At 66.4% G+C, this 54,804-nt stretch carries 56 protein-coding genes (2 of these 56 only partly in view); 23 read left to right on the top strand and 33 right to left on the bottom strand.

Annotation, left to right across the window (positions count from 1 at the left end; genetic code table 11):
- The 17 genes from AC3A6Y_RS14570 to AC3A6Y_RS14650 form a co-directional block, all read right to left on the bottom strand.
- Window positions 1-366 carry the 5' end (the start) of a hypothetical protein gene (locus AC3A6Y_RS14570; protein ID WP_487868926.1) on the bottom strand. It extends 2,025 nt beyond the left edge of the window, so 366 of the gene's 2,391 nt are visible here — the first part of the coding sequence; its start codon is at window positions 364-366; its stop codon lies off the left edge, out of view.
- A 50-nt stretch (window positions 367-416) separates the two neighbouring features.
- A complete protein-coding gene (locus AC3A6Y_RS14575; RefSeq protein WP_487868927.1) occupies window positions 417-731 on the bottom strand; it encodes a hypothetical protein in 315 nt (104 codons plus the stop codon).
- A complete protein-coding gene (locus tag AC3A6Y_RS14580) occupies window positions 728-1,315 on the bottom strand; it encodes a hypothetical protein (RefSeq protein ID WP_487868928.1) in 588 nt (195 codons plus the stop codon). The genes AC3A6Y_RS14575 and AC3A6Y_RS14580 overlap by 4 nt, the downstream gene beginning before the upstream one ends.
- A 46-nt stretch (window positions 1,316-1,361) precedes the next feature.
- The gene (locus AC3A6Y_RS14585) at window positions 1,362-2,324 is read right to left on the bottom strand and encodes a hypothetical protein (protein ID WP_487868929.1); all 963 of its coding nucleotides are present in this window, start codon (window positions 2,322-2,324) and stop codon (window positions 1,362-1,364) included.
- 117 nt (window positions 2,325-2,441) lie between these two features.
- A complete protein-coding gene (locus AC3A6Y_RS14590; RefSeq protein ID WP_487868930.1) occupies window positions 2,442-3,116 on the bottom strand; it encodes a hypothetical protein in 675 nt (224 codons plus the stop codon).
- Window positions 3,113-3,955 carry a hypothetical protein gene (locus AC3A6Y_RS14595; protein WP_487868931.1) on the bottom strand — a complete coding sequence of 281 codons (843 nt, stop codon included), beginning with the start codon at window positions 3,953-3,955 and terminating at the stop codon, window positions 3,113-3,115. Before AC3A6Y_RS14595 ends, AC3A6Y_RS14590 begins: the two co-directional genes overlap by 4 nt.
- Window positions 3,952-4,170, bottom strand: a complete 219-nt coding sequence (locus AC3A6Y_RS14600; protein WP_487868932.1) for a helix-turn-helix transcriptional regulator — start codon at window positions 4,168-4,170, stop codon at window positions 3,952-3,954. The genes AC3A6Y_RS14595 and AC3A6Y_RS14600 overlap by 4 nt, the downstream gene beginning before the upstream one ends.
- Window positions 4,171-4,318: 148 nt before the next feature.
- On the bottom strand, window positions 4,319-5,200 hold the full coding sequence (locus tag AC3A6Y_RS14605) for a helix-turn-helix domain-containing protein (RefSeq protein ID WP_487868933.1): 882 nt from the start codon (window positions 5,198-5,200) through the stop codon (window positions 4,319-4,321).
- Between the two features lie 44 nt (window positions 5,201-5,244).
- The gene (locus AC3A6Y_RS14610) at window positions 5,245-6,135 is read right to left on the bottom strand and encodes a hypothetical protein (protein ID WP_487868934.1); all 891 of its coding nucleotides are present in this window, start codon (window positions 6,133-6,135) and stop codon (window positions 5,245-5,247) included.
- Window positions 6,132-7,508, bottom strand: a complete 1,377-nt coding sequence (locus AC3A6Y_RS14615) for a replicative DNA helicase (RefSeq protein WP_487868935.1) — start codon at window positions 7,506-7,508, stop codon at window positions 6,132-6,134. The genes AC3A6Y_RS14610 and AC3A6Y_RS14615 overlap by 4 nt, the downstream gene beginning before the upstream one ends.
- On the bottom strand, window positions 7,498-8,271 hold the full coding sequence (locus AC3A6Y_RS14620) for a hypothetical protein (RefSeq protein ID WP_487868936.1): 774 nt from the start codon (window positions 8,269-8,271) through the stop codon (window positions 7,498-7,500). The genes AC3A6Y_RS14615 and AC3A6Y_RS14620 overlap by 11 nt, the downstream gene beginning before the upstream one ends.
- On the bottom strand, window positions 8,268-8,390 hold the full coding sequence (locus tag AC3A6Y_RS14625; protein WP_487868937.1) for a hypothetical protein: 123 nt from the start codon (window positions 8,388-8,390) through the stop codon (window positions 8,268-8,270). The genes AC3A6Y_RS14620 and AC3A6Y_RS14625 overlap by 4 nt, the downstream gene beginning before the upstream one ends.
- Window positions 8,391-8,541: 151 nt before the next feature.
- Window positions 8,542-8,802, bottom strand: coding sequence for a hypothetical protein (locus tag AC3A6Y_RS14630; RefSeq protein ID WP_487868938.1), 261 nt, complete (start codon window positions 8,800-8,802; stop codon window positions 8,542-8,544).
- Complete coding sequence (locus AC3A6Y_RS14635; RefSeq protein ID WP_487868939.1) at window positions 8,802-9,083, bottom strand: hypothetical protein; 282 nt, start codon at window positions 9,081-9,083, stop codon at window positions 8,802-8,804. Before AC3A6Y_RS14635 ends, AC3A6Y_RS14630 begins: the two co-directional genes overlap by 1 nt.
- Window positions 9,084-9,240: 157 nt before the next feature.
- Window positions 9,241-9,921 carry a hypothetical protein gene (locus AC3A6Y_RS14640; protein WP_487868940.1) on the bottom strand — a complete coding sequence of 227 codons (681 nt, stop codon included), beginning with the start codon at window positions 9,919-9,921 and terminating at the stop codon, window positions 9,241-9,243.
- Window positions 9,922-9,940: 19 nt separating this feature from the next.
- Complete coding sequence (locus tag AC3A6Y_RS14645) at window positions 9,941-10,255, bottom strand: hypothetical protein (RefSeq protein WP_487868941.1); 315 nt, start codon at window positions 10,253-10,255, stop codon at window positions 9,941-9,943.
- 295 nt (window positions 10,256-10,550) lie between these two features.
- Entirely contained in the window at window positions 10,551-10,949 is a 399-nt protein-coding gene (locus AC3A6Y_RS14650; RefSeq protein ID WP_487868942.1) for a toxin-antitoxin system HicB family antitoxin, read from the bottom strand.
- A gap of 112 nt (window positions 10,950-11,061) precedes the next feature.
- On the opposite strand from AC3A6Y_RS14650, the gene AC3A6Y_RS14655 reads away from it, so the two are divergent.
- Window positions 11,062-11,553, top strand: a complete 492-nt coding sequence (locus AC3A6Y_RS14655) for an Arc family DNA-binding protein (protein WP_487868943.1) — start codon at window positions 11,062-11,064, stop codon at window positions 11,551-11,553.
- 7 nt (window positions 11,554-11,560) lie between these two features.
- On the opposite strand, the gene AC3A6Y_RS14660 is transcribed toward AC3A6Y_RS14655, so the two are convergent.
- Window positions 11,561-12,901 (bottom strand): tyrosine-type recombinase/integrase, encoded by a 1,341-nt coding sequence (locus AC3A6Y_RS14660; RefSeq protein ID WP_487868944.1) that lies wholly within the window; start codon window positions 12,899-12,901, stop codon window positions 11,561-11,563.
- A gap of 315 nt (window positions 12,902-13,216) precedes the next feature.
- Window positions 13,217-13,444 carry a hypothetical protein gene (locus AC3A6Y_RS14665; protein WP_487868945.1) on the bottom strand — a complete coding sequence of 76 codons (228 nt, stop codon included), beginning with the start codon at window positions 13,442-13,444 and terminating at the stop codon, window positions 13,217-13,219.
- Here AC3A6Y_RS14665 and AC3A6Y_RS14670 point away from each other — a divergent pair.
- Window positions 13,443-13,910 (top strand): hypothetical protein, encoded by a 468-nt coding sequence (locus AC3A6Y_RS14670; RefSeq protein ID WP_487868946.1) that lies wholly within the window; start codon window positions 13,443-13,445, stop codon window positions 13,908-13,910. The two genes, AC3A6Y_RS14665 and AC3A6Y_RS14670, sit on opposite strands and share 2 nt — an antisense overlap.
- A 40-nt stretch (window positions 13,911-13,950) precedes the next feature.
- Here AC3A6Y_RS14670 and AC3A6Y_RS14675 read toward each other — a convergent pair whose 3' ends face one another.
- Both AC3A6Y_RS14675 and AC3A6Y_RS14680 read right to left on the bottom strand, forming a co-directional pair.
- Window positions 13,951-16,239 carry a PAS domain-containing hybrid sensor histidine kinase/response regulator gene (locus tag AC3A6Y_RS14675; protein ID WP_487868947.1) on the bottom strand — a complete coding sequence of 763 codons (2,289 nt, stop codon included), beginning with the start codon at window positions 16,237-16,239 and terminating at the stop codon, window positions 13,951-13,953.
- 16 nt (window positions 16,240-16,255) lie between these two features.
- Complete coding sequence (locus AC3A6Y_RS14680; protein WP_487868948.1) at window positions 16,256-16,717, bottom strand: response regulator; 462 nt, start codon at window positions 16,715-16,717, stop codon at window positions 16,256-16,258.
- 154 nt (window positions 16,718-16,871) lie between these two features.
- On the opposite strand from AC3A6Y_RS14680, the gene AC3A6Y_RS14685 reads away from it, so the two are divergent.
- Window positions 16,872-17,753 (top strand): response regulator, encoded by an 882-nt coding sequence (locus AC3A6Y_RS14685; RefSeq protein ID WP_487868949.1) that lies wholly within the window; start codon window positions 16,872-16,874, stop codon window positions 17,751-17,753.
- Window positions 17,754-17,769: 16 nt separating this feature from the next.
- Here AC3A6Y_RS14685 and AC3A6Y_RS14690 read toward each other — a convergent pair whose 3' ends face one another.
- The 4 genes from AC3A6Y_RS14690 to AC3A6Y_RS14705 all read right to left on the bottom strand — a co-directional run bounded on the left by AC3A6Y_RS14690 (window position 17,770) and on the right by AC3A6Y_RS14705 (window position 21,349).
- Complete coding sequence (locus tag AC3A6Y_RS14690; RefSeq protein ID WP_487868950.1) at window positions 17,770-18,009, bottom strand: EscF/YscF/HrpA family type III secretion system needle major subunit; 240 nt, start codon at window positions 18,007-18,009, stop codon at window positions 17,770-17,772.
- A 114-nt stretch (window positions 18,010-18,123) separates the two neighbouring features.
- Window positions 18,124-18,360, bottom strand: a complete 237-nt coding sequence (locus AC3A6Y_RS14695; protein ID WP_487868951.1) for a hypothetical protein — start codon at window positions 18,358-18,360, stop codon at window positions 18,124-18,126.
- 9 nt (window positions 18,361-18,369) lie between these two features.
- Window positions 18,370-19,794 carry a type III secretion system inner membrane ring subunit SctD gene (gene sctD / locus AC3A6Y_RS14700; RefSeq protein ID WP_487868952.1) on the bottom strand — a complete coding sequence of 475 codons (1,425 nt, stop codon included), beginning with the start codon at window positions 19,792-19,794 and terminating at the stop codon, window positions 18,370-18,372.
- Window positions 19,795-19,828: 34 nt separating this feature from the next.
- Complete coding sequence (locus AC3A6Y_RS14705) at window positions 19,829-21,349, bottom strand: FHIPEP family type III secretion protein (RefSeq protein ID WP_487868953.1); 1,521 nt, start codon at window positions 21,347-21,349, stop codon at window positions 19,829-19,831.
- Between the two features lie 10 nt (window positions 21,350-21,359).
- Between AC3A6Y_RS14705 and AC3A6Y_RS14710 the strand changes: the two genes are divergently transcribed.
- From AC3A6Y_RS14710 to AC3A6Y_RS14725, 4 genes are all read left to right on the top strand, one after another.
- Window positions 21,360-21,764: an ATP synthase gene (locus AC3A6Y_RS14710; protein WP_487868954.1), complete on the top strand. Its 405-nt coding sequence runs from the start codon at window positions 21,360-21,362 to the stop codon at window positions 21,762-21,764.
- Window positions 21,765-21,951: 187 nt separating this feature from the next.
- Window positions 21,952-22,398 carry a CesT family type III secretion system chaperone gene (locus AC3A6Y_RS14715; protein ID WP_487868955.1) on the top strand — a complete coding sequence of 149 codons (447 nt, stop codon included), beginning with the start codon at window positions 21,952-21,954 and terminating at the stop codon, window positions 22,396-22,398.
- A gap of 40 nt (window positions 22,399-22,438) precedes the next feature.
- Window positions 22,439-22,912 (top strand): CesT family type III secretion system chaperone, encoded by a 474-nt coding sequence (locus AC3A6Y_RS14720; RefSeq protein ID WP_487868956.1) that lies wholly within the window; start codon window positions 22,439-22,441, stop codon window positions 22,910-22,912.
- A gap of 58 nt (window positions 22,913-22,970) precedes the next feature.
- A complete protein-coding gene (locus tag AC3A6Y_RS14725) occupies window positions 22,971-27,254 on the top strand; it encodes a hypothetical protein (protein ID WP_487868957.1) in 4,284 nt (1,427 codons plus the stop codon).
- A 75-nt stretch (window positions 27,255-27,329) separates the two neighbouring features.
- Here AC3A6Y_RS14725 and AC3A6Y_RS14730 read toward each other — a convergent pair whose 3' ends face one another.
- Window positions 27,330-28,529, bottom strand: a complete 1,200-nt coding sequence (locus tag AC3A6Y_RS14730; protein WP_487868958.1) for a sensor histidine kinase — start codon at window positions 28,527-28,529, stop codon at window positions 27,330-27,332.
- A 287-nt stretch (window positions 28,530-28,816) separates the two neighbouring features.
- On the opposite strand from AC3A6Y_RS14730, the gene AC3A6Y_RS14735 reads away from it, so the two are divergent.
- Window positions 28,817-30,289 carry a sensor histidine kinase gene (locus AC3A6Y_RS14735; protein WP_487868959.1) on the top strand — a complete coding sequence of 491 codons (1,473 nt, stop codon included), beginning with the start codon at window positions 28,817-28,819 and terminating at the stop codon, window positions 30,287-30,289.
- A gap of 63 nt (window positions 30,290-30,352) precedes the next feature.
- Here the strand turns inward: AC3A6Y_RS14735 and AC3A6Y_RS14740 are convergent, their stop codons facing one another.
- The 4 genes from AC3A6Y_RS14740 to AC3A6Y_RS14755 form a co-directional block, all read right to left on the bottom strand.
- Window positions 30,353-31,234, bottom strand: coding sequence for a hypothetical protein (locus tag AC3A6Y_RS14740; RefSeq protein WP_487868960.1), 882 nt, complete (start codon window positions 31,232-31,234; stop codon window positions 30,353-30,355).
- A 13-nt stretch (window positions 31,235-31,247) separates the two neighbouring features.
- Window positions 31,248-31,673 (bottom strand): hypothetical protein, encoded by a 426-nt coding sequence (locus AC3A6Y_RS14745; protein ID WP_487868961.1) that lies wholly within the window; start codon window positions 31,671-31,673, stop codon window positions 31,248-31,250.
- A 176-nt stretch (window positions 31,674-31,849) separates the two neighbouring features.
- Entirely contained in the window at window positions 31,850-33,211 is a 1,362-nt protein-coding gene (locus tag AC3A6Y_RS14750; protein ID WP_487868962.1) for a 3-deoxy-D-manno-octulosonic acid transferase, read from the bottom strand.
- Between the two features lie 19 nt (window positions 33,212-33,230).
- Window positions 33,231-34,613, bottom strand: coding sequence for a phosphomannomutase/phosphoglucomutase (locus AC3A6Y_RS14755; protein ID WP_487868963.1), 1,383 nt, complete (start codon window positions 34,611-34,613; stop codon window positions 33,231-33,233).
- Between the two features lie 113 nt (window positions 34,614-34,726).
- On the opposite strand from AC3A6Y_RS14755, the gene AC3A6Y_RS14760 reads away from it, so the two are divergent.
- From AC3A6Y_RS14760 to AC3A6Y_RS14790, 7 genes are all read left to right on the top strand, one after another.
- Complete coding sequence (locus tag AC3A6Y_RS14760; RefSeq protein WP_487868964.1) at window positions 34,727-36,274, top strand: DNA-3-methyladenine glycosylase 2 family protein; 1,548 nt, start codon at window positions 34,727-34,729, stop codon at window positions 36,272-36,274.
- 27 nt (window positions 36,275-36,301) lie between these two features.
- The gene (locus tag AC3A6Y_RS14765; protein WP_487868965.1) at window positions 36,302-36,799 is read left to right on the top strand and encodes a methylated-DNA--[protein]-cysteine S-methyltransferase; all 498 of its coding nucleotides are present in this window, start codon (window positions 36,302-36,304) and stop codon (window positions 36,797-36,799) included.
- Window positions 36,800-36,828: 29 nt separating this feature from the next.
- Window positions 36,829-37,767 carry a DMT family transporter gene (locus AC3A6Y_RS14770; RefSeq protein ID WP_487869058.1) on the top strand — a complete coding sequence of 313 codons (939 nt, stop codon included), beginning with the start codon at window positions 36,829-36,831 and terminating at the stop codon, window positions 37,765-37,767.
- 145 nt (window positions 37,768-37,912) lie between these two features.
- Entirely contained in the window at window positions 37,913-38,641 is a 729-nt protein-coding gene (locus AC3A6Y_RS14775; RefSeq protein ID WP_487868966.1) for a c-type cytochrome, read from the top strand.
- Window positions 38,642-38,646: 5 nt separating this feature from the next.
- Window positions 38,647-39,924 (top strand): c-type cytochrome, encoded by a 1,278-nt coding sequence (locus AC3A6Y_RS14780; RefSeq protein ID WP_487868967.1) that lies wholly within the window; start codon window positions 38,647-38,649, stop codon window positions 39,922-39,924.
- 89 nt (window positions 39,925-40,013) lie between these two features.
- A complete protein-coding gene (gene cueR, locus AC3A6Y_RS14785; protein ID WP_487868968.1) occupies window positions 40,014-40,433 on the top strand; it encodes a Cu(I)-responsive transcriptional regulator in 420 nt (139 codons plus the stop codon).
- 101 nt (window positions 40,434-40,534) lie between these two features.
- Window positions 40,535-42,757 carry a heavy metal translocating P-type ATPase gene (locus AC3A6Y_RS14790; protein WP_487868969.1) on the top strand — a complete coding sequence of 741 codons (2,223 nt, stop codon included), beginning with the start codon at window positions 40,535-40,537 and terminating at the stop codon, window positions 42,755-42,757.
- 43 nt (window positions 42,758-42,800) lie between these two features.
- Here the strand turns inward: AC3A6Y_RS14790 and AC3A6Y_RS14795 are convergent, their stop codons facing one another.
- Together AC3A6Y_RS14795 and AC3A6Y_RS14800 are read right to left on the bottom strand one after the other, a co-directional pair.
- Window positions 42,801-43,130 carry a four-helix bundle copper-binding protein gene (locus AC3A6Y_RS14795; protein ID WP_487868970.1) on the bottom strand — a complete coding sequence of 110 codons (330 nt, stop codon included), beginning with the start codon at window positions 43,128-43,130 and terminating at the stop codon, window positions 42,801-42,803.
- 219 nt (window positions 43,131-43,349) lie between these two features.
- Entirely contained in the window at window positions 43,350-44,150 is an 801-nt protein-coding gene (locus AC3A6Y_RS14800; RefSeq protein ID WP_487868971.1) for a CHAP domain-containing protein, read from the bottom strand.
- A gap of 151 nt (window positions 44,151-44,301) precedes the next feature.
- Here AC3A6Y_RS14800 and AC3A6Y_RS14805 point away from each other — a divergent pair, with 151 nt between their 5' ends.
- Window positions 44,302-45,138 (top strand): GNAT family N-acetyltransferase, encoded by an 837-nt coding sequence (locus AC3A6Y_RS14805; protein ID WP_487868972.1) that lies wholly within the window; start codon window positions 44,302-44,304, stop codon window positions 45,136-45,138.
- Between the two features lie 32 nt (window positions 45,139-45,170).
- Here the strand turns inward: AC3A6Y_RS14805 and AC3A6Y_RS14810 are convergent, their stop codons facing one another.
- Window positions 45,171-46,082: a LysR family transcriptional regulator gene (locus AC3A6Y_RS14810; protein WP_487868973.1), complete on the bottom strand. Its 912-nt coding sequence runs from the start codon at window positions 46,080-46,082 to the stop codon at window positions 45,171-45,173.
- Between the two features lie 117 nt (window positions 46,083-46,199).
- On the opposite strand from AC3A6Y_RS14810, the gene AC3A6Y_RS14815 reads away from it, so the two are divergent.
- The 7 genes from AC3A6Y_RS14815 to AC3A6Y_RS14845 form a co-directional block, all read left to right on the top strand.
- On the top strand, window positions 46,200-47,393 hold the full coding sequence (locus AC3A6Y_RS14815; protein WP_487868974.1) for a PQQ-dependent sugar dehydrogenase: 1,194 nt from the start codon (window positions 46,200-46,202) through the stop codon (window positions 47,391-47,393).
- Window positions 47,390-48,040, top strand: a complete 651-nt coding sequence (locus AC3A6Y_RS14820) for a c-type cytochrome (RefSeq protein WP_487868975.1) — start codon at window positions 47,390-47,392, stop codon at window positions 48,038-48,040. Before AC3A6Y_RS14815 ends, AC3A6Y_RS14820 begins: the two co-directional genes overlap by 4 nt.
- 16 nt (window positions 48,041-48,056) lie before the next feature.
- On the top strand, window positions 48,057-50,210 hold the full coding sequence (locus tag AC3A6Y_RS14825; protein WP_487868976.1) for a thiamine pyrophosphate-dependent enzyme: 2,154 nt from the start codon (window positions 48,057-48,059) through the stop codon (window positions 50,208-50,210).
- 73 nt (window positions 50,211-50,283) lie between these two features.
- Window positions 50,284-51,885, top strand: coding sequence for an indolepyruvate oxidoreductase subunit beta family protein (locus AC3A6Y_RS14830; protein WP_487869059.1), 1,602 nt, complete (start codon window positions 50,284-50,286; stop codon window positions 51,883-51,885).
- A gap of 22 nt (window positions 51,886-51,907) precedes the next feature.
- The gene (locus tag AC3A6Y_RS14835; protein ID WP_487868977.1) at window positions 51,908-52,909 is read left to right on the top strand and encodes a Bug family tripartite tricarboxylate transporter substrate binding protein; all 1,002 of its coding nucleotides are present in this window, start codon (window positions 51,908-51,910) and stop codon (window positions 52,907-52,909) included.
- Window positions 52,910-53,036: 127 nt separating this feature from the next.
- On the top strand, window positions 53,037-53,450 hold the full coding sequence (locus AC3A6Y_RS14840) for an acyl-CoA thioesterase (RefSeq protein ID WP_487868978.1): 414 nt from the start codon (window positions 53,037-53,039) through the stop codon (window positions 53,448-53,450).
- A gap of 117 nt (window positions 53,451-53,567) precedes the next feature.
- Window positions 53,568-54,804: the 5' portion of a galactose oxidase early set domain-containing protein gene (locus AC3A6Y_RS14845; RefSeq protein WP_487868979.1), read on the top strand. It continues 674 nt past the right edge of the window; only the first 1,237 of its 1,911 coding nucleotides appear in the window; the start codon lies at window positions 53,568-53,570; its stop codon lies off the right edge, out of view.

The following is a 54,804-nucleotide window of genomic DNA, read 5'->3' on the forward strand; positions in this document are numbered from 1 at the left end:
GCTCGCCGCGCCGCCGCTGGCTGGGCGCTGGCCCGCCACGAAGCGGCCATTCGATGCGCGCGGCTGCGCCACCACCACGGGGACGCTCGCGCGCGCACCGCTGGCGCCGCGCTGCGTTGGCGCACTGCGGCCCACCGGCTGCACCACCGTCGCGCGGCCACCCACGTAGTTGCCGCCGCTGGTGCGCGCACTGCTCGCGGGCGCACGCGGAACGGCGCCAGGGCGGCTCAGGCGGATGTTCGTCGAGACCTCCGCGCCCACCGCACGCGCGATGGCCTTCACGTCGGTGCGGATGGTCTTCCAGATTTGAATGCCCTGCTGCTGCGCGCGCATGAGGTCGCGGCCGTTCTCGACGATCTCGCCCACAAGGAAGCCCCGCGAGTCGTGCGGAAAGTTGGATGCCATTGAGATTTCTTTCAGCCCTTTAGGCGGCGAGCGATGCTTGCGACAAAAGTGTCCGGCCCGTGCGATGTCGGCAGGATTGCGGGGGGAACGATGCGCTTCGGGGCGACCCATGTGCTGGCAGGCGCGAGACGCTCGCGGCGGGCGTCGTGGTCGCGGACGATTCGGTCGAGCGTGCCGGCCTGGGCCGCCGCCTCTCGGTCGAGTTCGGCCTTGGCTGCAGCGACGCTCGCATCACCCAAAGCGATCAGGCCTTCGAGTGCAGCCTTGCGGTGCCGGTGCTCCCCCAGCAGAAAGCTGCCTGTGCGCGCGTGTTCGAGCGGGCTCATTCCGCCGGTTCCTCGTCGTCGGCCTCGCCGATGACCTGCACGATGAGACCGCGACGCGGGTGGTCGTCGATATCTGCGAGCGCTTCATTGCGAATGGCATCGGGGCCGAGGTCAGGCGCGTTCGGGTCGTGGAGGTCAGCGCTCGTGATCCAAACGCGGAACAGGATGCCCACGTCCGGTTCGTTGGTCGCGATGTTCAGGTACTGGCCCGTTGAGGGTAGCAGTGCGCCTTCGTCATCGGCGAACTCCACCAGCAGCGCGAGGGTCGCTTCCTGTGTGCCTTCCTCAACGGCGCCACAGGCCGCTGCCAGTGCGACCGGGTCAGCGTCGATTACCTTGAAGCGCACCTGACCACGGTGGATGATCTCGGGCTCGGCTGCTTCTGCTTCCCCCCACGTTTCGGGAGCGTCGCCATCGAAGGGGGTGCCGTCGGAGTCCAGTGCAATGCTTTGCAGCAGGTCGGCAGTGATGGCTTTCACTTCGCCGGTCGGCTCGGGTTCAGGATAGGTCATAGTCTGGTGCCCTGCGGGCGTTTGATGGTTGATGGATGGCTTCGGTGCACGCCGCGCGCGGCTGATCGCCATGAGCGCGAGCAGGCGCGCGGCGCGGTCTGGAGGTACTGGGGAAAAGTCATGGCCGTGCCGCCTTCCGTTGGGCAACGAGCAAGTTTTGAAGCGCGCGAGCGATAGCGACACTGTTCGTGTCCTTGCCAGTGAAGGCCTTGAGTGCGGTCCGGATGTCGTCCGTGCTTGCCGGCTGCGGCAGCTTGGCGCCGCGCGATGCCGCCGGCACCACGATGCGGCGCACGTTTTTCGGCAGCATCCGCTCGGCGTCGGCCTGCGTGACAGTGAAGGTGCGGGGCTTCGCCTTGCCCGGCTTGTCGATCCGAGCGCGGTCGGCCTCAACCATCTGCGCTACGCGCTGGCGCAGGCCGATGCTCATTTGAACGTCCGTCATCACACGCGCCAGGTGCTTGCAGCATGCGCCGTCCAGCGTCGGGTTGGTCAGCTTTGGCAGGCCATGTTCCGCTCTACCCGCAACCCAGCCACCGGCCGTGGCTACGAAACGCAAGAAGAACCTGAAATGCTGGCAGTCGCACTCGAACCGCAGCGGCGACTCCTTCATCAACCACTGGGCGGCCTGCGAAGGCGTTCCGGGCCGCGACAGGGCCGACGAGTACAGCGAGAACTCCACGTTGACGTGATGTCGTGTGACCTTGGACTTCGGGCCCGAATCGGTGACGAGATGCACCTTGCCGGTCTGAAGCCGGGCGGGCATCGAATAGCGGATTTCGGCCTTCGCGCGCTCGATGTCGATGGTCCGCGAGAGCCCCAGCGCTTCCTTCGCGGTCAGGCCTTGTCGGGCCTTGTCGCCCAGGGCTTCAACTTCCCTCTTGAAGTGAGTCAGATCGGCGGGCGTAATGGGGCGAGCGCCGGCACCGCCGAGGCGGGTCGTTAGCATGCGCGCGGGCGACAGCTTGCCAGCAACTTCGCTCGGTTGAAGGATCGTGCGCGCCTGCCGACGGCTCTCCAGTTCGTTCTGGCGGATGCGATTCAGCGCCGAGATGACGTTGCCGATGCGAGGTGCGTTCACAGGTCACCTCCACCAATTTCAGCAATACAGTCGCGCAGTTCACGCTGCTGCCGCAGTAGATCGTTGGTCTGCTTCGCGATTGACCGGAAGTACGCGCGCTGCCCGCCCTTCCAAGCATTACGCGCCACCACGGCCTTGCCCTCCACGCTTTGCGGCCCGGTCGCCGACCTCCACGGCTTCATTTGCCGTGCGAGTTCCGATTGCCGTGAGCGTTGCTCCGGCGTCCAGCGGCGTGCTGCCATTTCCCACCTCCAACACTTCCACTTTGTTTGGCCGACTCGCCTCGTGCGCGGGCACGTGCGCGGGAGACACCGTGTTGTTGACTTGCTGCATGCCACCCGGCGCGGCGACGTTGGCCTGTTTGGCGATAACCGTCGTGCGCGGGTACTTCAGATTCACCAGAGAATCGAGAGTGGCGCGGCTCTGCGCCTGGGCACGCAGGGCGAGGTTGGTCAACATCGCCATGTTGGCGCCGGGGCCGGTACTTGCTGCCTTCGCCGCAAGGGTGGAGAACATGGTCTGCAAGGCAACCGCCTGCGCGACAAGCATCTTCTCAACGTCAGACAGATCGCCGCTCTTCACCGTGTCCGCCATCAGATCGATGGCGTCTTGCACGTTCCCGGGACCGATCTCTCTCCAGTGAGCAAACGATGGAGCGGCGTAGTTCGCGGCGACCATGCCCGCGCTGAGCGACGGATCAATCACCATGGCGCCGAGCGCCGTCGATTCAAGCTTTGCGGCTTCAGGATCGACGATTGCCGGGGGCTTGGTGCCCTTGCTGCGGGTCGTCACGCTGCAACCTCTTCGCCAGCGCGCTCGGGACGGGCCTGCGCGATGAAGGCGTCGAGGCCCAGGCCGGTCAGGTGAGCGACATCGGCGCTCGCGATGTACGCGCGCAGCGGGATCAGTTCGTTGTCGATCACTGCGATTCGCAAGCGAATGTCGGCAACCTGTTGCTCAGGGTCCTCCACAGCCAGCATTGCAATCTCTGCGGGCTTAACGCCTGCGGAGATCAGGGCGTTGTAGCGGTGATTCGCGGGGCCGCTCATCGTCGAGGCGCGGCGGATCGAATCGAGACGCACAAAGCAGTGCTCGCGCTCGTTGGCGAGGGACGTGAGGCGCGCAGAGACTTCGCGGCGCAGCGGTTCGATTAGGGCCATGCGGGCCTTGCGAACGGCTTCGTGGGCGTCGCGATCTGTGCGGGCATCGTCGAGGGCGTCGTCCAGTTCGGCAGCGCGCTGGCGCAGGACGGCGACGACGGCGGCCGGCGTGGGGTCTTCGGTCGAGTGCGTGCCGATGGCCTTCACGGCCGCCGCAACTTCAGAGCGCAGGGCGGAGAACTCGATCAGGCGGAGCAGCTTGCCACGAACTTCGGCGGCCTGGCGCTGAACGCTGGCGTCAGCGAACAGCGTGAGCACCGCGTCGATGGCACGGGGGCTCAGGTCGTCTGCATCAGCGAGGGGGGAGCGTGTGAAGGCGGTGTGCATGGTGATCGGTTCCTTGAGGCGGGTTTTGGCAGGTTCTGAGGCGTTGCGGCTGGTGGTGCGCCAGGGCGGCGGATTGAGGGGCTTGGAGGGGCTGGCGGGCGCCTTGGCGCGCAGGCTTTGCATAACTGCGGCGAAGACCCTCATGCGCCGGCCTGCACCGAGTGCTCGATGAAGGCGTCGATATCGGAGCGGCGGTAGCGGATTGCGCCCCCGATACGGCAGTACGCCGGGCGCGCAGCGCGCTTCGTGGCGCGCCATGCCGTCAGGGTGGCGGGCGCGATGTTGAGCCGTGCCGCCGCCTGCGCTTCGGTGAGCAGGGCGTCGGGCGGCGCGTGGTCGGAGACGATGGTCGAGGTCATGGGGTTGGGATGCGAATAATTGCGATGCCTTGATGGTCGATGCGGATGCGTGCGGGTCGGTGGGCACTTTTCCAATCCGAGGCGGCGGCGATTAGGGGCGCGTTTGAAGCGCGACTCTTCGACTGCCGCAGATGGCTGAAGTGCTCGGTCAGGCCTCGACGCCGAGGTCGATGTCGCCGTCGGGCAGATGGCCCAGGCGCTCGCGCAGGTCCGCATCGAGGGCTTGGGCAAGACGCTGCCGGCGCCTCGCTTCGTGCAGCGCTTGTTCGAACACCTCCGTCTTGAAAGCGAGGGTTGCTCCGCCCCGCATGTTGTCGACCGAGCCGCGATTCAGGCGGGTGAAGCTCTGCACCGCATCCAACAGATCGGTCCCAGCCGCGACGAATGTCGCCGTGCTGCCCGCGTCGGCACCCACCAGCTTCACATGGCGATTGACCTCGCCGATGACGACTTCCGCGCACTTCGACAGTTGGTTACGCACGCCATTCAACATAGCGCGGCGCAATCCTGCGGCCGGATCACGGTCAATTTCCGACGCCTCACCGAGCAGGAAATCAAGGCTGGTGGAATAGAGGCGCGCCAGCTTGATCAGTTCTGAGGTCGGAGGAAATCGATGGCCGCGTTCCCAGAGCGATAGCTGGGCCGGCGTTTCGTACCCAAGCTGGCGCGCGGCCTCTTGCTGGCCGAGTCCGCATGCCTCGCGAGTGCGGATCAAACGCGGCCCGACAACCCGGCGAAGCTGCATTTCGGTGCGGCCTTCAAACACCACGTTTGCGCGCGTGCGGGGCTCACGCCTCCGCCCTTCGGCCCGCGCGGTCTGCGGATCGTCCGCGCTGTTGGACGGATCGTTCGCAGCTTCCGGACGCGCCGCCGGCAGAAGGCCTGCGAATACGTTGCCACCCACGGCGGCCTCGCTGTCATGGTCGGTTTGGTCGCACGCGGGAGCCTTGGGGATTTCCGGTGCGACAGTGACCGGCATATGGCCGATGGACTCGACGATGTTCGTCGCGATGGCTGGAGCGATGTTCATTGCGACATTTCCTTGATAACTGAAATTCATGCGAGACGCACCCGTTACTGGATGGGATGGACCGTGCCGCGATGCAGCTTCCCGGCATCGAGGTGTTCGTCAACGAAAGCCTTGAGCTTGTCGACCGGCTCGCCGAGGGTTTGACTCAGTTGCTCCAGGCTGAACACCGGCTCACCAGCGTCATTGACGTGCGTCACGGTGGGCACGCACGGCGCGAGAATCTTCTCGGCCTCGGCCCGATAGCGCGGCGGAGCGGACTCGAACAGGCGGATGAAGGTGCCGACGTGTTCGGGCTCGTGGGCGGCGCCCTCTCCGTGCTGGTCGATGATTTCGCGTAGGTCGGCCAGCGCCGCGAAGAAGTCCGGGTAGTCGCGGCGGTCCCGTTGATCCTGCTGCCACGCGCGATGGGCCACTGCCCACTTCTTCCATTCGGCGGCGGCGCCGGCCTGCATGGCTTCGAGCCCGTCAAAGTAACTCTGCGGCGCCGATTCGATCATGTCGCACATGACATCCACGAACTCGGGGGAGTCGGTATCACCGGACTCTTTGAAGCGGAGCACCTCGGCCAGGGCGTCAAGGCACGCCGCCGACGTTCCCCACGCGGTATCAGCATCGATGGGCTGCGATGGCCTGTTCAGTCCAATGACCTGCTCACCGGGAGTGGCGTGCCCAGTGCAGCGCACGATGTTCTCGTCCAGCAGGTCCCATCCGTAGCGGCGGCACACGCCATGCGGATGGTCGTCCGGGTCAACGTCGGAACGCAGGCGGGCACAGTTCCCGCAGTACCTCGTGGGATGGATGGCGCCGAGCTCGGCCTGCGAGTAGTCGGTATGGGTGAATGCCTTGGTGTCAGCGGCGGTGGTGGTGTTGGTCATGGTCGGGTCGTGTAGGTTGCGTTGATTGAGGTCGTTGCGGGCGGTGTAGTGCGGGGTCATGGCGGCATGCCTCTACTGGCGGGCCTCGGCGTCGCCGAGCGAGTCGGCACGGCACCATCCCAGTCGGTGATCTGCTGCCGCGCGCCGTTGAAGTGCAAAGGCACCAAGCCTTGAGGGCCGTTGCGGTGCGCGACGATTTCCAGTTCAGAGAAGCCCTGGAACGCCGGTTCGCGCTTGCTCGACGGGTGCGCCCAGTCGGTGAAGAGCAATGCGATCTGGTCGGCCGCAGCCTCGATGGCGCCAGAGTCACGTAGGTGGCTCATGGTGGGGCGTCCGTAGTGCTCGTCCGCCTTGCGCGACATCTGCGACAGCACAACGACACCGATCTGCAGATCGAGCGCCAGCGCCTTGATGCCGTTGACGATCACGTCGAGTTCCCGGTTGCGGTTTTCTTCGCCGGCCCCAGCCATCAACTGCAAAAAGTCGACGAACAGCACGTCCAAGCCATGGCGCCGCTTGACCTGCAACGCCTTGCGGCGGATATCGAGCAGCGAGAGGCTCGACTGATCGTCGTGCGTCAGGTGCAGTTCTCCCAGGCGCTGCGCAGCATCAGTCACCGCCCGCCACATGTCGCTGTCGCTCGGGTCTGCCCGCAGGATGCGGCCGAGGTCGAACGAACCAGCTGCTGCGGTATGACGATGCATCAACTGAGACACCGGCATCTCCTGCGACAGGAACAGCACGTTGTAGTCGCGCGCCATGTTGCGGGCCAGCGCGAGCGCGAGCGCCGTCTTGCCGTTCTTCGGGCGGGCGCCGATCACCATCATTTCGCCGCGCCGCAGGCCGCCGTTGAGCAGCTCGTCGAGGCCATCGATGCCGGTTGGGATGGCGGGGTTCTTGCCTTCGCTCAGGTCGCTGAGCAGCGCGAGGTAGTCGGCCAGCGATTCATTGATGTGCTGCGGGTCGCGCTTGCCCTTGGCCGTCGCGAGCTTGGCAAGCAGCATCTGCGCAGCGTCGATCTGCTCAGCCGACGTACCTGTCGACGCCGCGAGTTCGACAATCTGCTGCCCCGCGCGCATCAGGTCGCGCTGGCGGTGGCGTTCGGCAACGACGGCCGCGTGGCGGCGGATGGTGGACGCCGAGGGCACGTATTGGGCGAGGTCGTTGAGGCGCGCCAGGTCACTTTCGGTCGCATTGCCTTCGGCGCGCATGGCGTCGAAGGTCGAAATCACGTCGAAGGCATGTCCGGCAGCGGCCATCGACTGGATGGTGCGGAAGGCAATTGCGTGGAACGGCGTGTAGAACATCGACGGCGTGAGGTCGGCCACGCGGTTCAGTGCGCCGTTGTCGAGCAGCACGGCACCGATCACTGCCGCCTCGGCTTCCGGGCTACGCGGCATCTCGCCGGTCGGGAGGGGGCGATCAGTTTTCATACTTGCCCTCTACGACTTTCACGAGGTTCTCAGACTTGCAAAGCCAGTCGAGCGATACGTCGAAGGCCTTTCGGCCGCTGCTCGGCGTCGAACGGCCGCACAGAAAATCGGACGCAGCCACGTACTCGAAGTAGCGGCGCCACCAGTCGAGGTTTTGGCGTTCCGATTTCTCGCGCCAGCGAGTGCGAAGGGATTGTTGGCGAGTCGGTGTCCACTCGCGTACGCGGCGTGCCGCCGGCAGCACCTCGTGGTAGATGTTGATGATTTGCTGGTGTGGACAGGAATCTGTCGATGCCGAGGTCTCTGCGGCAGCAGAGTTTTTGCCATCTGCCTCTGTCTCTCCCTCTGTCTCTCCCTCTGTCTCTGGGGTAGCAACACGCCCGCAGTCTGCTGGCACCGTGCTAGCAGACTGCTCGCGCGTCGCTTGCAACTCGTCCGCAGCGGGCTCGCGCTGCGCTTGCACGTCGGTTGAAACTTGCTCGGCAAGCGTGAAGAAACCGGCTGCGATCAGGGGCGACATGCCGGCCTGAATCTCGCCCTCGTCTGCGCGCAGTCGGAAGGCTACTTCTTCGGTCGAGCCGTCGAAAGCACCATCCTTCGATTCGCTCGCGAGCAGCCAAAGCATCGGCGCAAGCGCTCTGCTAGCGAGCGGCAAGCGCTGGTATTGGCGGTCGTCGAGCAGGCTCTTGTGCAGCTTGACCCACGGCGGGTTCCGGTCCTTGTAGTGCTGGAACGTCGCCCAGTTCTTGGGGATGAGCTTCATTGCTGATGCTCGCCCTCGGCGGCGCGGTAGAACGCGAACAGAAAGCGCGCTGCCAGCACGTAGTCACCGCGCTCTCCAGCGCGGACGAAGGCGCGCGCAAGGTGCATCGCGCGGCGCATGTGATTCGGCATGCCACGGTGCACGTGTTGCCCGGGGAAGGCCGCCTCCCATTCAGGCGCCGAGAAGTAGGCAGCGCTCGGGCACGGGCACGGGCACGGGCACGGGCACGGGCACGGGCACGGCGGGAGCGTATCAATGATGCAATCGCAATCACGCATGCGCACCGCCCATCTGCGCCAGGAAGGCGCGTGCGTGATCGAGGTCGTCCAGCGGAACGACCTTGCCATGGCGAGTCGTGTGCAGGCGCGTCGCGCCGTCGATGCCAACCTCAGAGGTCAGTGCGAGCCCAGCGAGCGCATATTGGGCTGCGAGGGTATTGAAGGGCTTCCATTGGGCGTGCGATTGGTGGCGGGGCTCGGCGGGCAGCGTGCGGCCGAGCGTGCTGACGATGAGGACTTTCTCGCCGTGCATTACGCAACACCCAGAACGCGCTTGAGATCGGCGACCGGCCAGGCGAGACGGCCATTGATGCGCAGACAGCTGATCGGGCCGGTTTGGCTCATCGACCAGATGCGAAGAGTCTGCGGGCGGCGATTGAGGTAGTGCGCCGCAGCTTCGGTGGTCACCGTCGGGCTGGTGACTTCGCCGAGCGGCAGGAATTTGACGCCGCCGCGCGGGGTGCTTTCGGCCTTTACCAGTTTGTCGGCGGCGGGGATCGGCGGCGACATCGGTTCGTATGCGATGGTGTTCAATTGGGCTCTCCCTGTCGGGGACGTTGGCCCCGATGCGGGGCCGTTGAGCCTCTATTTCCGCCGCACCGGAGTGAAGCGAACAAATGCGGAACGGCCCCAGAGATCGCTCACTGGGGCCGTTCGTTTGAAACCGGAGTGTTCCGGAATTTGTCCCGCTCTATTTCTGGCCCCAGGCATTCCAGAGCACCTCAGGCGTCTTGGCGCTGCTCTTGTCGTCGCGTTCGCGCTGCCGCGTAGCCGCGCGCTCGCATGCGTCCTTTAGATCCTGGCGAATAGTCTTGTCGGTGCACCCCTTGGCGCCATCCGATTTCTCGGCCTGCTCAAGAAGACCAACCCCGGTGAATGACCAACCGCCATTTTTGGGGTCGGCCGTGCCACCAAGTTCACGAAGGCGCGGAAGACGGCGGTCGGCACGCTCCGTCGGCGTCTCTCCCGCCTTGTGCCTGAAGCTGTTCTTGATCTGTGGCACGTCGTCGATCCAGCCCTGATCGCGCGCGAACGCCAATCCTTCCTTGACCCAAATCTTGCGGGTCTTGTTGGGGTCAAGTTTGACCGACAGCAAGCGTGTCCGACGAACGTGATCCATCAGAACCTTGCGCGTGTCGGCGTTCTCGATGTGCTGAGCGTGGTGTGCTGCCCAATTCATCCAGACGAACCTGTTGCGCTCGTCGAGGTCCAGCAGCCGCGCGCTAAATTCCATCGGCGAGACCATGTTGTCCGGTTCCAGCGGCGGCGCCGCTTTGGCACGTATGGTCTCAATGGTCATGAGCTTTGCCCTCGCGATCTCTTCGATCTCGGCAGCCTGCCGATACAGCTCCGTCCTCAGTGCGTCTTGCATATCGATTGCTCCTTTTGCTTCAAGCGGTCAGCCCCCAAACCTTGCGGAGATCGGTGCCCACGTCGTCGGAGGTCGAGTCCGCCGCGTGGCCGATTGAGGCAAAGAGCGCGCGGAGGTAGTGCAGCTGCGGGCTAATTTCGTCGGGGGCGATGGCGATGGCCTGAGTGACCTGTTCCAGGCCGGTCATTGCGTGATCGGCGATCTGATCGACCACTTCCCGCAGCGCAAGCGCGGTCAGTCGGAACTCTGGTATGGGCGCGAAGACATCTTCGTTCGCTGCCGGAACCGCGTTCGAAGGTGAAAGCGTAGTGATAGGGGAGTCGAAATTCTTCATGATGAGAGTCTCCAATTTGGGCAAAAGCGCCCGTGTTGTTGCGCTGCGCGTGAAGTAACGGCTGTTGCTTTCTCAGGCGCCACCAATGTCAGCAAGCGTGCGATTTAGGTCTCTAAGCACACGGCGGAGAAGGATGTGTTCTCGCTTGAGCACGATCAGCTTCGGTGGAATGTCCTCGCGCTCAAGGCGGCTTCCTCGCATGAGTGCTCTGAGCACAATGGCATCGGGCAGCGTCTCGTTCCGCGCCTGTCGCGCACACGCTTCCTCTCGCGCGCCGTAGCGGGGGTGACCATGATCAATCCAACTCCGTAGGCCAGTGCGACAGGCCCTCCAACTTGCCGTCGCGATGCACGCGATAGACGGCGAGCGCACCGTTCACATTGCCCAGTCTCGCGTAGAAGCTATCGCCGATTTCATGGACCTCGCAGGAGCCCGGCTCTTGGCAGGTTCCCCCTTGCCGTGTGGCGGCCTTGCGATATGCCAGGAGAGCGCGGCGCTCGATGTCCGATCTGTTGATGATCATTCGGCTTTCCTGGCGCGGCGGTGCGTCGCGCCCACCGGTGAGAGCCATGTCGATCGCTTGCAGCACCCACGCGTTCATAGACATTCGGGCTGCACTCGCGCGTTTTTGGACCTGACCACCAAGATCACGCGGCAGTCGCAGCGTGAAAGTAGCCTTCACTTCTTCATTCATGCAAGATTCCTTTTTGCTTTTTTGACTTCATTTTGAAGCCGCCCAAAGTATCGATTGGCTTCACTTTGGTGTCAACTTCATTTTGAAGCCGATATGGACACAATTGCGCCGCATGAGCCAAGACGACTACATCAGAACTGCGCTGCGGGTGCCGCCCGAGCTTCACAGGGCATTGCACAAGGCCGCCGACGAGTCCGAGCGAAGCTTCAACGCCGAAATCATCGAACGCATCAAGAGCAGTTTCGATCCCGCTCCCTCGGCGGATGGGGCAGTAGCGCAGGAGCTTGCCGACAGCCGCGCCCAAACCATCAGGGCGATGGTGTTCATTCAGCAGTCGTTGTGCGAAGCGGTGCTGCGGATGTACGCAACGCTAAAGCCAACCGATCGGCGTGATCGGCATTTCGAGGATGCTGTTGGATTGGCCGACGGCCTGCTAGAAGGCGTACAGCCGGCCGAGTACCTGCTTGCGCGAGCAGAGATGAAAGAGGCGAACCCAGCCCTCGCCCAAAAGGTCGAGGACACGCTGGCCGACATCGACGCGGATTCGAAGCGCGTCCGTGTCTCGTCTGTGCGTCCCCGGCGAACCAACGTCGCCAAGCGCTGATTCAAGCTCAAGCAGCCTTCTTTGCGAGCGGCACCACGTTGCCGCCGCCCTCTTCCAGCTTCGCGTCAAAGTCGAACTGCACGCCGGCCTTCTCGACGATGAAGCGCTCGACTTGAGCCATGTACTGACGAAGTTGGTCGACAGTGCGCGGCTTGTAGCGTTCCGACATGCTGCCAGGCCGGTGGCCCATCACTTGAGCGATAGCGCCAGCCGGACACCCCGCAGCCTCACCCATCAGCGCAAACGTTCGCCTCAGGCCGTGCAGCGTCACGTGGCCGATCCCACCGTGAGCCAGCACGTCGGCATGCGCGCTACGCGGGTCAGCAATGCGGCCTGCCTTTGCGGTCGGCGATGCGAACACGTGTGGATTCCCCTTGATGCGAGGCAGGCCGTGCAGCAGGCTGGACAAGTAAGGGCTCAGCGGCAACGTGCGGGTGTCACCCACCTTGTCAGGGATGGTCAACTTCTTCCATCGAAAGTCGATGTCGGTCCATCGCAGCACCGCAAGTTCCTCCCGGCGGGCGCCGGTAAGCACGAGCCCCTGTAGGTAGGCCGCCGCCGTCCGGTTGCGCAGCTGGGCAACGCCTGCGAACCAAGCTTTAAGCTGACCCTCCTCCAGTGCATCAGTGCGCCGGTTCCCAGCAGCCGACGGTAGCGCATCCTGCACCTTGGGGTCGCGCGCGGCCAGCGGATCGACCAGCCCATCGTAGGCATCCTCGGTGCTGCACCAACGCAGAAAGCCGGACACGATCTGAACGGCCCGCGCCGCCTGCGCCGTGCCGCGCTGGGCCTCTTTCGAGTGCCATGCGCGCAGCGTCTTCGGCGTGATGTCCTTCAGGCGCATGCCCAGCAACGGCGCGATCGGACCTGGCAGGGTCGGCCCCTTCCCGCGCTTCTTGGGCGTGCCCCCAGGCGCGGTCATCTTGTGAAGGTCCGCCAGGTAGCGCGGCTTCCAGGCGATCTTCTTCTTGGGCCTCCCGCGCGTGAGGTACTCTGCCCAGGCGTCAGCGACGAGTACACCGGCTTGGCGTTCGGCGGCACGCTCTGCCACGTCCTTGGCGATCGCTTCGGCCTTGACAGCACGCGGATCACGCCCTTCGTCGATGTGCCGCTGAAGTTCACGCGCCTTTGCCTGCGCATCCGGGATGCGCCATGTATTGGCGTCGCCGATGGTTACCCGAAGGCTCTTGCCTTGGAACGTGCCCTGAAACACATAGGATGGCGACCCGCGAGGCGTCGCGCGCAATCCAAGGCCCGGAGTCTTGGCATCCCAGAGAAACGCTTGCGCCTTGTCGGGCGGGCACGTGAAGGCCGCAATTCGCGGCGCGGTGAAGGAGGTCTTTGCCATGACCAGCATTCTCTAACAAGGCGCGGTCGATGTAACGCCGATGTAAGAGAATTTCTGAAATTCTGATCAACGCTGATCCATGCTCAAGATTCGATTCTCAGCAATCTCCCTCTGAAAATGCCTCTTCTACCAACATCAATCAACGCATAGGAATCCCGACTTTTGACATATCTCACTCATTCGTAATGAGAAGGTCGGGTGTTCGAATCATCTCTCCGGCACCAAACGCAAAAGAAAAAGGGGTTGACTGTCATGGTCAACCCCTTTTTCATGTCGCCGTCCGGCAACTTTCGCAAGTTGCCGCGCTGGGCTGCATCAACCCATCTTGTTGGCGACCTCCCTCATGGGCGTGTATTCGCTGGCGATCATTCCGTTCACCAACTTCGTCCCGGTCGACAGCTCTGCCGTCAGGGACTTCAGCTTGAGCAGCTCCGTCGCGGGGCTCGAGTCGAAACCCCCTACGCTCATGTAGTGCAGCATCAGGCTCATGGCGTGGTCGATCTCTTCGTTGACGAGCACGGCATGCGCAAGCGAGGTTGTCATGCCAGGAGCATCCGGAGCGAGAGTCACGGGCCTGGCCGAAGAGACCGGTGCGCTGGCGATGGGAGAGTTGGAACTGATCATCGTGGTTTCCTTAGTGAATGAAATCGCGGGTGGGGAAAACGCTTCATACGCCGCCGCCGCGCCGCACCATATGGCGCGACATCGGGCGGCTCGAAGCAGGCAGGTGCATCACTTCACGTTGGACCCTCTCGTCCAGAGCGCGAAGCGATTCTTTCGCTTCGCGACGAACTTTCTCGACTGCGGCTTCGCCGCCCAATCGCCGCACCTCGGCCAGGCAGGAATCCGGCGTGATGCCACGTTCCTCGAGAAGGCGGCGGTGAGTCCGAAGGGCCTCCTGTGCTTGCATGGCAAGCTCTTTGGCATTCTCCGAGAGAGTGGCGGCATGGCCGCGCTCGTGCTGATCCATCAAGGGTCCTCGCTAAGTGCTTCTGACCCTTCTTCGTAACGGCGGCTCGGCCTCGGTTCCATCCGATTCACGATCTCGTTCAGCCGCCGCAGAGCTTGGCAATGATGGCGCGCAAGCGTGCGGGAGCAACCGGCTTGTAGAGCAAGGGCAGGTCATGCCGGCGGACAAAGCGCGCCGTCTGCAGCGATGTGTCGCCGGACACGAGCAGCGCAGGCAAGCCGGGCCTGTAGCGGCGGCGTATGCGAGCCACGACCTCGGTACCCAGTTCGCCGGCATCCAGCCGGAGGTCGGAGATGAGCAGGTCCGGCAACACCGCCCCGTCGAGCAGGGCATCGGCCTGGGCGCCCGATCGCGCCGGAATCACATGGCATCCCCAGCGCTCGAGAAGTTTTCGCGTCCCTTCCAGGATCAAGGCGTCGTCGTCGATCAGCAATACCCGCAGGCCATCGAAACGAGCCCCGGGCGAGTCGTCCTGCGCAAGGACGTCGGTCGACGAGGACGACTGCCGGCCCGCCTCGCCCAAGCCGACGCGCAGCGAAAACCTGGAACCCTTGCCGGGCACGGAGCGAAGCTGCACCGGACATCCCAGCAGTTGGGCACAGCTCTTCACGATGGCCAGGCCCAGTCCAAGGCCGCCTCGATCGTCCCCGCTCCTTTCGATCCGATAGAACTCGCCAAAGACCGCCTCCTGGTGCTCGGCGGGGATGCCGATCCCGCTGTCCCAGACTTCCAGCCGCACATCCCGGCCCGTTGGACGGCATGCGACGATGACACCGCCTTTGTCGGTGTATCGCAATGCATTCGAGACAAGATTGGCCAAGACGCGTTCCAGCAGCACCGGATCGCTGTAGACGGTCAAAGGCGACGACGCGACGACGAAGCGAATGTTCTTCTGCCGTGCCGTCGGCCCGAACGCTGCCCGAAGCCTCGCAAGCAGGGGCTCCAACGGAAAGGCCATGATGTTCGGGGCGATCATTCCCGTTTCCAGTCTCGACATGATCAGGATCGAATCGAGCAGCGACTGCGTGGAGTCCAGGACGGACTCCATGTGGTCCAGGAGCGGATATGCGTGCTCGGGCAGTTTCGCGCCCTTGAGTTCGTCGATGAACAAACCCAACGCATGCAGGGGCTGCCGAAGGTCATGGCTCACGGCTGCCATGAGGCGGGACTTGGCGTGGCTCAGACGTTCCGCCTCGCTCTTCTGGGCGGCGAGCGCAGCGAATTCGCGCACCCTCTCGTCGCGTTGCTTGTGGGCGGTCAGGTCCGTCAGGATCGCCAGCGTGCCGGTGTGCACGCCATCCAGGGCCGCCATCGGATAGAGCGACTCCATCAAGAAGACGGTGCTCCCGTCCCCGCGCCTGACCGCGACGCCGTGCTCGTCCTGCGAGTCAGGCCCCGAGGCCGCGATCGGCGACGCGTCGCGCAGCCGCATGTCGTCCCACCGGCGCCCGTAAAGCGCCGTGGCCTTCACTCCGAGGAGGATCGCGGCCTGCCGATTGCAGAACGAGATCAGGCCATCGGCGCCCAGCATCAGGATGCCGTCGCGGCCCGCGTCGAGCATCCGCCTGAAACGCTCCTCGCTGCCGCGCAAATGCTCGGCGGCACGCTCGCGCGCACTGACGTCCTTGCCCAAGCCGCGGTATCCCGCGAATACGCCGTTGTCGAAGACCGGCACGCCGCTGATGCTGATGTGCAGGGTCTCCGCACCATCGGTCGAATGCGCAAACACGAAGTCCTGAAAAGGCTGCCTCCCCGCCAATGCCGTTCGAAGCGCTGCCCAGGCGGCGTCGTCGCCGCTCGAAGAAGCCTCGCACCAGCGTCGCCCCAGCATTGCCGCGGGGTCGACACCCGACCTGTCCTGCAGGCCGTCTGAAAGATAGGTCAGCCGATGTTCGGCATCCTGTTCCCAGTACCAATCGGACGAGAGCTCGGCCAGGCTGCGGAAGCGGGCTTCGCTCACTCTGAGCTTCGCCTCGTTGTGCTTGCGCTCGCGCGCATACTGCAGCGTCTTGACCAGAAGCCGGCCCGACAGGTCCTGCTTGACCAGGAAATCCTGCGCGCCCGCCTTCACCGCTGCAAGCGCCACGGCCTGGTCCTCGTTCCCCGTCAACACGATGATCGGCAACAAGGTGTCCCGGCTCTGGACCTTGAAGAGCGTTTCGAGTCCGAAGCTGTCGGGAAGGGACAAGTCCAGCACGACCATGTCCGGCCGCTGTTCGTCGATGCGCTGCAAGGCTTCGGCCAGCGTCCGCGCGTCGCGCATGCGGAAGCCTTCGCGCCCCACCTCGTCGATCAGCAGTTCCCGGATCAGTCGCGCGTCGCCGGGGTTGTCTTCCACCAGCAGGATGTCTTGCTCAAGTCCTTGCATAGTGCGAGTCGTGCCGCTATCGGTCGTGCGCGCGCGGCGGAAGCGCCACGACAGACAGCCAGAAACGGGCGATGGACCGGATGGCCTCGAGAAAACTGTCGAAGTTCAACTGATCTTTGGTGACGTAGCAGTTGGCATGCAGGTCATAGCACCGAACGATGTCTTCCTCCTCCTTCGACGTGCTCAAGACCACTGTCGGAATGCGGCGCAGCCGGGGGTGTGCCTTGATCTCGGCGAGGACTTCGCGGCCGTCGAGCCGCGGCAGGTTGAGATCCAGAAGAATCAAGTCGGGTCTTATCGAGTTTGCGTGGCCATTGCGGCGGTGCAGGTAGTCGAGTGCTTCGACACCATCCTTGACCCAATGCAGGTTGCAAACCACCTTGGCCTCCTTCAAGGCTTCAAGGGTCAGCCGCATGTCCGCGGGGTTGTCTTCCACAAGCAGGATATGCGGTGCATTGGAGTCGACCACCGTGCTCACCTGCAAATGCTCCTTGTCATGCGCGCGCAGTTTCGCACGGCTGCGCGCCCTCTGGTGAAGTTCGGGTGTGGAGGACCGTGACACATGGACCAGAATCATCCCTGGCGTGCGACGTGCGCTGCGTTTCGTGGAAAAGATCACAAGGAGTGCTAGCATGAACTCGGCCACGGCACGCGAGTCCCAATCCAATGATGTCGCCGTAGTCGCACCTCGTATGACCCACAGCATGATCTCTGAGAAGGGGACGCCCGAGCGCCCTTCGATCTCCGCCTCCCAAGCCGAGCACATCGAGGGGAACGCCGAACTCAAGTTCCTGGTGGCCGATGATCACCATCTGGTCCGGGAGGGGCTCAAGCTGACGCTGCTTCAGATCGATGCGCACACCCAGGTCCTGGAGGCAGCCACGCTGGCCGAAGCCATCGATGCGTTCCAGGCCCACTCCGACGTCGATCTGGTGCTGCTCGATCTCAACATGCCCGGCTCTGCAGGCTTGTCGGGCCTGGATACGTTCCTGGCGCAATGCCCGGCCGCGCGCCTGGTCGTCGTGTCCGGGACTTACGACATGAAGACCGTGCAGGCTGCGATTCAGAAAGGTGCACTCGGCTTCATTCCCAAGTTGTCGGGCAAGCGGATCGTCCTGAGTGCGCTGCGTTTCATCCTGGACGGCGGAATCTACGTTCCACCGGAACCATTCATCTCCGACAGCTCCGCCCAGGAAAGCGACGGCACTCTGCGCACCACGGCGGCCTTTTCGGCCAAGGCGGCCGCCAAGGGCCTGACCAATCGGCAGATCGACGTTCTTCGCGAACTCCTCGAAGGCAACTCCAACAAGCAGATTTGCCGGAACCTCAACCTCGCCATGGGGACCGTCAAGGCCCACGTCGCGGCAGTCCTGGCCGCACTGGCCGTGAACACGCGTACGGAAGCGATTGCAGCCGCCGACCGGCTGGGCCTGCGTCAACTCCTGGAGCCGGTTTCAAGCGGAGCGAATGCGGCGCGCCCGGAGGCCACGACCGGCGACCTGATCCGCAGGTAGCCGTTGCTCTGCGCGATCAGAATTTCTGGCAACAGCCCTTGAGCGTGTCGGCGCGCTCTTTCACGATCGAACTTATCAAGCTGACCGTCAGGCTGTTCTGATTGACCTGCTGGGTGTAGTAGAGGAGGTGGGCAGCGTCTACGTCCTTGCCGCTTTTGATTTCGCTGAGGACCGCTTTCAGGTCTTTCTCGGCGGCGGCGATCTGGACGTCCACCACTGCTTGCAGTCCTCCGAGGGAAACACCATCTGTTGCCATACCTGCTCCTTTGAATTGACGAATAAACGATCACTGAGACGGGACGACCAGCCGCCATCCATGTCCTGTCCCCGTCCCACTCAGGAACGGGGCACGCTCCTTGGTTCCCGCGGGCTATCGCCGCCGGCCCGTCGGCATCAACTCCAGCACGGTTGCAGCGGCTCCCACCGCAGCGATCGCGGCCTCCAGCCGCCGGTAGGTATCGCGATCATGGAGCTGCTGCCTCGCCAGCGCGCAGGCGTCCTGCATTTCGATCAGCCTGGCTCGCAGTTCGATGCGGTACCGCCCACTTGTATCGTCGCGCAGCCGCTGCTCCACATCGAAGCCGGTTTGCTGTTCTTGAAATGTCATGCTTGCCTTTCACGGTCCATAGCGAAAACGGGCACCGTCCGACAGCACGATCTCGCCGTCGCGCACCGCGACGACCGTGTTGCCCGCGAGCGCACCGCCGGGTGCAATGCGCTGCCCGGTGGTCGTGACGATGTAAGGAAAGGCGCCGCCTACGACGGCCGCCACGTTCGCTGCGATCGCATCCCGTTCGGGTTCCACATGCGCGCTGATCTTGAGAGTGCTGCCGTGGCGCCGAGCGAAGTCCAGGAAGAGCGCCTCCCAGACGCGCCTGTCCTGGGGGCTGAGTACGCCCCGCAGTTCGAGCACCGGGTCCGTCGCCGTTACCCTGAGCTTGCCGTCGAGGCCCGCTTCGCGCACGCGGTCCATGAAGCGCTCTCGAACTTGCTCCGGTCGCAGAATGTCGAACTCGATCGGCTCGAACGCCGCGAGCTCGCCGCGAGCGCGTTCAGGAAAAGCTGCGGCTTCCTCGGCGCTCGATGCCGAACCCACGATCCGCAGCACCTCGCCGGTCCCCGGCTCCATGCGCAGCTCGAGCCGACCCGGCGAATGCTGAGCCTGAACAAAGCGCTTCACGGCGTCGAGCCGCTCGGCAACGAGCACCACCTTGATCTCGACGGGCATTTGGAGGATCGACACGGCTTCGCGCAGCCTTTGCAGTTCCTTGTCGGTCCGGAGCCTGCCCGCCACCATCCATCCCCCGCCTTCGGTACGCTTCACCTCCAGCGCGCCTTTGGGAAAGTTCTTGAGCACGTCCGCCAATGCCGAGGCACTTTCCGCCTCCGTGACAGCGGGGCTCGCCTCCGGCTCCACCTGATCCGGCAGTGCCGCCACGGTGCTGACAACCGCCTCCGCGGGGCGCTGCATGGCCGCAGCCAACACAGCCCCACCGACGAGCAGAACGACAGCGCCATACACGGCGTATCGGCGCACATCAGCATGCTCGAACAGATGAAGGCCGACGCGGGGCGCAGGCGCAGGCGCAGGCGCAGGCGCAGACACAGGCAGTTGCACTTCCGGTGCGGCGGCGGTGTCGCCGAGCGCTTCGTCTTGCTCCTCGGCGGCGGGTTCGGCCAATGCCCTCCGCACTTGCAGCGCCTCATCGTCCGGCCAATCGCCGTCGACCGGCGCGGCGGTGAGCTTGACGAGACCGAATTGCAGCACCGTTCCCAGGGGCAGCGGTTCCGCCTCGACCTCTTCTCCGGCCAAGGTCAAGACCCGGCCCTGCAAAGGCTCGACGGAAATGCCGTCTGCATCGGCGCTGATGGTCGCGTGTTCTTCCGCAACCTGCGCGCCGCCCAGGACGATCGCGCAGGTGTCCGCCTTTCCGATCGTGTAGCGCTGCCCGGGCTCCAGCGGTAGACGCGCGCCTGCCTGAGGCCCATGCAGCACGCGCAGTTCGATGGGTTCGGCCAGCCCCATGTTCTCGCCAGTCATGCGGGCACCCTTCGGAGACGGTTGGGGACGCTGCTCATGTCGAGATCCTCGCCAGGGGCTGGATGTTGATCTCCTGCGTCAGCTCCTGGTAGGACAGCACCGCCAGGTCGCCGGCGTCCTGTTCAAGCAGCTTGCGCACGTAGCGGCGGATGTCCATGGAGGTGAGCAGCACAGGCTTGTGCGCCGCCGTCGAGGTGTCGCCCACCACCGACTTCACCGCCGCCACGATCTTCTTGCTGGCGGCCGGCTCCAACGCAAGATAGGAGCCGCCCGAGGTCTGGCGAATGGCGGTGCGCACCTGGTCCTCGATGGCCGGGGACAACAGATACGCCGGGAGCATGTTCTGCCCGGCAGAGAACTTGTGGCTGACGAAGCGCTTCAGGGCCATGCGAACGTATTCGGCCAGGAGGACCGGGTCCTTTTCTTTCTGCCCCCAATCGACCAGTGCCTCCATGACGGCCCGGACGTTCCGGATCGAGATCTCCTCGGACACGAGGCGCTGGAGAATCTCCGCGATCTTGTGGATCGGCATGACCCGCGCCACTTCCTTGGCGAGTTCGGGAAACTTCGACTCCATTTCGGTCAGGATGGCGCGTGTCTCCTGAATGCCCACGAACTCCGCCGCATGCTTTCGCAGCACGTAGGCAATGTGGTAGCTCAGCATCTGCGTGGGCTCCAGGAATGCGATGCCGGCCTTCGCCATCGTCGCGCCGAGACTCGCCGGAGACCAGATCGATTCCAGGTTCGGCAGGAACTTGGCGTCCTTCTCGAAAGGAATCTGCAGCGCAGTTAGGTTTTCCGGAGACTCGCGCACCAGCAGATGCTCGGGCCGCATCCGGCCCTGCGACACCGGGACCTCGCCCACCAGGATGGCATAGGCCTCGCCCTGCAGTTGCTCATTGAAGCGCAACTGCAAGCCCGGGAACACCACGCCCAGGTCGTAGTACAGCGCGCGGCGAACCTTGATCAATTCCTCGTTCAGCACGGCAGCCGAAAACACCCGCTCCAGTTGCGCGCTCACATCGACCATCAGAGGCACCGTGGGCTGGAAGCTTTCCGGCCCCGCGTCCTTCCTGCCACCGCCCGGACTGCCTGCGCCGGAGAGGTTGACGGCAGGAACGGTGGTCGTTTTGCCGGATGCATCCACCGTCTGCGTCTCTCCCTTGAAGAGCGTGTAGCCCACCACCCCCAGCACCGCCGCCAGCGCCAGGAACGTGAACGTGGGCATGCCCGGGATCAGCCCGAACCCGATCATCACGGCAGTCCCGATCATCAGCGCCTTGGGCTGGGACAGGAGCTGCGCACCGACGTCGCGACCCACGTTCGACGGACCCTCGCCCGTGTTGACTCGCGTGACGATCATCCCTGCCGCCACGGAAATGAAGAGCGCCGGGATCTGGGCGATCAGGCCGTCGCCAATGGTCAGGATCGAATAGACGCGCATGGCATCAGCCGCCGTCATGCCCTTCTGCAGCGTGCCGATCAGGATGCCGCCGAGCAGGTTCACGCATACGATGATCAGCCCCGCGATGGCATCGCCCTTCACGAACTTCATGGCGCCGTCCATGGAACCGTACACGGTGCTCGTGGAGGGCGACGACATGACGGAGCCCGTTGCCGACGAGACGCGTTCGATCCTGGACGGCCACATCATCCTTTCGCGCAAGCTGGCCTCGGCCAACCATTACCCGGCCATCGACGTGCTGGCCTCGGCATCGCGGGTGATGAACGCCCTGATCACCCCCGAGCACAAGGCCGCCGCGGGCAAGGTGCGCGAGCTGATGGCGAAGTACCAGGACATCGAGCTGCTGCTGAAGGTGGGTGAATACAAGAAGGGCGCGGACCGCATCGCGGACCTGGCCATCGACCGCCATGACGCGATCCGGGATTTCCTGCGCCAACCGACGGACGAGCACACCGACTTCGGGGACATGCTCAGGCGGCTGAACACGCTGGCGCCCTCCTCGTGACGGCAGTCTTCCCCGAATCGCCGTTGGGGCCGATGCGCGAGATCGGCGGGAGTGCCGGGAACTCCGCCAAGACTCGCGTTACTCAAGATTGCGCAAGATTTTGATCCTCTGATCCGAGGTCAGCTTGCCGAGCCGGAGCCACCTGCTCCGGCAATCGACGCCACCTCTCTCTCACAAGGAGTTCCCTATGCCGGACGCAGGATGCCCATGGCGCGCCCAGTTCATCGACCTCGCACACGAGCTGCGAAGGCAGGCCGGAAAGCCTGCTGCGAGTTTCCAGGACGTACCGGACGCCTCCATCGAAATGAAGTTCCATATTGATGACGTGATGTTCCAGGTGACGCACCTGGCCGGAGACGGGACTGAAGCCGATCGCTTCCTGCTGCAGTGCCACTTCGGTCCCCTCACGATGGACCGGGTGGACGAAGCGCTGGAACAGGCGCTCTTGCTGAACCTGGGCATGGCACGCGCCAGCTCAGGCGTGTTCGGCATCGACGAATCCCTTGACCACCTGGTCTACAGCTGCTTTGTCTCGCTGCACGGGGCGACGGGCGAGAACGTGTCCGAGGGCCTTCGGGAGTTGGTTCGGCTCGCGCACGAATGGCGAGCGGCGCACTCGGTCGCGCTTCACTGAACTGCCGTGCGCCTCATGCCAGACAACAACCCGGAGACCCATGAACATTGAGCCCGACGTCGCTCTTGCAGCGCGCGAACAGGTGATAGCGCTGCTCACCCTGCTGCCCAGTCGCCTCGGCAGCCACTGGCCTCTTGACCGATCCAGCCAGCCCGACTGGCCTGCATGGCGCAGCGCGGAGGAATTGGCGCTGACCTTCGGCGTTGGCACCCGCGAGTTCAACTTCCTGCACTCCCTCCATGGCGCGCGCAGCGCCAGCCTGATCGTCGAATGCCGGTTCGGAGTCGTGCCGCGATACTCGGCCGCGGAGTGCTATCGCAAGCTAATGGTCAGAAACCACCAGAACATCTCGGAGCATCCGTCCACCTACGCGCTCGATCCGTCGACAAAAGCAGTTCTCTGCGTCGCGAGCTACCTGATCGATTCACTCAACCTCGACCGGCTCACCGATGCGCTCGCCGATGCAGCGCTTCAGGCCATGTCATGGCAGGAAGAGTTCGGCTTCGCATCCTAAGCCGTTGCCGAGACCAGCCCGTTATCGTTCGTTATAGAAATCTAAGGAGACCGCATTCATGACCACCCCTACAGGCAGCCCAAGGAACACGAACACGCTCACCAAACTTCAACTTCCTGACTTCATCGCTATCAACGAGTCGATTGACTTGTCGCGCAAAGTGAACGATGACTACAACCTTACTCCTTTGAAGCTCAAGGCGCGCCCCGAGCCGCCACCACGGATGCCGCCGGAGTCGTTGCGGACCGGCTTGCAGAAGGAATTCCAGGATGCACTGGCGATTGAAGTGAATCATTGGGGCAAAAAGTACTTCGACCCTGAATGCAATGGCCCTGGCGATCCTGAGTTCAAGCGGAAGATCGACGCCTATGTCGAATGCCGTCAGCAGGTCATGGAACTCATGAACACGGTTGACCCTGAAGAGCTGGAGCCGCTATTCGAGAAACTGGGAACCATGCTTGCAGATGCCTTCGGCATGCGGGACCCTCAGACAGGCGAATGGAGCCAGGAAGTCAAAGCGGCCATCGAGCGCGGGGCAAGAGAGTACGCAGTGCCTTCGGTCAAATCCTTCTGGATCACGCAGTCTCCCGCCATTGCCAAACCGTTGGCCAGCTACCTTGCAACGCTGTTCGCCGGCGACCATACAGGCGAAGTCAAGCACGCCATCAACTTTGCGTACCCCTTCGTTCAGATCCCGCTCGCAATCTGGGCATCGCAGAAGAACGGCTTCTGGCAAAGCGAGGCCGTTCAGCTCCAGAAGCGCGAGAACCCGACCTGGACGCCCAATGTGGTGTCCTCCAAGATCTTCAACGAGGACGGTTCCGATGGCGAGTTGCGATTGCTCTCTCATGTCGATGAGGATCTTGCGGAACTGAGAGGGGTGGATGAACTGCTCAACTGCGCCGGCGTCGGCGTCGGCGTCGGCGCGCTTGAGCAGAAGAATCGTCAACTCACCGGACGCATCCTGCTGGCGGAACACGACTTGCTTAATGTGCTCAAGCGCGTGACGGGAGAATTGGGCAAATCGCAGCTGTCGGCCCACAAGGCAAAGCTCAACGAGATCGAGAAGCGCATCCTCGACAAAGACGCGGAGTTCACGACGCGGATGAATACACTTGCGAGCGTGAACAGCGGACGAGCCGCCCTGCCTGTTGCGGAAAGACAGCAGGTCAAGCGCCTGCTCGCTCAGCTGAAGCTGTGGGGGGAGCTGCGGGAAGAGCTCCTGGCAGCCATCGAGACGTGCAAGGCTGGCGATACGCCCCAGCCCAGCTCGAAGCTCGGGAAATTGCTCACGAAGACCGCCTTCGAGCGTATGAAGATCTTCCGCTACCGCATGCTGAACGTCTTGACCAACCAGGCCACGGTTCGCGACATCCGAACGGCTGTGTTCGGCGTATCGACCATCACTCAGCTGTGCGGCCAGGTCGCGGAATATGTCACCGGGAATGAGCTGGCGCTCGTGACCTCGGAAGAGTTGCAGGCCATCACCGGCGTGGTGCAGGCCCTCCTTTACAGCTGGCAGTATCCCAAAGCGACCGCCAAGGACAGCCTGAACAAGTTGGCGACCCAGTGGCAGATCGTTGCCATGACCGGCACGGGCAACTTCGTGAAGAATGGCAAGGTCGATCCCCAAAAGCTCGACAAGGCAGTTACCGGGCCGGTGATGACGCGGCTGAGTACCTTCGCCTCCTTGCTCCAGTTCGACAAGTCCGTGTACCTGCAGGCGCTCTTCGGCTGGATGGTGGATCGCCGTACCTTGGACAACGACGAGGCGGAGAAGGTCACTGTCAGGTTCAAGGTTGCCTTGCCCGGGACGAAGCAGGAGAAGGAGGTGGAGAAGGAGCTTGCCTGCACGTATGCCTGCTTGGCGGAAGAGTTCGTCAAGCTGAAGAGGCTCGAGGACCGAGACGCTCGCAAGGCAATTGTCGACCAGGTGGCTGCGCAACGTCTGCTTTCCACGGAGGACAAAATGAAGGTCGACCGCATCCTCAAGCTCTATGAGGACAACGAGGTCAACCTGGCGAACAAGACGGATGCATCGAAGCTGCTGGGCGAGGACAACAGCACCTTGCCCGAAGGGACTCGCCAAATTCTTCAGGGCTCGCTCGATTTCGCCAATCCGAAGTCTTTCAAGATCGATAGCTCGGCACTGGACCGCGAGCTGTTCAGGCAAGCGGGCAAGATCGAGCAACGCGGCGAGTTGCCCAGCCAGGCAGCACAGAAGCTGGGGCAGGCATTTGCCTATGGCGTTTTCGGAACCGGTGGCTTCCTCTTCATCAAATCCTTCTTCACATTGGGCGTGGAGATCGCAATGCTGTACGGAGACCTGACGGAAGATGCGGCCGAGTCCCTTGCGGGCGGCATCCTCGCCGGAAAGATGGTCGGAAACGCCTTCGCGCTGGCGAGCACCGTCTTTTCGATCGGATTCAATCACGCCTATCACGAGTTCATCGCCAACAAGAACCTGCAGCGCCAGAATGCCGCCGGCGGCGCGTCGATCGTCAACGCGCCTCCGCCCAGCCTGCGCGAAGGGATGTGGCGGGGGTTCAAGGCCTTCGTGGGCGCCTACGTGGGCATCGCGGACGCCAGGGAGGAGAAGATCACGGGTTACGAAACTCTCGTGGCTACACCCATTCCAAAGGAAGACTGGCCGCCGGAACTCAAGTTCGTTCGCCAGTCGCCGTTGACCGAAGCCATGTGGGAGCAGATGTTTGCCGCCGACATGCCCGGTTCCTGGCTCGCCTACCTCAATGAGAAGCATGGAACGCTCGAGGGCAAGACCGAAGCCGAACTGCAGCACGACATCCGGCAAGACATCCAGCAGTTGAATGAGATGCTCAGATCGCAGTATTCCGATGCGACCGCTGCTGACCCTCCTCCAAAAGAGGTGAAAATAGACCTCAGCAGTTCCGGGGAGCGCCGTATCGAGGATCTGGAACGGCCCAAGCCGCCTCCACTCAACCTCGCGGCCGCACTCGGGAATTCCACGGCGTCCCGACCACAGAGTCCTCGAACGCATGACACGTTGGTAACCCCCCGGCACGTGCGGGAAGCGCGAAAGGCGAAGAGAGACGGCAGCAAGGGTGACCTGCTAAGGCAACGGCGTGCCGTCCACACCCTCTACACGGGTGCGAGCACCATCAGTAACCTGACACCGCCAATGGACGCGGCGGACATCCGTGACCTCCGGGATCCCGAGCCTAGCAACGCCCTCGACGACTACAAAGCGCTATCGGCCCGCAAGGCGCAGGCAAGCAAGCCATCGCAATTGATGAGGGCTCTTCCATGGCGAATGCTCGGCGGCGTTTATGTTGCGCAGCAGGGAAAGGATTACTTCATCTCTCCGGATCCAGAAGCTCACGCCCACCCCATCAACGCCTTCGCGGTTCCCAATGAGGACGGCGGCGGCGTCCTGCACATCAAGAATCGCAAGTTCCCTTCGCTTGCCGTATGCAATATGGTGCAGTTGGACCTGGGCAAGAACAAGAACTGGGAGACATTGACGACAGACGACGAGTACATCCGCTTTTTCGACGAGCACCTGCGCGACTCGTCCCCCGAGCCATCGATGCGCCTCGTGGCAATGCCGATGGAAGACCTGGCCAGCTTCACGCAGCAAATGGCGTTGCAGAAGGGGTCGGCGTGGCGTCCGATGACGACGGCAAAGGTGCGGTATGTGGCCGACGCGGAGCCGTCGCGAATCCAATCAGCCGGCACGACTATGCCCGAGATTCATCCTGGGCATGCCTTCGGCGTGTCTTACGAGGCCAAGGATTCCGACAATTACTACGTTCGGAACTCAGTGATGCTGCGTTACGAGGACGGTGCGTACTCGGTCTTCGACCCCGATCTGAGTACAGTTCACGACACCTCCTACGATGCACCGTTGGAAGCGCTTGCCTCCTACATGCACAAGATCAGTTCGGACCACGCCGATGTGGCAGACGGCTTGGTGTTCACGGTCCTCTACCATGTGTCGCCGGAACTCGCGATCGACCAGCCCCCAGAGCTAAACCTTGTTCGGCAAAGGATTTTTGAGGCGAAGGATTCTCCACAAGATCTCACGTTTGCCTGGCTTCAAGGCAATCTCACCGTGGAGGATATCCAACACAAGATGGCGGAAGTTTGCTGTTGGCTGGAGGCGGAGAACTCGCTCCTTCTCACGTCCGCGTCCAACATGGATGCAGACGAGATGATCAGTCGAGTTGCGCGGAACCGGCACGACATTGAAGTGCTGAACCACGCGTACTCGTACCTGAGCACCATGACGACCACGATGCCACCGCTCCCGGCATTGCGACCAATGCTCTCGGACGAGGCCTTGCCGTTAATTGAAGATTAGCTGGCAATCCATCCACGGGCGGCCGTGGGCGGCAACATCTCCGCCAGGAGCGGGGAGTCCGGCGAAGCTACGAAGCTACGCACCAAGGGACGGATGCTTCGGCAACCAAACCGCAAACGTCGCCCCCCGCCCCACTTCCGACGCCACCGAAACCCGCCCCCCATGGCGCTCCACCACCTTCTTGCAGATCGCCAAGCCCATCCCCGTTCCCTCAAAACGATCCCGCGGATGAAGCCTCTGGAAGATCATGAAGATCCTCTGGAAATACTGCGGCTCGATCCCGATGCCGTTGTCCTGGAGTTCGACAACCCAAGCCTCGCCCTCCTCTCGCGCGCGCACTCTCACATGCGGTGCCACGCCTTCCGTGCGGAATCTCAGGGCATTGCCGATCAGGTTCTGAAACACCTGGGTCATCCCGGCCGCGTCGCCGAGAATGGTGGGAAGCGGCTCGCGCTCCACCGTGGCGTTTGCGCTCCGAATGACCAGCGCGAGGCTCGCCAGCGCGGCGTCCAGCGCCCGGTCCAATGGGACAGGCTGCCTCGCAAACTCGCGCCGCACGGTCCTCGAATAGACCAGCAAGTCGTCCATCATCGCCTTCATGCGCTCGGCCCCGCCGACGATGTACGCCATGAAGTCGCGTCCGTCCTTGTCGAGCTGGTGCGCATAGCGCCGTTCGAGCAGTTGGGTGTAGCTGGCCACCGTCCGCAATGGCTCGGAAAGATCGTGGGACGTGATGTAGGCGAGTTGCTCCAGCTCCTGGTTGGCCCGCGTCAGCTCCGCGAGCCTGGACCGGATCTCCTCCTCGGCCTCCAGCATCCGGGCCGTCGCGTTCTTGCGTTCGGTGATGTCGCGCAGCGTCGCCACGATCACCCATTGGCCCGCCTGCTGGATCGCCTTGCGCCTGACTTCACAGATGCAGGTACGGCCATCGGCCTGTCGCACCTGCAGCTCGGCCGTTTGCGTCACCGGGGCCTGGGCGATCACCTGGTCGTACAGCTTGCCGAGATCGTCCAGGTCTCCAAGCGATGGGCTCGTCTCGTTGGGACGGCGCTTCATCAGCTCCTCCCGCGTGACGCCGAGCAGCGCGCACGCACCCAGGTTGACTTCGAGGTACGTCATCGAGGCGCGATCGATCAGGAAGACGGCATCGTCGCTGAGGTCGAGCGCGCAAGCAAAGCGCTCCATGCGCGCCTGCGCCTGCAGGCGCTCGGCAAGCTCGCGCGAAGGCTCGACACCAGTGGCGGACTCGGAACGCTCATTGCGGGGTGAATTCATGGCTTCGCTTTATCACAAGTGGCAAAGTGGCCGTCAACAAACTCTCCATCTTGCTCGAATGTGCCGCAGTCTTGGGCATTCCCGCACATGCCGATGGCCTCCAAGCCGGCCTAGTCCCGAAGTCGGAGTGCGCGCGCAATCTGCGCCTGTATGATGTCCTCGTCCTCTGTCACGGCATGCCCCGCCGCCATTCCATGGACGACCATACCGAGATTGCCCAATCGCCTCCAGGCTCGACAGCCGCGCCTGTAGCAGCCGCCAGCTCCGGAAGGCTCACGGAGGTCAACGTGGCACGCGCGGCGCCGCTGGCGGCGCATGGTGGCGAGCTCGACTGGGCAAGGGCGGCGCTGGAACAAAGCGCGGACGGCATCGAGGTGGTCGATCGCCTTTCGCTGCGCCTGATCGATGTCAACGCCGCTGCCGCAGAACGCCTTGGCCGCACACGCGAAGAGTTGCTACGCACGCCGCCATGGTCGTACATGGAAGGCAGCACGCAAGCCTCCTACGAGGCCTTTTTCGACGAGGTCATCAGGGCGTTCCCGCATTCCCTCTCCAGTGAACAGCGCTACACGCTGCCGAACGGCACGCAGCTGGATGCGGAGGTCGTGCACACGGCCCTGCGGATTCGCGGTCAATGGCTGATGGTCGTCGCCACGCGCGACGTCACGGGACGCAGGCAGCAGCAGGTGCGCTCGACACTGCTGTCCCGTGCATTCGAGTCGAGCCACGATTGCATGCTCATCGTCGATCGAGAGAGCATGCGCCATGTCGATTGCAATGATGCGGTCTGCCGCTATCACGGCATGACGCGCAACGACCTCCTGCAGGTTCCGCCATGGACGCTCTGGTCGGACGGCCGGGCGCGTGAAGACCTCGAACGCGAGTACGACGATGCAATCGCCGTGTCGCCGCTTCCACGGCGCCGCATTGCGCCGGCAGCCAGGTCGCGCGCGGGGCCACGCGGCGTGCTGGAAGAACAGCAGCAGGCCATTCACCTGGACGGCCGGTGGATGCTGGTCATCACCACGCGGGAGGTGCGCGAAGACGCCATCCAGCGGCAAGTCGCAGAACTCACACGCTCCAACGATGAGCTCAAGCAGTTTGCCTACGTGACCTCGCACGATCTCTTCGAGCCGCTGCGCATGATGAGCAGCTATTCCGAACTGCTGCGCCGCCGCTATGGCGACCAGCTCGACAGCGACGCACGGGATTTCATCGGGTACATCGCCGGCGGCGCCGATCGCATGAAGCGCCTGATCGACGATCTGCTTCTGTATTCGCGGGTGGAGCGGTCAGCCGTTCCGGCACAGCAGGTTCGGCTGGATCACGTGCTCGACGACGCGATGGCGAATCTTGCCAATGCGATCGAGCGCTCAGGCGCGGTCGTCGAGCGCGGTCCGCTTCCGGAGGTGACGGGGGAATGCTCAGGCCTGACGCAGGTATTTCAGAACCTCATCGGCAATGCCATCAAGTTCACGGCGCCGGGGACCCGGCCGCGGGTTCGCGTGCATGCGTCCGAGGACGAGACGAACTGGATCATCTCCGTGCGCGACAACGGCATCGGCATTGCGCCGGAGTCCTTCGAGCGCATCTTCGTTATTTTTCAAAGGCTCCATGCGCAGGAGCTCTACGAAGGAACGGGCATCGGCTTGACCATCTGCAAGAAGGTGGTCGAAAGGCATGGCGGCCGGATCGTGGTCGACTCCGCGCCCGGGCAAGGCACGACGTTCACGGTCTGCCTTCCCAAGACGGCTGTGTAGACGCGGGTGCCAAGGTTCCCCGATGGCACCGGAGGCACCCTCCAGTGCCGGTGATCCTGCCGCCTACTCGTTGTTGAGCACGCTAAAGGTCTTCACCTTGTCGAGCGGAATCGATTCCAGTTTGTCTTCGTTTTTGGCGATAAAGGACAAGCCATCTGGAGCGAGTTTCTGGGGAGTGACGTTGCGTTTCGTCGGGGAGTCCGCCAGGGAGATTTGAACTGGCAGCCACTTGTCCCTTTTTTCCATGTCCCAAAGCTCGAAGCGAGCTTTCTTGGGAGTGAAGTCTTGGAGATCCTTCCAGTTGGAGGGATCCGATTTCTTCGACGCTTCAACCGGCTTCAAAGAAACCGTTGCGCTGGGCCGTACGGGCGCCGCAGGTGCCGGGACCGGAGCCGCTGCAGGTAGGCTGCCGGCTTCTGGCGCCGGTTCAAAGGAAGGCGCAGCGGGGACGAGGTGTGCATTGCTCGCCGCTACCTGCTTCGGCGTCGGCGCCGATGCCGATGCCGGCGGCACGCCCCGGGATGGGGCGGGCGTCTGGCCCTGCCAGCAGACATAGCCAAAGTACAGCACCGAAACAGTCGTCGTGACCCGGTACGTCGTCGCATGCTCGAAGAGCATGGCGCTGGGCGGATGCTTTAGGGCGCGCTCGAACAGGTCACGAACATCGTCCTTGACCTGAGGCCGGGCCTGAGAAGAGACGGAGAAACGATAGCGCGCCCGAATCGAGATCGAGACTTCTGTCGTCACCGTCGCCCTGTACGCGACGAAGCCGGCGATGAAGCCTGCGTGGTAGCCTGGCTGGTGCGGCGCCGGAAGGGGCGAACCCAACATGAAACGGTCAAGCACGACGGTCGTGGTCTGCTTCGCCGAGATGGACTCGAAATCCGCGGAAGACACGGACATGAACGGGGAAGCGCCCCGAGGCTGCTGCTGAATAGCGGTCATGAAGTTTTCTTTCTCAGGCCAAGTCCGCGGTAACCCTGTCCGCCTGGCGCTCGAACATCGGATCGGTCCCCAGATGCCGAACGGCCGCGCAGGTGGCAAGGTGTCCCTTCAGGACATTGAGGACGCGCTCGCCGTTGGAAGCCCCTTCCTCGAGCTGAACATGCATGCGCAGTGCCGCATGGCTCGTGCCCGGGATCAGCACGTAGGTGCCCGCCTGCGCGGACAGGTGCGAATTGGCCTCGAGAAGCTGGCGAAGGACCTCCGGTTCCGCACTCGCGGGGATCTCGCCGATTTCTGCCAGCACGCTGAGCGTCTGGCCTTCGTCTTCCGTATGGTCCTGAAAGTAGAACCGCACCCCGTCGGCTTCGACGCTGGCGGTCTTGAGAATCTCGGGGGGCTCGAGCCCAATCAGTTCCGCGAGCTCGTGCAGGGTCTGCACATAGAGTGGGGCGACAGGGTTCTCCCTGTCCGATGTCGTTGGCACATGGCTCTCCTGGTTAATTGGCGAAGTCATCAATGAATGACATCGGTAAGTAACAGGAGCCGCATGCCGGTTCCAGGTCTAAGCAGCTTGCGCGCCCGGCGACGCGGCCGCTGCTGCCCGACGGCATGCACTCAATCGAAGTTCGGCTCGGTCCGCTCTTCGGCGCTCACCGGCAGCGGCGCCGCCTCCGCGATCGACAGCACGGCGGCCGCCGTGCGCTGCGCCGCACCGCGATTGGCGCCGGCAAACGCTTGCGCCGCCTCTGCCATCGCCTCGCGCCGGTCCTGGTGCTCGACCAGCTTGAGGGCGGCGGTCACCGCGTGCTCCATGTCGCTCACGCGCAGCGAGGCGCCGGCCGCCAGCGAGAGTTCGGCGGCCTCGGCGAAGTTGTAGGTGGAGGGGCCCATGATCACCGGGCAGCCGCAGGCGGCCGCCTCGATCAGGTTCTGGCCGCCCAGCGCCTCGAAGCTGCCGCCCAGCAGCGCCACGTCGGCCAGGCCGTAATACAGCGCCATCTCGCCGAGCGAGTCGCCCAGCCAGATCTCGGACTCGGCCGGCGCGCCGGCGGTACTGCGCCGCGCCACCGCGAAGCCGTGCGATTCGATCAGCGCCGCGACCTCGTCGAAGCGCTGCGGATGGCGCGGCACGATCATCCACTGCACGTCGTGCACGCGGCGGGAGATGGACTGCACCGCATCCTGCGCGGGCGGGACCGGTGCGAGCGCGCCGAATCGCTTGAGCACTTCCAGCAGTTGGGCCTCTTCGCCGTCGCGCGAGCTCGCAAGCATGACCACCGGCCGCGGCAGCTGGCCGCGCAGCCGGGCCGCGGTTGCGAGCTGGCGTGCGTCGGGCGTGGCGTCGAACTTGAGGTTGCCGTACACGCCCTCGACCTTGGCGCCGAGCGAGACCAGCCGGTGCGAATCGGCCTCGGTCTGCGCCCAGACCGCCGCCAGCGAAGAATAGGCGGGCCGCGCCAGCCAGCCCAGGCGCTCGGCCGAGGCCAGCGAGTTCTCGTTCAGGCGCGCATTGGCCAGCACCAGCGGGATGCCGCGCTCGGCGCAGGCGGCCGTGAGCTCGGGCCAGACCTCGGTTTCCATCAGCACGCCGATGCGCGGCTGGAAGCGGTCCAGGAAGCTCGCCACTGCGGCCGGTGCATCCCACGGCTGCCAGACCTGCAGGTCGCCGGGCTCCAGCAGCTTGGCGCCCTCCTCGCGGCCGGTGGCCGTGCCGTGGGTGAGCAGGATGGGAATGCCCGGATACTGGCGCCGCAGCTCCGCGATCAGGATGCCGGCGGCACGCGCCTCGCCCAGCGAGACGGCATGGACCCAGCACCAGCCGGTGCCGGCCGCGGCCTCGTCATACCGGCCGAAGCGTTCTTCAACCGCATGGGCGTAGCCGGGCTCGGCCACGGCGCGCCGGCGCAGCTTGCGCCGCACCAGCGGCTGCGCAAGGGTGGTGAAAGCGCCGTAAAGGCGCAGCAGCAACGAACGCACGCTCGGGCAGGAATCAGGATCAGTGCGCAGCTTCGGCGAGGGTCGCATCGGGCTTCACGCCCTTCAGCAGCGCGAGGAAGTCGTGCTGGATGCGGTCCAGCGCTGCCTGGGTCTGGCCCTCGAAGCGCAGCACCAGCACCGGCGTGGTGTTGGAAGCGCGGATCAGGCCGAAGCCATCGGGCCAGTCCACGCGCAGGCCGTCGATGGTCAAGACTTGCGCCGGTGCGTCGAACTTCGCCGCCTTCACGAGTTGCTCGACCAGCGCATGCGGCTCGCCCTCGGCGCATTTGACGTTGAGCTCGGGCGTCGAGAAGCTCGTGGGCAGGGCGTTGAGCGTGTCGCTGGCGTTGGGCGTCTTGCTCAGGATCTCGAGCAGACGGCAGCCCGCATAGGTGCCGTCGTCGAAGCCGAACCAGCGCTCCTTGAAGAAGATATGGCCGCTCATCTCGCCGCCCAGCGGCGAATCGATCTCCTTCATCCGGGCCTTGATCAGCGAGTGGCCGGTCTTGAAGATCATCGGCTTGCCGCCGGCGGCCTGGATCGCGGGCGCCAGGCGCTGCGAGCACTTCACGTCGTAGACGATGGTGCCGCCCGGCACGCGCGAGAGCACGTCCTGTGCAAACAGCACCATCTGGCGGTCGGGGAAGATGTTCTGCCCGTCCTTGGTGACGATGCCCAGGCGGTCGCCGTCGCCGTCGAAGGCCAGGCCGAGCTCGGCGTCGCCGGAGGCCAGCGCCGCGATCAGGTCCTTGAGGTTCTCGGGCTTGCTGGGGTCGGGGTGGTGGTTGGGGAAGTTGCCGTCGACCTCGCTGTAGAGCTCGGTCACCTCGCACCCGATCGCGCGCAGGATGGCGGGCGCCGAGGCCCCGGCGATGCCGTTGCCGGAGTCGACCACGATCTTGATGGGCCGGGCGAGCTTGACGTCTTCCACGATGCGCCGGGTGTAGGCCTCGGTGACGTCGACCTTGCGCACGCTGCCGCCGGGGGCGAGCTTGGCGCTGTCGGCTTCCATCACGCGGCGCAGGCCCTGGATCTCGTCGCCGTAGATCGCACGGCCGGCCAGCACCATCTTGAAGCCGTTGTAGTCCTTGGGGTTGTGACTGCCTGTGACCTGGATGCCGCTGCTGGCCAGCGTGTGGGCCGCGAAGTAGAGCATGGGGGTGGTGACCGCGCCGACGTCGATCACCTCGATGCCGGTGGCCACCAGGCCGCGGATCAGGGCATCGGCCAGCGCCGGGCCCGAGAGGCGCCCGTCGCGCCCGACCGCCACCGCCTTCTCGCCGGCCGCGCGCGCCGCGCTGCCGAAGGCCTTGCCGAGCGCCTCGGCCACCTCCGCGTCGAGCGTGGTGGGCACCACGCCGCGAATGTCATAGGCCTTGAAGATCGATGCACTGAGCTGCATGGGCTTCCTTTGGGGTGAGTTCGAAAATTGAAGACCATTGTAGGCATGCGCACTTGCCGGCAGATGTCCGGAAATGGCTACTCCTGCATGCTGCGCTCCGTATCATCCGAGACATGTCCTTGCCATCCGCCTCCCCCGCCGGACTCGAAAGCGACGCCTGCTACCTGGCCATGAAGGCCCATGACGCCCGCTTCGACGGCTCCTTCTTCACCGGCGTCACCTCCACCGGCGTCTATTGCCGGCCGGTCTGCCGCGTCAAGCTGCCGCGGCGCGAGAACTGCCGCTTCTTCCAGCATGCGGCCCAGGCCGAGGCCGCGGGCTTTCGCCCCTGCCTGCGCTGCCGGCCCGAGCTGGCGCCGCGGGCCGCGAGCTGGTCCACCGAAGACGCCTCGCGCATCCTCGCGCAGCAGGCGGCCCGGCTGATCGACGAGCCCGATGCGTGGGACGACGACGGCCCCGGCGCCGCCCGCATCGCCGCGCGGCTGGGCGTGAGCGACCGGCACCTGCGCCGCATCTTCGAGGCCCAGTTCGGCGTCTCGCCGCTGCAGTACCTGCAGACGCGACGGCTGCTCGCCGCCAAGCAGCTGATCGCCGACACCCGGCTGCCGATGACGCAGGTGGCACTGGCCAGCGGCTTCGCCAGCGTGCGCCGCTTCAACGCGGCCTTCGTCTCGCACTACGGCCTCAACCCGAGTGCGCTGCGGCGGGCCGGCACCGGGGCCGGCGAGCGCAGCGGCGGTTCCGTCGGCGTGCGCCTGGGCTACCGCCCTCCCTACGATGCTTCGGCCATGCTGGGCTTCTTCGCGCGCCGGGCGCTGGGTGGCGTGGAAGCCCTCGGCGAATCCGGCGGCACGCCCCGGCTGGCCCGCACGCTGCGGGTCGCGCAGGGCGAGCGGGTGCATGCCGGCTGGCTGCAGCTGCGCTTCGACGGCGAGCGCGAACACGTGTTGCTGCAGGTCGGCGATTCGCTGGCCGCGGTGCTGCCGACGGTGATCAGCCGGGTGCGCGCCATGCTCGACCTGGATGCCGATCCGATGGCGATCAACGCCGCGCTGCATGCCAGCTTCCCGCAGGGCGATGGGCTGCGCGTGCCCGGCACGGTCGACGGCTTCGAGCTCGCGGTGCGCGCCGTGCTGGGCCAGCAGATCACCGTGGCGGCCGCCCGCACGCTGGGCACGCGGCTGGTGCAGGCGCTGGGCGAGCCCATCGCCACGCCGGTCGCGGGCCTGGACCGGCTGTTCCCCACGCCCGCGGCCCTCGCGGCCGCGAGCGGCGACGTGCTGGGCCAGCTGGGCATCGTCCGGCAGCGGCAGGCCGCGCTGATCGCGCTCGCACAGCAAGTGCTGGAGGGCCGGCTGGCCCTGCACGCCGGGGCCGACGTGCCGGCCACGCTCGCCGCCCTGCAGCAGTTGCCCGGCATCGGCGACTGGACTGCGCAGTACATTGCCATGCGGGCGCTGCGCTGGCCCGATGCCTTCCCCGCCGGCGACATCGCGCTGCAGAAGGCGCTGGGCGTGAGCTCCGCGCGCGCCGCGGCCGAGGCTTCGCAGCCCTGGCGCCCGTGGCGCAGCTACGCGGTCCTGCGGGCATGGCACAGTCCCCGGCCTGCCAGCGGGTCTGCGACGGCTGCGCCCCCCGCCCTCGAAAGCGTGTCCGTGTGAATGAACGTGAATGAGAAAGACAGCATCATGAAATTCAAGAATGCGGCCCTCTACAGCTGCACGATCGCGAGCCCGCTCGGCGCCGTCACGCTCGCGGCGACCGATGCCGGCCTGGCCGGTGCCTGGTTCGAACGGCAGCGCCACTGGCCCGACACCAGCGGCTGGCAGGACGATCCCGGTCATCCCGTGCTGCGCGAGGCCGCGGCCCAACTGACCGACTACTTCGCGGGACGCCGCCAGCACTTCGATCTGCCGCTCGATCTTTCGCACGGCACGGCTTTCCAGCAATCGGTGTGGCAGGCGCTGCTGGCCATTCCCGCGGGCCGCACCACCAGCTACGGCGCCATCAGCGCAGGCATCGGCAACCCCGCCGCAGTGCGGGCCGTGGGCGCGGCGGTGGGCCGCAACCCGATCAGCGTGATCGTGCCTTGCCATCGCGTGCTGGGCACCAACGGCTCGCTGACCGGCTACGCCGGCGGCCTCGAACGCAAGAGCGCCCTGCTCGAACTGGAAGGTGCCTTGTGAGCGAAGGCGAATGCACGGCCGCGAACACGGTGCGCCCATCGGCCGCTCCTGCGGCGCCTGCGCGTCCGGCCAGCAAACGCTGGCTGGTCGACCTGGTGTTGCTGGGCATGCTGTGGGGCGCCTCCTTCCTCTTCATGCGCATCGGCGCGCCCGAGTTCGGCGCCTTGCCGGCGGCCTCGGTGCGGGTCGCGATCGCCATGCTCTTCCTGCTGCCGCTGCTGTTCGCCAGCGGCCAGTGGTCCGGCTTCAGGCAGTACTGGAAGCCGACGCTCGCCATCGGCGTGCTCAATTCGGGACTGCCCTTCGCCTTCTTCTGCTTCGCGCTGCTCACCATCAACAGCGGCCTGGGCGCCGTTCTCAACGCCACCGTGCCGATGTTCGGTGCGCTGGTGGCCTGGGGCTTCTTCGGCGAGCGGCCGGACCGCTCGCGCAGCCTCGGCCTGGTGATCGGCTTCGCCGGCGTTGCGATGCTGGCCGGGCGCAGCGCGGGCCTGCAATCGGGCGCGGATGAAAGCGCGGCGCGCTGGGCCATCGGCGCCTGCCTCGCGGCCTGCATCTGCTATGCCTTCGCAGCCAGCCTGACGCGCAAGCACCTCTCGGGCGTGCCGCCGCTCGCCACCGCCACCGGCAGCCAGATCGGCGCCACGCTGGCCCTGGCGCTGCCGGCCATCTGGCTGTGGCCGGCGCAGATGCCGAGCCTGAAAGCCTGGCTCGCGTTGCTGGCGCTGGGCACGGCCTGCACCGGGCTGGCCTATATCCTGTTCTTCCGCCTGATCGAGAGCGCCGGCCCGGCGCGTGCGCTGACCGTGACCTTCCTGGTGCCGGTGTTCGCGCTGTTCTACGGCGCCGTGTTCCTGGGCGAGGACATCACGCAATGGATGTTGATGTGCGCGGTGGTGATCGTGTGCGGGGTGGCCTTGTCGACCGGGCTGGTCAGGCTGGGGCCACGGCAGCGGGCTGCCGCTTAGATCGCGCCCGCCATCACGTTGATCGACAAGGCCGGCACCGGCATGTCGAAGACAAGCGCCAGCGGTCGGGGCTGCCCGCCCAGCATGTGCATGACATGAATGCGCATGCGGGCACTGTGGCGTGCGGCGACAATCGCGCACCACCATGAAGACACGAACCCACTGGCGCCGGCTGCTGCTCGCCGCCTTCAGTCTGTGCGGCATGGCCCATGCCGCCTCGCCCACCCCTACCCCCACCCCCGCACGCGTGCCCGACACCATCGAGCAGCGCGTCGCCGCCTGCATCGCCTGCCATGGGCGCGAAGGCGCCAGCACCAACGCGGGCTACTTCCCGCGGCTGGCCGGCAAGCCCGAGGGCTACCTCTACAACCAGCTGCTGAGCTTCCGCGACGGGCGCCGCTTCAACAGCGACATGGCCCACATGGTTCGGCACCTCTCCGATGCCTACCTGCGCGAGATCGCGCACTACTTCGCCGAGCTCGACCTGCCCTACCCGCCCGTGTCCACGCGCAGCGATGCCTCGGCGCAGAGCCTCGCGCGCGGCAAGACGCTGGTGTTCGAGGGCGATGCGGCACGCGGCATTCCGGCCTGCGCCCAATGCCATGGCCAGGCGCTGACCGGCATCGCGCCCGCCATTCCCTCATTGCTCGGCCTGCCGCGCCTGTACCTCGCCTCGCAGCTCGGCGACTGGCTCAACAACGGCCGCCATGCGCTGCCGCCGGACTGCATGGCGGAGGTGGGACGCAAGCTGAATGCGGAGGACATCAACGCCGTCGCGAGCTGGCTCGCACTGCAGCCGGTGCCGGCCGACCCCAAGCCCGCGGCCGCGCCGCCCGGACCGCTGCCGCTGCCCTGCAGCGCCATGGGGAAGTGACCGCGATGCGACGCCTCCTCTACGCCCTGCTCGCCCTCGCCGTGCTGCTGATCGCCGCCGCACTCGCGCTCGTGGCCCTCAACCTGCGCGGCGAAGAGCCGCTGCCCAAGACGCCCGCCGCCTTCGACGCGACGCCCGCCCAGGTCGAGCGCGGCCGCTACCTCGCGCTGGCCGGCAACTGCGCCGGCTGCCACACGACGCGCGGCGGCGCGCCCTATGCCGGCGGCGTCGGCATCGAGACGCCCTTCGGCACGGTCTTCGCCGGCAACCTCACGCCGCACCAGGAGGCGGGCATCGGCCGCTGGAGCGCCGCGCATTTCTGGCGCGCCCTGCACAACGGCCGCTCGATGGACGGCCGCCTGCTGTACCCCGCCTTCCCCTACCCGAGCTTCACGCGCGTGACGCGCGAGGATTCGGATGCGATCTACGCCTACCTGCGCACCGTGCCGCCGGCCGCGACACCCAACATCGCCCACAAGCTGCGCTTCCCCTACGACACGCAGGCCGCGCTCGCGGTGTGGCGCGCGCTGTTCTTCGCACCCGGCAGCTTCGTCGCCGATCCTGCAAAGCCGCCCGAGTGGAACCGCGGCGCCTACCTGGTCGAGGGCCTGGGCCATTGCATCGCCTGCCACGGCACGCGCAACGTGCTGGGCGCCACCGAGGAGAAGCTGGGCCTCTCGGGCGGGCTCATCCCGGTCGAGAACTGGTATGCGCCCTCGCTGAATGCGAAGCGCGAGGCCGGCGTGGCGGACTGGGACACGCAGCACGTCGTCGCCCTGCTCAAGAACGGCACCTCGCCCCGCGGCTCGGTGATGGGCCCGATGGCCGACGTGGTCTTCCGCAGCACCCAGCACCTGAACGAGGCCGACCTGAACGCGATGGCGGTGTTTCTCAAGCAACTGCCCGAAGCCAGGGGGGCGGCGGACACCCCCGCTCCCGCATCGCCCGTGCGTCGCGACGCCGGCGTGATGGCGCGCGGCGCGAAGATCTACGACCAGCAATGCGCCTACTGCCATGGCGATGCCGGCCAGGGTGCCGAGGGCGCCTATCCCGCGCTCGCCGGCAGCCGCGCGGTCAACATGGACTCGGCCGTCAACCTGGTTCAGGTGCTGCGCCATGGCGGCTTCCTGCCCGCCACCGCCGGCAATCCGCGGCCCTACGGCATGCCGCCCTTCGGCCATGTGCTCGACGACGATGGCATCGCCGCCGTGCTCAGCTACATCCGCGGCTCGTGGGGCAACGATGCACCGCCGGTCACGCGCGGCCAGATCATGCGCCCCTGAAACCATGCAGCCGGCTTGACCTTCCCATGATGGTAGGGTCGAGACTTCTCGTTGGCCTTCGATGTACGAAGGCAAAAAAAGGAAGCCCCATGACCCAGGCCCTCCCCGGCACGGAACCCTTCAACATCGGCGAGGCGGCGGCCCGCTCCGGCGTCTCGGCCAAGATGGTGCGGCACTACGAGTCGCTCGGCCTGCTGCCCCGCATCAGCCGCACCGACGCGGGCTATCGCCAGTACGGCGGCAAGGACGTGCACACGCTGCGCTTCATCCGCCGTGCCCGCGACCTCGGCTTCAGCATGGCCGAGATCGCCGAGCTGCTGAAGCTGTGGCAGAACAAGCGGCGTGCCAGCGCCGACGTGAAGCGCATCGCCCTCGCCCACGCGGCGGACCTGCATCGCCGCATCGAAGAGATGGCGAGCATGCAGCGCACCCTGGAGCGCCTGGCCGAGTGCTGCCACGGCGATCAGCGGCCCGACTGCCCGATCCTCGACGAGCTGGCCGAGCGCTGACGACCTGCGACGGCCAGGGGGTCCGCGCAAAGCCTTGACCTTCCCATGATGGAAAGGTCGACAGTAGCCCCAACTGTAAAACACGAGAACCACCGATGTCGATGGACAACAGCTTGACGATGCCGGCACCTGCCGCCGGCCTGAAGGAACGGGCCCTGCAGATCGAAGGCATGACCTGCGCCTCCTGCGTGGCGCGCGTCGAGAAGGCGCTGGCGGGCGTTCCCGGCGTCGCCTCGGCCACGGTGAACCTGGCGACTGAGAAAGCCGAGGTCCGCTTCGCCGGCCCCGACGTGGAGACGGCCGCGCTCGTGGCCGCCGTGCGCAAGGCGGGCTACGAGGCGAGCAGTGCCGACGAGGCCCAGGGCGCATCCGCGGCAAACGCGGCAAGCCGATGGCCCGACTGGTCGCCGGTCGCGCTGGCCGCGCTGCTGTCCGCGCCGCTGCTGCTGCCCATGCTCGGACTGCTCTTCGGCCGCGCATGGATGCTCGACGGCTGGCTGCAGCTGGCGCTGGCGACGCCGGTGCAGTTCTGGCTCGGCGCCCGCTTCTACCGCGCAGGCTGGAAGGCCCTGAAGGCGGGCAGCGGCAACATGGACCTGCTGGTCGCGCTGGGCACCTCGGCCGGCTATGGCCTGAGCCTCTACCTGCTTTTCACGCACGCTGGCCACGGGCTGCCGCACCTGTACTTCGAAGCATCGGCGGTGGTGATCACGCTGGTGCTGCTCGGCAAGTGGCTGGAGCTGCGCGCCAAGCGCCAGACCACGGAGGCCATCCGCGCACTGAACGCCTTGCGGCCCGAACGCGCACGGGTGCGGCGCATGGGGCTGGAACGGGAGCTGCCGCTGGCGCAGGTGCGCGTCGGCGACGAGGTGATCGTGCGCCCCGGCGAGCGCGTTCCCGTGGACGCCGTGGTGCTGGAGGGTGCCAGCGAGGTCGACGAGTCGCTCATCACCGGCGAGAGCCTGCCGGTCGCCAAGCACGCCAACGACGCCGTGACAGGCGGCTCCGTCAACGGCGAAGGCTTGCTCGTGCTGCGCACCACCGCCATCGGCGCGGAGTCCACGCTCGCCCGCATCGTGCGGCTGGTCGAGTCGGCGCAGGCGAAGAAGGCGCCGATCCAGCGCCTGGTGGACCGCGTGAGCAGCGTGTTCGTGCCGGTGGTGATCGCCATCGCCTTCGCCACCCTGCTCGGCTGGGGCGTGGCCGCCGGCGACTGGGAGGCGGCGATCCTCAACGCGGTGGCCGTGCTCGTCATCGCCTGCCCCTGCGCCCTCGGACTGGCGACGCCGACCGCGATCATGGCCGGGACCGGCGTGGCGGCGCGCCATGGCGTGCTGATCAAGGATGCCGAGGCGCTCGAGGTCGCACACGGCGTCGGCATCGTCGCCTTCGACAAGACAGGCACCCTGACCGAGGGCCGCCCGGAACTCGTCGCCTTCGAGGCCGCGGACGGCGACGCCGCCGCCCTGCTGCGTGCCGGCGCGGCCATCCAGTCCGGCAGCGAGCACCCGCTGGCGCGCGCCGTGATCGCGGCGGCCACCCAGCAGGGCCTGGCGATCCCGGCCGCGAGCGAGGTGCGCGCGGTCGCCGGGCGAGGGGTTGCGGCCACCGTCGAAGGCCGCGCGTTGCGCCTGGGCAGCAGCCGCTTCATGAGCGAGCTTTCGGTGCCCGTCGGCCGGCTGGCCGAACGCGCCGCGCAGCTGCAGGCCGAGGGCCGCACCGTTTCATGGCTGGCCGAGGTCGGCGGCGAGCCGAAGCTGCTGGGCCTGCTCGCCTTCGGCGATGCACCCAAGCACAGCGCCGCCGCGGCCATCCGGCAGCTGCATGCGCAGGGCATCCGCAGCGCGCTGGTCTCGGGCGACAACCGCGGCAGCGCCGAAGCCGTGGCCCGGCTGCTGCAGATCGACATCGTGCACGCCGAAGTGCTGCCCGAGGACAAGGCCGCCATCGTCGCGCAGCTCAAGGCGCAGGGCAGGCGCGTCGCGATGGTGGGCGACGGCATCAACGACGCGCCGGCCCTGGCCGCCGCCGACGTGGGCATCGCGATGTCGACCGGCACCGACGTCGCCATGCATGCCGCCGGCATCACCCTGATGCGCGGCGACCCGGCGCTGGTGAGCGATGCCATCGACATCTCGCGCCGCACCTACGCCAAGATCCGGCAGAACCTGTTCTGGGCCTTCGTCTACAACGTGGTGGGCATTCCGCTGGCCGCCTTCGGCCTGCTGAGCCCGGTGATCGCCGGCGCGGCCATGGCCTTCAGCAGCGTGAGCGTGGTGGGCAATGCGCTGCTGCTGCGGCGCTGGAAGGGCAGCGGGCACTAAGCCCAGGCTTCGGCGCAAGGCCGGCGCCCGGAAGCTCCCGGGCTCATGCGGCCATTTGCCGGCAAGCCTCCGCGCAACGCTTGCAGGCCTCGGCACAGGCCTGACAGTGCGCGTGCGAGTGCTTCGCGCACTCGGTCCCGCAGGCCGTGCAGATTTCGGCGCAGAGGCGGCAGATGGCCGGGGCATGGGCACTGTCGCGTGCCATCGCTGCGGCGGCGAGCTGGCAGATGGCGGCGCAGTCCATGTCGAGCGCGATGCAGCCAGCCATCATCTTCACGTCATCCTCGTGCAGGCAGGCGGCAGCGCAGTGGCTGCAGGCCATCGCGCAGTCGTTGCAGGCGGCGATGCAGGCGGCGTATCTCTCGTGGGCCATGGCTTTTCTCCTTGAAAAAGGACAGCTTGGAAAGCAGGCGCCCGGCTTCCTGTCGGACACCGGCTTGCGCACCTGTCCGACGGCAGTGGCCGCCTGCCCGCAGGCCGCCGCCGAGCGAGCGCGCCGCCATTCCACTCGCGCGCGGCATGCCTTTCGGGTGACTGACCCGCCGGCGTCGCGTTGGCCGCCGGGCTTCTGGTTCCTGCGCAAGGAGGCGGTTCAACCCAGCGGCCCGTAGTCGATGAAGCCCTTGTTGATTTCACCGACCTTGCGAGCCAGCCTGTAGACGCCGCCGCCCTCGCGCGTGCGGCTCGCATCGGTGTTGCCTTCGATGGTGGCGAGGATGCCGGCCGAGACCGACTCGACCAGGCCGGTGTGGCCCGCGCCCCGGCCATGGTCCATGATGAAGATCATGCCCGGCGCCAGCCGCGTGGGATCGGCCGTCGCCGCTGCCGCGGGGATGCGCGTCGCGCCCTTGGCGACGGCCTTGTTCCAGTGGTCGAGGCAGCCCGCGGTGCGCACCATCGGATTGCCGGTGCGACCCAGCGTCTTCGAGGCCTCGTCGAAGCAGTAGTAGACGAAGGCGCAGCACCAGGGCAGCCCGGGCGGCACGCCGACGCGGGCCAGGTACTTCTCGACCTCGGGGCCGCGGTTCGAGTTCATCGGCACCTCGCGCACCTTCTTCTCCTCCTCGCCCGCGGCGACCGCCAGCACCCGCGCCAGCAGATCGGTGCCGGCATCGGCGCTCGCCGGCACGCTCTCGGTTCCGAAGATGGCGCCCCAGGTCAACGCGCCGATCTCGCCGTCCTGCTTCAGCGGACGTCCGGCCGAATCGACATGGCGGGCCTGGAACAGCTTCACCACCCGCTTCATGCCGGCGTCGAAGACGGTGCCCTGCGGATCGAGGCGCGCGGCAGGGTCGCTGTCGCCGCCCATCATCAGGCGGAGCTGGGCGCGCAGCGCCTGCACGACCGCTGCATCGGCCTCGCCGATCTTGATGAGGCGACCGGGATAGTCCATGGGCATCTCCTTGGGGCTTGCAGTTCAGCTTAGGTCCGTGCGGGGAGAAAAGCATCTGGCGAACGGCGTATTCCCGCTCGCCCCAGGCCCCGCTGCGCAAAGCAGTGCCATCATTGCCTGCATGTGCGTCACATGAGGTGCAGACAGGAACATGAAGCGTGTCGACATCGCCATCCTTTCCGCCGAGCAGCTGTCGCGCAGCGCGCTGGCCGGGCTCTGGAACCTGGCCTACGAAGGCTACTTCGTGCCGGTGGCCTTCGACGAGCAGCGCTTTGCGCGGCATCTGCGGCGCGCCAACGTCGATCTCGGCACGTCGAAGGTGCTGATGGCCGGCGGCAAGCCGGCCGGCCTCTCGCTGGTGGGGCGGCGCGAGGCCCGCGCCTACCTCGCCGGCTTCGGCATCGTGCGTGCGCAGCGGCGGCGCGGACTCGCGCGGCTGCTGATCGAGGTGCAGCTCGCGGCCTTGCCCGCGGCAGGCGTGCGCGAGCTGGCGCTGGAGGTCATCGAGCAGAATCCCGCCCGCACGCTGTACGCCCGGGCCGGGTTCGAGGCGATCCGGCCCCTGGAACTGCTCGAAGGCACGCTGGACACGCGAAGCATCGAGCCCGTGGCGCTGGACGTGGCCGATCTTGCCGCGGTGCATCCCCGCTGCAGTGCCGTCGCGCGGCCGACTTGGCGCCGCGAGCTGCCCACCGTGCTGGATGCCCTCACCCACGAGAACGCCGCCGCGATCGGCGTGCGCCGCGGCGACACGGTCGCGGCCTATGCCGTGCTGCCGGAGCCGGCCCGCCACGACGGCACCCTGCTCGACGCCGCGGCCGTCGACGAGGCCGCCGCGCATGCGCTGCTGGACATGCTCTCGTCCGCGCGCCCCGGCACCCGCTGGCGCCTGGTCGACGAGCCCGGCGACAGCCCTTTCTTCCACGCGGCGCATGCGCGGGGACTGGTCCCGGTGATGCGCCAGATCGAGATGAAGCGCGTCTTCTGAAGGCGCGGCGCGGCCGGCAGGCAACGCACGGCCTACGCCTCGGCGAACAGCTCCTTGATCACCCCCCGCAGCCAGCTGTTCGCCGGGTCCGACTCGAAGCGCTTGCTCCAGTGCAGCGACACTGCGAAGTCGCGCAGCGGAAAGGCCGGCTCCACGATGGCGTAGCCGCCCTCCTCGGCGAAGCCGCGCGCGATGTTGCGCGGCATGACCACCGCCAGGTCGGTGGCGCGCACGATGGCCGGCAGCACCATGAAGTGCTCGGTGGTCAGGCGCACCCGGTCCTCCAGGTTGAGCAGCTGCAGGATGCGCAGCGTCTCCGCGTGCGTGCGCACCGCCACGTACTCCAGCTTCTGCAGCGACTCCAAGAGCGCCTGGCCGCTGCGCCGCCCGCGCGTGAAGGGATGGCCGCGGCGCACGAGCACGATGTAGCGGTCCTTGAGCAGGAGGATGCGCTGCGTGTCGCTCACCTTGGGCAGGAAACCGAAGGCGAAGTCGACCCGGCCGCTGTCGAGCGCCGTCGCGATCTCGTCGAGCGCCAGCGGCAGGGTTTCCAGCCGCACGCCGGGCGCCAGCGCGCCCAGGCTCGCCATCAGCGCCGGCAGGAAGCGCCCCTCGCCGATGTCGCTCATGTGGATGCGGAAGGTCTTGCGCGAGGCCGTGGGCTCGAAACGGTCGGGCTCGCTGAGCGCCTCCTCCAGCGTGCCCAGCGCCGACTGCACCGCGGCCGCCAGCCGCTCGGCACGCGGCGTCGGCGCCACGCCGCCCGGCGCGCGGGTGAAGAGTGCGTCCTGCAGCAGCAGCCGCAGCCGGCCCAGCCCATGGCTGGCGGCCGGCTGGGTGAGGCCCAGCGCATCGGCCGCGCGGCTCACGCTGCGCGCGCGGTAGACGGCATCGAACAGGCGAAGCAGGTTCAGGTCGATGGTGTCGATATGCATGGCATTCATGTCGGATAGCACGAATATTTTATTGATGCCCGGGGCTGCGGCTCGCACACTCCAACCGGCGGCCAGATGGAGCCATGCATCTCCCCACGCTGCCGCACAACCAAGAAGGAGACAGCCATGCCCCAGTTCCGCCTGCATGCCACGCTCGCTGCCCTGCTGTGCGCCGCCACGGCCGCATCGGCACAGCAGCCGCCCGCCGAAGAACCCGGCTGGGCCAAGGGCCGCCCCAAGACCGAAGCCGCCCAGCGCATGGCGCCGGTGCCTGCCTTCCCGATCCCGACCGCGGCCGACAAGCTGCCCACCGCCAAGTTCAAGCTGCCGCCCGGCTTCAAGGTGGAGACCTGGGTCTCGGGCGTGCTCGATGCGCGCGGGCTGCGCCAGGGGCCCGGCGACACGGTGTTCGTCAGCACGCTGTTCGTCGCCAACAAGGTCTACGCGGTCGTGCCCAAGGGCAACACGCGCGAGGTCAAGACCATCATCGACAAGATGGAGAAGGCCGCGGGCATCGAATACCACAAGGGCAGCCTCTACCTGGCCACGCACAAGCAGATCCTGCGCTACGACAACATCGACTCGAAGCTCGACAACCCCGGGCAGCCGGCGGTGCTTTACGACAAGCTGCCCGGCGGCGAGGACCACAGCTGGAAGTTCATTCGCATCCACAAGGACAAGCTCTACTTCCCGATCGGCGCGCCCTGCAACATCTGCGACCCCGGCGAGTACGCCAAGATCTACCGCATGAACCTCGACGGCAGCGGCATGGAGACCATTGCCAGCGGCGTGCGCAACACGGTGGGCTTCGACTTCGATCCCAAGACCGACCGCCTCTGGTTCACCGACAACGGCCGCGACTGGCTCAGCGAGGAGATCCCCAACGACGAGCTCAACGTCGTCAGCGGTCCGAACCAGCACTTCGGCTACCCGTACTGCCACCAGGGCAACATTCCCGACCCGGAATTCGGCTGGGGCAAGTCGTGCAGCGACTTCCAGAAGCCTGCCGCATTCCTCGGCCCGCACGCCGGTTCGCTGGGCCTGAAGTTCTACACGGGCAAGATGTTCCCGGCCAAGTACCAGGGCGCGATGTTCATCGCCCGCCACGGCCCTTGGAACCGGACCAACAAGTACGCCGACGTGTCCGTCGCCTGGCCCGACGGCAAGGGCGGTGCGAAGGTCGAGCCCTTCATGACCGGCTTCGTAGAGAACAACAGCTATCTCGGCCGCCCGGTCGACTTCCTGGTGATGAAGGACGGCTCCCTGCTGGTGAGCGACGACCACGCAGGCGCCATCTACCGCATCAGCTACGGCAAATGACGAGAGGAGCACGCGCATTCGCATGGATCACGGCGGCGGCAGCGTGCTTCGGGCTCGCGGCGCCGGCCGGCGCCCAGGGCGGCAAGGCTTCGCAGGGCCAGGGCGGCGCGGGCGCGCATGCGCAGCGCTTCGCCCAGCTCTGCGCGGCCTGCCACGGCGCCAACGGACGCAGCGAGATGCCGAACACGCCGGTGCTGGCGGGCCAGCATTCCTTCTACGCGATCACCCAGCTCTTCCTGTTCCGTGAGGGGCGGCGCGCCAACGAGGCGATGAGCGCGGTGGCCAAGGGCATGAAGGATGAGGATCTGCGCGGCTTCTCGGACTTCATCGCCACGCTGCCGCCGGTGCCCGCGCCGGTGCCCACGGCGCCGCCCGATGCCGCCCGCATGAAGAAGGGCCAGGCGCTGGCGCAGGAGCACAAGTGCGTGTTCTGCCACGGCGCCGATTTCAGCGGCGGCCAGCAGGTGCCGCGCATCGGCGGCCAGCGCGAGGACTACCTCCAGATGACGCTGCACGAGTTCAAGTCCGGCAAGCGCGTGGGCTACACGATGGCAATGGCCGAGGCGGTCGGCCGCATTCCGAACGAGGACCTGGACACCCTCGCCTATTACCTGGCCCGTTTCCCGGGCGGGCCCCCTACGAAGTAAACAGAGAGAAAGCGTCTTGGAAGTTTCATTCAGCAAGGAGATCGAGGCCCTGCGCCTCGGTGCCGGCGACACCTTTCACGGCGAGGGCATCCTCGCCATCACCAAGGGCCTGCTGCAGTCGGGCGTGGCCTACGTCGGCGGCTACCAGGGCGCGCCGGTCTCGCACCTGCTCGACGTGATGGTGCAGGCCAAGCCCTACATGGACGAGCTGGGCGTGCACGTGGAGGCCTGCTCCAACGAAGCCTCGGCCGCGGCCATGCTCGGCGCCTCGATCCACTATCCGCTGCGCGGCGCCGTCACCTGGAAGTCGATCGTCGGCACCAACGTGGCGGCCGATGCGCTGTCCAACCTCTCCTCGCCCGGCGTCAAGGGCGGCGTGCTGATCGTGGTGGGCGAGGACTACGGCGAAGGCGCGAGCGTGATCCAGGAGCGCACGCATGCCTATGCGCTGAAGTCCGGCATGTGCCTGCTCGATCCGCGGCCCGAACTGGGCCGGATGGTCGACATGGTGGAGCATGGCTTCCGCCTCTCCGAGACTTCCAGCATGCCCTGCATGATGGAGCTGCGCATCCGCACCTGCCATGTGCGCGGCAGCTTCGAATGCCGCGACAACCTGCCGCCGCCGGTCTCCACCCGCGCGCTGATGGAGGAGCCGGCCGGCTTCGACTACATGCGGCTCGCGCATCCGCCCGTGACCTTCCGCCACGAGAAGCTCAAGGGAGAGGAACGCATCCCGGCTGCGCGGCGCTACATCGCGGAGCAGGGCCTGAACGAGCTGGTGCCCGGCAAGCACGAAGACCTGGGGCTGATCGTCCAGGGCGGCCTCTACAACGCGCTGATCCGCAGCCTGCAGCAACTGGGCCTGGCCGATGCCTTCGGCGCGACCGACATCCCGCTGCTGGTGCTCAACGTCACCTACCCGCTGGTGCCCGAGCAGGTCGCCGACTTCTGCGTGGGCAAGCGCGCGGTGCTCGTGGTGGAGGAAGGCCAGCCCGAGTACATCGAGCAGGAGATCGCGACGCTGCTGCGCCGCCGCGACATCCAGACGCCGCTGCACGGCTGCGACATGCTGCCGCCGGCGGGCGAGCTGGGCGTGGAGGTGCTGGCCGGCGGGCTGTCGAAGTTTGCGCAGCGCTACCTGCCCGAGCATGCGCAAGACTCGGCGCAAGGCTGGCTCGCCGGCAACCGCGAGCGCCGCGCCGCGGTGGCCGCGAAGCTGGAGGCGCCGCTGCCGGTGCGGCCGCCCAGCTTCTGCATCGGCTGCCCCGAGCGCCCGGTGTTCGCGGCGCTCAAGCTGGCGCAGCAGGACAGCGGGCCGGTGCACATCGCGGCCGACATCGGCTGCCATGCCTTCGGCACCTTCGAGCCCTTCTCCATGGGCCACTCGATCCTGGGCTACGGCATGAGCCTGGCGAGCCGCGCGGGCGTGTCGCCGATGATGCAGCGCCGGGCGCTGTCGATCATGGGCGACGGCGGCTTCTGGCACAACGGCTTGCTGACCGGCGTGCAGAGCGCGCTCTTCAACGGCGACGATGCCGTGCTCCTGATCTTCAAGAACGGCTACACCTCGGCCACCGGCACGCAGGACATCATCTCCACGCCCGACGAGGCGGTGAAGGCACGCGCAGCCGACAAGCAGCAGAGCCTGGTCGACAAGAACACCACCATCGAGTCGACCCTCAAGGGCCTGGGCGTGCAGTGGCTGCGCACCGTGCACACCTACCACGTCGACAAGATGAGGGCCACATTGAACGAGGCCTTCACCACCGATTTCAGCGGGCTGAAGGTGATCGTGGCCGAGGGCGAATGCCAGTTGGAGCGGCAGCGCCGCATCAAGCCCTGGATCGCCGGCCTGCTCAAGCGGGGCGAGCGCGTGGTGCGGGTGAAGTACGGCGTGGACGAGGACGTTTGCAACGGCGATCACGCCTGCATCCGGCTGTCGGGCTGCCCCACGCTCACGATCAAGGACAACCCCGATCCGCTGAAGGTCGACCCCGTGGCAGTGGTGATCGACGGCTGCGTGGGCTGCGGGCTGTGCGGTGCCAATGCGCATGCCGCCACCTTGTGTCCCAGCTTCTATCGGGCCGAGGTGGTGCAGAACCCCAAGTGGCACGAGCGGGTGGTGCATGCGCTGCGCGGAGCGGTGGTGCGAGCCCTGCAGCCTGCCTAGACTGCGGACAACGGACATCCGTGCGCCAAGGGCGCGGCGCTGCGCTCCAGAAAATGAATTGCCGGCCTCCATGATGAACAGCCAAGCGACACAACCCATCACCCTGCTCGTCTGCGCCCTCGGCGGCGAAGGCGGAGGGGTGCTCACCGAGTGGCTGGTCGAGACGGCCCGCCACGCGGGCTACGCCGCGCAGAGCACCTCCATCCCCGGCGTGGCGCAGCGCACCGGCGCGACCACCTACTACATCGAGGTGTTCCCGGTGCCGCAGGCCGAGCTGGGCGGGCGGCGGCCGGTGTTCAGCCTGAGCCCGGTGCCGGGGGCGCTGGATGCGATCGTCTCCTCCGAGCTGCTGGAGACCGCGCGGCAGATCGGCAACGGCATGAGCGCACCGGCGCGAACCCTCGTCATCAGCGCCTCGGGGCGCACGCTGACCACGGCCGAGCGCATGCAGCCGGGCGACGGCCGGGCCGACAGCGACAGGCTGCTGGACGTGATCAAGGCCTTCAGCCGCGAGCACCACGTGTTCGACATGGGCTCGGTGGCGCGCGAGGCCGGCACGGTGGTCAGCGCCGTGATGCTGGGCGCGGTCGCGGGCAGCGGACTGTTCCCCTTCCCGCGCGACGCCTACGAGCACGTGGTGCGCGGCGGCAAGACGCCCGACCAGGCCGGCAACATGGCCGCAGCCAGCCTGCGCGGCTTCGCGCAGGCCTTCGAGATCGTGCGTGGGCCGCGCGAGCAGGCCGCCATGGTGAGCCGGCTGCTGGCCACCACCGGGCCGGACGAGCCCGTGGCGCACCCGCTGCCGCCCGCGGTCGCGCGGCTGTTCCCGCCGCAGGTGCAGGGCCTGCTGGCGCTGGGCCATGCCCGCGTGCTCGACTACCAGGACGCCGCGTACGCCCAGCTCTACATCGAGCGCCTGCAGCAGGTGCTGGCGGCCGAGCGCGCGGCCGACCCCGCCGGCGCCCACGGCTGGGCCACCACCCACGAGATGGCGCGCTGGCTCGCGCTGTGGATGGCCTTCGACGACATCGTGCGGGTGGCCGAGCTCAAGAGCCGCAAGAGCCGCACGGCGCGCGTGCGGCGCGAGGTGCGGGCCGGGGACGAGGACATCGTCAAGGTCTACGACCACTTCAAGCCCGGCACGCCCGAGTTCGCGGCGCTGCTGCCGCAATCCCTGGCCCGTCGCCTCACGGCCTGGGACCGGCGTCGCACGGCGCCCTGGGCCCTGCCGCTGAAGGTCGGCAGCCACGCGGTCTTCGGCATGGCCTCGCTGCGGCTGCTGGCCTCGCTGCGCTGGCTGCGCCGGCGCGGCAGCCGCTTCGCCGAGGAGCAGGCGCTGATCGGGCGCTGGCTGGATGCCGTGCTGCAGGGCACGCGCAGCGGCTGGCGCCTGGGCCACGAGATCGCGCTGTGCGGCCGGCTCATCAAGGGCTACGGCAGCACCAACGAGCGTGGCAAGCAGAACCTGCTGCACGTGATCGACCACCTGGCCGAGTTGCCCGGCGCCTCTGCCGAGGCGCGCGCCGAGGCCATCGCCGCGGCGCGGCAGGCGGCGCTCGCCGACGACGCCGGCAAGGCGCTCGATGCCGCGCTCGTGCAGCACGGCGCGCCGGCGCGGCCGGTCGTGGCGCAGCCGATCCGCTGGATGAAGCGCCGGCCCGCCGCCACCCCATGAACAACCAAGAAGGAGACTTCCCATGACAAGCACAAGACTCCGCCATGCCATCCCGTTGCGCCGCGCATTGCTGGCGCTGGTGCTGGGCGCCGCCGCCGTGGTGCCGGCAGTCCATGCGCAAGGCGGCAACTGGCCCAGCAAGCCCATCAAGGTGGTGGTGAATTTCCCGCCCGGCGGCGCGGCCGACACCATCGCGCGCGCCATCTCCCAGCCGCTGCAGGACGCTCTCGGCCAGCCGGTGCTGATCGAGAACCGCGGCGGCGCCAACGGCAACATCGGCGGCGAGAACGTGGCCCGCGCGCTGCCCGACGGCTACACGCTGCTGATGAGCTCGGGCGGCATGGTGTCGGTCAATCCGCACCTCTACCCGAAGATGTCCTTCGATCCCACCAAGGACCTGATCCCGGTGGCCGCCGCGGCGCGCGTGCTGGTGTACCTGGTGACCAAGCCTTCGCTGCCGCCGCAGAACGTCAAGGACTTCGTCGCCTATGTGAAGGAGCGCCCGGGCAAGCTGTCCTACGGCTCGCCCGGCACCGGCAGCTCGCCGCACCTGGCCGGCGAGATGTTCAAGAGCCAGGCCGGTCTGTACGCCGTGCACGTGCCCTACCGCGGCGCCGCGCCGGCGCTGCAGGACCTGCTGGCCGGCCAGATCGACTTCTCCTTCGATCCGGGCATCGGCCTGAACCAGGTGCGCGCGGGCAAGCTGCGGCTGCTGGCCGTGGGCAGCCCCAAGCGCTCGCCGCAGTTTCCGGATGTGCCCACGCTCGACGAGGCGGGCTTCAAGGGCTTCGATGCCGACACGGTGTTCGGCTTCTACGCGCCGGCGCGCACGCCGCCCGAGGTCGTGGCCCGGCTCAACACCGAGATCAACCGCATCCTGGCGACGCCGGCGGTGAAGGAGCGCATTGCCAACCTGGGCGGCGAAGCGGTGCCGGGGACGCCGGCGGCCTTCCATGACCGTGTCATGGCCGACTCCGCGCGCTTCGGCGCCATCATCCGGGACAGAAAAATCCTCGCGGATTGATCGCCGTATGAGCCGCACGGCCGCTCCGAAGGCGAATAGCACCGCAGCCGAAGGCGAAGGTACTCCAGTGAGCCGCACGGCCGCTCCGAAGGCGAATAGCACCGCAACCGAAGGCGAAGGTACTCCAGTGAGCCGTCAAGTCATCCACACCGTCCGCGTCGAGTTCGGCGACTGCGACCCCGCCGGCATCGTCTGGTTTCCCAACTTCTTCCGCTGGATCGACGCGGCCTCGCGCCACTTCTTCGCCGAGCGCGGCGTGCCGCGCTGGGAGGAGACGGCGCAGACGCTGGGCGTGATCGGCACGCCGCTGGTCGACACCCACACCCGCTTCGTCAAGAGCGCGAGCTACGGCGACACGCTGACGATCGCGGTGGCGATCCCCGAGTGGCGCGACAAGAGCTTCCTGCAGACCTACCGCGTCAAGCGCGGCGAGGAGCTCATCCTCGAATGCGAGGAGGTGCGCATCTTCGCGGCCAAGCGCGAGGGCGGCGGCATCCGCGCGGTGCCGATTCCGCCGGAGATACGGCGGCTCTGCGAGTAAGGGCCGCCCGCACCCACCGGTGCGCGGTCGCGCAATCTTCCGAATACTTTTGTATTGTTTATTGCGCGCGCGAGGACTAAGCTGCGCACACTCGATGGCAATAAAAAAGGAGGAGCGATGACCAGCGTTCCATCCGCGCGAGCCTTGCCCGGGCTTGCCTGTGCGTCCATGGTGCTCCTGGGTTGGTGCGGCGGCGCCGACGGCGGCGGCGGCAGAGCGCAGCCCACGGACCCCACCCTGAGCGTTTCCGCAACGAGCAACAGGCCAACCCCTCCGGAGGGACAGGCCGCCGTCCTCACCAGCCCGACGCCCGGGACCAAATTCACCAGCCGCAGCGCGACCTTCACCTGGACCAACACCGGCGCCAACCAGTACGGCTTCTCGCTCCAGTCGACCACCTCCGCGACACCGCTGGTCGACACCGTGACCAGCGCCACCACGTACACGGTGACGAACCTGCCCATCAACGGTGCCGAATTCGTGGTCCGGCTTCGCTCCCGGTTCAAGGGGAAGTGGCTGCCGGCCAACGAATACCGATTCACCGCGGCCGGCTACACCGCGGCGCAGTCCACCGCGGCCGCGAAGCCCTGGTCCGATCCGATCCCGCTGCCGCTCGTGCCCGCATCGGCCGCCAACCTGCCGGACGGCAAGCTGCTGCTGTGGGCCGCCCGCTCCCCGACCAGCTTCAGCACGAGCAGCGCCGAGGCGTACACCTACACCTCGGTGTTCGACCCCGCCACGCTAACGTCGAGCCCGCTGACGGTCACCGCAACGGGCCACCAGATGTTCTGCCCCGGCCTCAGCATGCTGGCCGACGGCAGCGTGCTGGTCACCGGGGGCAGCGATGCGGCGAAGACCTCGATCTACGACCCCGCACTCGGCGGCTGGACCACGGGCGCGCAACTCGGGATCGCGCGTGCCTACCAGTCCAGCACGACCATGTCCGACGGTTCCGTGTTCACGGTCGGCGGTTCGTGGAACGGCGGTCTGGGCGGCAAGTACGGCGAGGTGTGGTCGGCCAGCACCAGGACCTGGCGCACGCTGGCCGGCGTGCCGGCCAACATGCCGGACGCGAGCAATGTCTCGAACCCGCCGCTGGCCGGCCCCGATGCGGCCGGTGTCTACCGCGGCGACAACCACATGTGGCTGTTCGGCGCCGCCGGCGACTGGGTGTTCCACGCGGGACCCGCCGCCGCGATGCACTGGATCGACACGCGAGGCAGCGGCGCCATCCTGCAGGCCGGCCTGCGCAGCGACGACCCCTACGCCATGACGGCCAGCGCCGTGATGTACGACATCAACAAGATCCTCAAGCTCGGCGGCGCGCCCAACCACGACAGCGGCAACGCCTTCA

It is taken from the genome of Variovorax sp. Soil_C_17, from assembly GCF_057657265.1.

What these genes read in the sequence shown, in the direction of transcription:
- AC3A6Y_RS14610 (WP_487868934.1), bottom strand. Translation starts at nt 6,135, where the DNA reads ATGACCCCGCACTACACCGCCCGCAACGACCTCAATCAACGCAACCTA.
- AC3A6Y_RS14800 (WP_487868971.1), bottom strand. Translation starts at nt 44,150, where the DNA reads ATGGACTATCCCGGTCGCCTCATCAAGATCGGCGAGGCCGATGCAGCG.
- AC3A6Y_RS14810 (WP_487868973.1), bottom strand. Translation starts at nt 46,082, where the DNA reads ATGAATGCCATGCATATCGACACCATCGACCTGAACCTGCTTCGCCTG.
- AC3A6Y_RS14615 (WP_487868935.1), bottom strand. Translation starts at nt 7,508, where the DNA reads ATGAAAACTGATCGCCCCCTCCCGACCGGCGAGATGCCGCGTAGCCCG.
- AC3A6Y_RS14790 (WP_487868969.1), top strand. Translation starts at nt 40,535, where the DNA reads ATGGACAACAGCTTGACGATGCCGGCACCTGCCGCCGGCCTGAAGGAA.
- AC3A6Y_RS14765 (WP_487868965.1), top strand. Translation starts at nt 36,302, where the DNA reads ATGAAATTCAAGAATGCGGCCCTCTACAGCTGCACGATCGCGAGCCCG.
- sctD (WP_487868952.1), bottom strand. Translation starts at nt 19,794, where the DNA reads ATGACTGGCGAGAACATGGGGCTGGCCGAACCCATCGAACTGCGCGTG.
- AC3A6Y_RS14685 (WP_487868949.1), top strand. Translation starts at nt 16,872, where the DNA reads ATGAACTCGGCCACGGCACGCGAGTCCCAATCCAATGATGTCGCCGTA.
- AC3A6Y_RS14715 (WP_487868955.1), top strand. Translation starts at nt 21,952, where the DNA reads ATGCCGGACGCAGGATGCCCATGGCGCGCCCAGTTCATCGACCTCGCA.
- AC3A6Y_RS14705 (WP_487868953.1), bottom strand. Translation starts at nt 21,349, where the DNA reads ATGAAGTTCGTGAAGGGCGATGCCATCGCGGGGCTGATCATCGTATGC.
- AC3A6Y_RS14755 (WP_487868963.1), bottom strand. Translation starts at nt 34,613, where the DNA reads ATGCAGCTCAGTGCATCGATCTTCAAGGCCTATGACATTCGCGGCGTG.
- AC3A6Y_RS14640 (WP_487868940.1), bottom strand. Translation starts at nt 9,921, where the DNA reads ATGCAAGACGCACTGAGGACGGAGCTGTATCGGCAGGCTGCCGAGATC.
- cueR (WP_487868968.1), top strand. Translation starts at nt 40,014, where the DNA reads ATGACCCAGGCCCTCCCCGGCACGGAACCCTTCAACATCGGCGAGGCG.
- AC3A6Y_RS14665 (WP_487868945.1), bottom strand. Translation starts at nt 13,444, where the DNA reads ATGACAACCTCGCTTGCGCATGCCGTGCTCGTCAACGAAGAGATCGAC.
- AC3A6Y_RS14600 (WP_487868932.1), bottom strand. Translation starts at nt 4,170, where the DNA reads ATGACCTCGACCATCGTCTCCGACCACGCGCCGCCCGACGCCCTGCTC.
- AC3A6Y_RS14620 (WP_487868936.1), bottom strand. Translation starts at nt 8,271, where the DNA reads ATGAAGCTCATCCCCAAGAACTGGGCGACGTTCCAGCACTACAAGGAC.
- AC3A6Y_RS14815 (WP_487868974.1), top strand. Translation starts at nt 46,200, where the DNA reads ATGCCCCAGTTCCGCCTGCATGCCACGCTCGCTGCCCTGCTGTGCGCC.
- AC3A6Y_RS14655 (WP_487868943.1), top strand. Translation starts at nt 11,062, where the DNA reads ATGAGCCAAGACGACTACATCAGAACTGCGCTGCGGGTGCCGCCCGAG.
- AC3A6Y_RS14805 (WP_487868972.1), top strand. Translation starts at nt 44,302, where the DNA reads ATGAAGCGTGTCGACATCGCCATCCTTTCCGCCGAGCAGCTGTCGCGC.
- AC3A6Y_RS14675 (WP_487868947.1), bottom strand. Translation starts at nt 16,239, where the DNA reads ATGCAAGGACTTGAGCAAGACATCCTGCTGGTGGAAGACAACCCCGGC.
- AC3A6Y_RS14725 (WP_487868957.1), top strand. Translation starts at nt 22,971, where the DNA reads ATGACCACCCCTACAGGCAGCCCAAGGAACACGAACACGCTCACCAAA.
- AC3A6Y_RS14740 (WP_487868960.1), bottom strand. Translation starts at nt 31,234, where the DNA reads ATGACCGCTATTCAGCAGCAGCCTCGGGGCGCTTCCCCGTTCATGTCC.
- AC3A6Y_RS14730 (WP_487868958.1), bottom strand. Translation starts at nt 28,529, where the DNA reads ATGAATTCACCCCGCAATGAGCGTTCCGAGTCCGCCACTGGTGTCGAG.
- AC3A6Y_RS14670 (WP_487868946.1), top strand. Translation starts at nt 13,443, where the DNA reads ATGCCAGGAGCATCCGGAGCGAGAGTCACGGGCCTGGCCGAAGAGACC.
- AC3A6Y_RS14830 (WP_487869059.1), top strand. Translation starts at nt 50,284, where the DNA reads ATGAACAGCCAAGCGACACAACCCATCACCCTGCTCGTCTGCGCCCTC.
- AC3A6Y_RS14695 (WP_487868951.1), bottom strand. Translation starts at nt 18,360, where the DNA reads ATGACATTTCAAGAACAGCAAACCGGCTTCGATGTGGAGCAGCGGCTG.
- AC3A6Y_RS14625 (WP_487868937.1), bottom strand. Translation starts at nt 8,390, where the DNA reads ATGCGCCGCGCGATGCACCTTGCGCGCGCCTTCGTCCGCGCTGGAGAG.
- AC3A6Y_RS14780 (WP_487868967.1), top strand. Translation starts at nt 38,647, where the DNA reads ATGCGACGCCTCCTCTACGCCCTGCTCGCCCTCGCCGTGCTGCTGATC.
- AC3A6Y_RS14650 (WP_487868942.1), bottom strand. Translation starts at nt 10,949, where the DNA reads ATGAATGAAGAAGTGAAGGCTACTTTCACGCTGCGACTGCCGCGTGAT.
- AC3A6Y_RS14795 (WP_487868970.1), bottom strand. Translation starts at nt 43,130, where the DNA reads ATGGCCCACGAGAGATACGCCGCCTGCATCGCCGCCTGCAACGACTGC.
- AC3A6Y_RS14645 (WP_487868941.1), bottom strand. Translation starts at nt 10,255, where the DNA reads ATGAAGAATTTCGACTCCCCTATCACTACGCTTTCACCTTCGAACGCG.
- AC3A6Y_RS14775 (WP_487868966.1), top strand. Translation starts at nt 37,913, where the DNA reads ATGAAGACACGAACCCACTGGCGCCGGCTGCTGCTCGCCGCCTTCAGT.
- AC3A6Y_RS14575 (WP_487868927.1), bottom strand. Translation starts at nt 731, where the DNA reads ATGAGCCCGCTCGAACACGCGCGCACAGGCAGCTTTCTGCTGGGGGAG.
- AC3A6Y_RS14710 (WP_487868954.1), top strand. Translation starts at nt 21,360, where the DNA reads ATGGAACCGTACACGGTGCTCGTGGAGGGCGACGACATGACGGAGCCC.
- AC3A6Y_RS14605 (WP_487868933.1), bottom strand. Translation starts at nt 5,200, where the DNA reads ATGAACATCGCTCCAGCCATCGCGACGAACATCGTCGAGTCCATCGGC.
- AC3A6Y_RS14580 (WP_487868928.1), bottom strand. Translation starts at nt 1,315, where the DNA reads ATGGCGATCAGCCGCGCGCGGCGTGCACCGAAGCCATCCATCAACCAT.
- AC3A6Y_RS14595 (WP_487868931.1), bottom strand. Translation starts at nt 3,955, where the DNA reads ATGAGGGTCTTCGCCGCAGTTATGCAAAGCCTGCGCGCCAAGGCGCCC.
- AC3A6Y_RS14630 (WP_487868938.1), bottom strand. Translation starts at nt 8,802, where the DNA reads ATGCACGGCGAGAAAGTCCTCATCGTCAGCACGCTCGGCCGCACGCTG.
- AC3A6Y_RS14660 (WP_487868944.1), bottom strand. Translation starts at nt 12,901, where the DNA reads ATGGCAAAGACCTCCTTCACCGCGCCGCGAATTGCGGCCTTCACGTGC.
- AC3A6Y_RS14760 (WP_487868964.1), top strand. Translation starts at nt 34,727, where the DNA reads ATGTCCTTGCCATCCGCCTCCCCCGCCGGACTCGAAAGCGACGCCTGC.
- AC3A6Y_RS14690 (WP_487868950.1), bottom strand. Translation starts at nt 18,009, where the DNA reads ATGGCAACAGATGGTGTTTCCCTCGGAGGACTGCAAGCAGTGGTGGAC.
- AC3A6Y_RS14820 (WP_487868975.1), top strand. Translation starts at nt 47,390, where the DNA reads ATGACGAGAGGAGCACGCGCATTCGCATGGATCACGGCGGCGGCAGCG.
- AC3A6Y_RS14720 (WP_487868956.1), top strand. Translation starts at nt 22,439, where the DNA reads ATGAACATTGAGCCCGACGTCGCTCTTGCAGCGCGCGAACAGGTGATA.
- AC3A6Y_RS14835 (WP_487868977.1), top strand. Translation starts at nt 51,908, where the DNA reads ATGACAAGCACAAGACTCCGCCATGCCATCCCGTTGCGCCGCGCATTG.